General features: G+C 46.3%; 46 protein-coding genes and 1 rRNA gene. 18 read left to right on the forward strand and 29 right to left on the reverse strand.

Translation table 11 applies throughout. From position 1 onward, the window contains the following. Positions 1-300 (reverse strand): 16S ribosomal RNA (locus L5L91_RS15645); the annotation flags it as partial. A 647-nt stretch (positions 301-947) separates the two neighbouring features. Here L5L91_RS15645 and L5L91_RS15650 point away from each other — a divergent pair. Next, positions 948-1,409 (forward strand): RNA-binding protein, encoded by a 462-nt coding sequence (locus tag L5L91_RS15650; RefSeq protein ID WP_113941557.1) that lies wholly within the window; start codon positions 948-950, stop codon positions 1,407-1,409. 36 nt (positions 1,410-1,445) lie between these two features. Here L5L91_RS15650 and murI read toward each other — a convergent pair whose 3' ends face one another. Then, a complete protein-coding gene (gene murI, locus L5L91_RS15655) occupies positions 1,446-2,270 on the reverse strand; it encodes a glutamate racemase (protein ID WP_263237073.1) in 825 nt (274 codons plus the stop codon). 222 nt (positions 2,271-2,492) lie between these two features. On the opposite strand from murI, the gene trmA reads away from it, so the two are divergent. After that, positions 2,493-3,590, forward strand: a complete 1,098-nt coding sequence (gene trmA, locus L5L91_RS15660; RefSeq protein WP_263237075.1) for a tRNA (uridine(54)-C5)-methyltransferase TrmA — start codon at positions 2,493-2,495, stop codon at positions 3,588-3,590. A gap of 107 nt (positions 3,591-3,697) precedes the next feature. Here the strand turns inward: trmA and fabR are convergent, their stop codons facing one another. Next, entirely contained in the window at positions 3,698-4,312 is a 615-nt protein-coding gene (fabR, locus tag L5L91_RS15665) for an HTH-type transcriptional repressor FabR (RefSeq protein WP_105251021.1), read from the reverse strand. 144 nt (positions 4,313-4,456) lie between these two features. Between fabR and L5L91_RS15670 the strand changes: the two genes are divergently transcribed. The 3 genes from L5L91_RS15670 to mnmH all read left to right on the forward strand — a co-directional run bounded on the left by L5L91_RS15670 (position 4,457) and on the right by mnmH (position 7,823). Then, positions 4,457-5,563, forward strand: coding sequence for an acyl-CoA desaturase (locus tag L5L91_RS15670; protein ID WP_028759426.1), 1,107 nt, complete (start codon positions 4,457-4,459; stop codon positions 5,561-5,563). 95 nt (positions 5,564-5,658) lie between these two features. Further along, positions 5,659-6,717: a selenide, water dikinase SelD gene (gene selD, locus L5L91_RS15675; protein ID WP_263237076.1), complete on the forward strand. Its 1,059-nt coding sequence runs from the start codon at positions 5,659-5,661 to the stop codon at positions 6,715-6,717. Next, positions 6,717-7,823 (forward strand): tRNA 2-selenouridine(34) synthase MnmH, encoded by a 1,107-nt coding sequence (gene mnmH / locus L5L91_RS15680; protein ID WP_263237077.1) that lies wholly within the window; start codon positions 6,717-6,719, stop codon positions 7,821-7,823. Before selD ends, mnmH begins: the two co-directional genes overlap by 1 nt. Before the next feature lie 79 nt (positions 7,824-7,902). Here mnmH and L5L91_RS15685 read toward each other — a convergent pair whose 3' ends face one another. The 11 genes from L5L91_RS15685 to L5L91_RS15735 form a co-directional block, all read right to left on the reverse strand. Then, positions 7,903-9,765 (reverse strand): MFS transporter, encoded by a 1,863-nt coding sequence (locus tag L5L91_RS15685; RefSeq protein ID WP_263164016.1) that lies wholly within the window; start codon positions 9,763-9,765, stop codon positions 7,903-7,905. Continuing rightward, entirely contained in the window at positions 9,756-10,367 is a 612-nt protein-coding gene (locus L5L91_RS15690; protein ID WP_263143472.1) for a TetR/AcrR family transcriptional regulator, read from the reverse strand. The genes L5L91_RS15685 and L5L91_RS15690 overlap by 10 nt, the downstream gene beginning before the upstream one ends. A gap of 316 nt (positions 10,368-10,683) precedes the next feature. Further along, complete coding sequence (locus L5L91_RS15695; protein ID WP_263164019.1) at positions 10,684-11,127, reverse strand: GNAT family N-acetyltransferase; 444 nt, start codon at positions 11,125-11,127, stop codon at positions 10,684-10,686. Between the two features lie 7 nt (positions 11,128-11,134). Further along, positions 11,135-11,947 (reverse strand): 3'(2'),5'-bisphosphate nucleotidase CysQ, encoded by an 813-nt coding sequence (gene cysQ / locus L5L91_RS15700; protein ID WP_011848162.1) that lies wholly within the window; start codon positions 11,945-11,947, stop codon positions 11,135-11,137. 120 nt (positions 11,948-12,067) lie between these two features. Further along, complete coding sequence (nudE, locus tag L5L91_RS15705) at positions 12,068-12,649, reverse strand: ADP compounds hydrolase NudE (protein WP_131525220.1); 582 nt, start codon at positions 12,647-12,649, stop codon at positions 12,068-12,070. Between the two features lie 236 nt (positions 12,650-12,885). Further along, positions 12,886-20,859: an Ig-like domain-containing protein gene (locus tag L5L91_RS15710; protein WP_263237078.1), complete on the reverse strand. Its 7,974-nt coding sequence runs from the start codon at positions 20,857-20,859 to the stop codon at positions 12,886-12,888. A 190-nt stretch (positions 20,860-21,049) separates the two neighbouring features. After that, complete coding sequence (locus L5L91_RS15715) at positions 21,050-21,700, reverse strand: phage tail protein (protein WP_263147043.1); 651 nt, start codon at positions 21,698-21,700, stop codon at positions 21,050-21,052. A gap of 244 nt (positions 21,701-21,944) precedes the next feature. Continuing rightward, positions 21,945-22,433, reverse strand: a complete 489-nt coding sequence (locus L5L91_RS15720) for a GNAT family N-acetyltransferase (protein ID WP_263237079.1) — start codon at positions 22,431-22,433, stop codon at positions 21,945-21,947. Next, a complete protein-coding gene (locus L5L91_RS15725) occupies positions 22,430-23,590 on the reverse strand; it encodes a hypothetical protein (RefSeq protein ID WP_263237081.1) in 1,161 nt (386 codons plus the stop codon). Before L5L91_RS15725 ends, L5L91_RS15720 begins: the two co-directional genes overlap by 4 nt. Continuing rightward, positions 23,590-25,635 (reverse strand): phytanoyl-CoA dioxygenase family protein, encoded by a 2,046-nt coding sequence (locus L5L91_RS15730; protein ID WP_263237082.1) that lies wholly within the window; start codon positions 25,633-25,635, stop codon positions 23,590-23,592. Before L5L91_RS15730 ends, L5L91_RS15725 begins: the two co-directional genes overlap by 1 nt. Continuing rightward, on the reverse strand, positions 25,613-26,200 hold the full coding sequence (locus L5L91_RS15735) for an aspartyl/asparaginyl beta-hydroxylase domain-containing protein (protein ID WP_173242591.1): 588 nt from the start codon (positions 26,198-26,200) through the stop codon (positions 25,613-25,615). Before L5L91_RS15735 ends, L5L91_RS15730 begins: the two co-directional genes overlap by 23 nt. Before the next feature lie 160 nt (positions 26,201-26,360). Here L5L91_RS15735 and yrfG point away from each other — a divergent pair, with 160 nt between their 5' ends. Next, positions 26,361-27,023: a GMP/IMP nucleotidase gene (gene yrfG, locus L5L91_RS15740; protein ID WP_263147052.1), complete on the forward strand. Its 663-nt coding sequence runs from the start codon at positions 26,361-26,363 to the stop codon at positions 27,021-27,023. Positions 27,024-27,166: 143 nt separating this feature from the next. Here the strand turns inward: yrfG and L5L91_RS15745 are convergent, their stop codons facing one another. The 12 genes from L5L91_RS15745 to gspC all read right to left on the reverse strand — a co-directional run bounded on the left by L5L91_RS15745 (position 27,167) and on the right by gspC (position 38,786). Beyond that, on the reverse strand, positions 27,167-27,928 hold the full coding sequence (locus L5L91_RS15745; RefSeq protein ID WP_173497004.1) for a type II secretion system protein N: 762 nt from the start codon (positions 27,926-27,928) through the stop codon (positions 27,167-27,169). Positions 27,929-27,942: 14 nt separating this feature from the next. Next, complete coding sequence (locus tag L5L91_RS15750; RefSeq protein ID WP_105251002.1) at positions 27,943-28,419, reverse strand: type II secretion system protein M; 477 nt, start codon at positions 28,417-28,419, stop codon at positions 27,943-27,945. A 1-nt stretch (position 28,420) separates the two neighbouring features. Beyond that, on the reverse strand, positions 28,421-29,608 hold the full coding sequence (gene gspL, locus L5L91_RS15755; protein WP_263237084.1) for a type II secretion system protein GspL: 1,188 nt from the start codon (positions 29,606-29,608) through the stop codon (positions 28,421-28,423). Positions 29,609-29,745: 137 nt separating this feature from the next. After that, positions 29,746-30,744, reverse strand: coding sequence for a type II secretion system minor pseudopilin GspK (gspK, locus tag L5L91_RS15760; protein ID WP_263237086.1), 999 nt, complete (start codon positions 30,742-30,744; stop codon positions 29,746-29,748). Continuing rightward, the gene (gspJ, locus tag L5L91_RS15765; protein ID WP_105250999.1) at positions 30,741-31,523 is read right to left on the reverse strand and encodes a type II secretion system minor pseudopilin GspJ; all 783 of its coding nucleotides are present in this window, start codon (positions 31,521-31,523) and stop codon (positions 30,741-30,743) included. The genes gspK and gspJ overlap by 4 nt, the downstream gene beginning before the upstream one ends. Then, the gene (gene gspI, locus L5L91_RS15770; RefSeq protein ID WP_105250998.1) at positions 31,504-31,872 is read right to left on the reverse strand and encodes a type II secretion system minor pseudopilin GspI; all 369 of its coding nucleotides are present in this window, start codon (positions 31,870-31,872) and stop codon (positions 31,504-31,506) included. The genes gspJ and gspI overlap by 20 nt, the downstream gene beginning before the upstream one ends. After that, positions 31,859-32,434: a type II secretion system minor pseudopilin GspH gene (gspH, locus tag L5L91_RS15775; RefSeq protein ID WP_113941577.1), complete on the reverse strand. Its 576-nt coding sequence runs from the start codon at positions 32,432-32,434 to the stop codon at positions 31,859-31,861. The genes gspI and gspH overlap by 14 nt, the downstream gene beginning before the upstream one ends. 1 nt (position 32,435) lies before the next feature. After that, the gene (gspG, locus tag L5L91_RS15780; protein WP_105250996.1) at positions 32,436-32,870 is read right to left on the reverse strand and encodes a type II secretion system major pseudopilin GspG; all 435 of its coding nucleotides are present in this window, start codon (positions 32,868-32,870) and stop codon (positions 32,436-32,438) included. A gap of 62 nt (positions 32,871-32,932) precedes the next feature. Next, on the reverse strand, positions 32,933-34,156 hold the full coding sequence (gene gspF / locus L5L91_RS15785; protein WP_105250995.1) for a type II secretion system inner membrane protein GspF: 1,224 nt from the start codon (positions 34,154-34,156) through the stop codon (positions 32,933-32,935). Positions 34,157-34,159: 3 nt separating this feature from the next. Then, a complete protein-coding gene (gspE, locus tag L5L91_RS15790) occupies positions 34,160-35,725 on the reverse strand; it encodes a type II secretion system ATPase GspE (RefSeq protein ID WP_105250994.1) in 1,566 nt (521 codons plus the stop codon). Continuing rightward, entirely contained in the window at positions 35,718-37,832 is a 2,115-nt protein-coding gene (gene gspD, locus L5L91_RS15795; protein WP_263192122.1) for a type II secretion system secretin GspD, read from the reverse strand. The genes gspE and gspD overlap by 8 nt, the downstream gene beginning before the upstream one ends. 24 nt (positions 37,833-37,856) lie before the next feature. Further along, positions 37,857-38,786 carry a type II secretion system protein GspC gene (gspC, locus tag L5L91_RS15800; protein ID WP_131525237.1) on the reverse strand — a complete coding sequence of 310 codons (930 nt, stop codon included), beginning with the start codon at positions 38,784-38,786 and terminating at the stop codon, positions 37,857-37,859. Between the two features lie 253 nt (positions 38,787-39,039). On the opposite strand from gspC, the gene hslR reads away from it, so the two are divergent. The 4 genes from hslR (at position 39,040) to L5L91_RS15820 (ending at position 43,870) form a co-directional block, all read left to right on the forward strand. Further along, positions 39,040-39,438, forward strand: a complete 399-nt coding sequence (hslR, locus tag L5L91_RS15805; protein WP_011848177.1) for a ribosome-associated heat shock protein Hsp15 — start codon at positions 39,040-39,042, stop codon at positions 39,436-39,438. 14 nt (positions 39,439-39,452) lie between these two features. Next, a complete protein-coding gene (gene hslO, locus L5L91_RS15810; RefSeq protein WP_263164041.1) occupies positions 39,453-40,313 on the forward strand; it encodes an Hsp33 family molecular chaperone HslO in 861 nt (286 codons plus the stop codon). Between the two features lie 197 nt (positions 40,314-40,510). Next, positions 40,511-42,052: a phosphoenolpyruvate carboxykinase gene (locus L5L91_RS15815; protein ID WP_263173766.1), complete on the forward strand. Its 1,542-nt coding sequence runs from the start codon at positions 40,511-40,513 to the stop codon at positions 42,050-42,052. Between the two features lie 258 nt (positions 42,053-42,310). After that, positions 42,311-43,870, forward strand: a complete 1,560-nt coding sequence (locus tag L5L91_RS15820) for an AbgT family transporter (RefSeq protein WP_263237089.1) — start codon at positions 42,311-42,313, stop codon at positions 43,868-43,870. 115 nt (positions 43,871-43,985) lie between these two features. Here L5L91_RS15820 and L5L91_RS15825 read toward each other — a convergent pair whose 3' ends face one another. Then, the gene (locus L5L91_RS15825) at positions 43,986-45,455 is read right to left on the reverse strand and encodes an OmpA family protein (RefSeq protein WP_263237091.1); all 1,470 of its coding nucleotides are present in this window, start codon (positions 45,453-45,455) and stop codon (positions 43,986-43,988) included. 217 nt (positions 45,456-45,672) lie between these two features. On the opposite strand from L5L91_RS15825, the gene L5L91_RS15830 reads away from it, so the two are divergent. The 5 genes from L5L91_RS15830 (at position 45,673) to L5L91_RS15850 (ending at position 50,873) form a co-directional block, all read left to right on the forward strand. Next, positions 45,673-46,104, forward strand: coding sequence for a hypothetical protein (locus L5L91_RS15830; protein WP_263237093.1), 432 nt, complete (start codon positions 45,673-45,675; stop codon positions 46,102-46,104). 39 nt (positions 46,105-46,143) lie between these two features. After that, on the forward strand, positions 46,144-46,932 hold the full coding sequence (locus tag L5L91_RS15835) for a hypothetical protein (protein ID WP_263183191.1): 789 nt from the start codon (positions 46,144-46,146) through the stop codon (positions 46,930-46,932). A gap of 2 nt (positions 46,933-46,934) precedes the next feature. Beyond that, positions 46,935-47,396 (forward strand): hypothetical protein, encoded by a 462-nt coding sequence (locus tag L5L91_RS15840; protein ID WP_263237095.1) that lies wholly within the window; start codon positions 46,935-46,937, stop codon positions 47,394-47,396. A gap of 64 nt (positions 47,397-47,460) precedes the next feature. Continuing rightward, positions 47,461-48,765: a hypothetical protein gene (locus tag L5L91_RS15845; RefSeq protein WP_263183193.1), complete on the forward strand. Its 1,305-nt coding sequence runs from the start codon at positions 47,461-47,463 to the stop codon at positions 48,763-48,765. Between the two features lie 374 nt (positions 48,766-49,139). Then, positions 49,140-50,873 carry a hypothetical protein gene (locus L5L91_RS15850; protein WP_263237098.1) on the forward strand — a complete coding sequence of 578 codons (1,734 nt, stop codon included), beginning with the start codon at positions 49,140-49,142 and terminating at the stop codon, positions 50,871-50,873. A gap of 130 nt (positions 50,874-51,003) precedes the next feature. Here the strand turns inward: L5L91_RS15850 and L5L91_RS15855 are convergent, their stop codons facing one another. After that, positions 51,004-51,360 (reverse strand): hypothetical protein, encoded by a 357-nt coding sequence (locus L5L91_RS15855; protein ID WP_263237099.1) that lies wholly within the window; start codon positions 51,358-51,360, stop codon positions 51,004-51,006. A 548-nt stretch (positions 51,361-51,908) separates the two neighbouring features. Here L5L91_RS15855 and L5L91_RS15860 point away from each other — a divergent pair. The 3 genes from L5L91_RS15860 (at position 51,909) to L5L91_RS15870 (ending at position 56,738) form a co-directional block, all read left to right on the forward strand. Continuing rightward, the gene (locus tag L5L91_RS15860; RefSeq protein WP_105250986.1) at positions 51,909-53,159 is read left to right on the forward strand and encodes a dicarboxylate/amino acid:cation symporter; all 1,251 of its coding nucleotides are present in this window, start codon (positions 51,909-51,911) and stop codon (positions 53,157-53,159) included. Between the two features lie 272 nt (positions 53,160-53,431). Further along, positions 53,432-54,568, forward strand: a complete 1,137-nt coding sequence (locus tag L5L91_RS15865) for an FUSC family protein (RefSeq protein WP_173242572.1) — start codon at positions 53,432-53,434, stop codon at positions 54,566-54,568. Positions 54,569-54,701: 133 nt separating this feature from the next. Continuing rightward, a complete protein-coding gene (locus L5L91_RS15870; protein ID WP_263237100.1) occupies positions 54,702-56,738 on the forward strand; it encodes a M14 family metallopeptidase in 2,037 nt (678 codons plus the stop codon). Positions 56,739-56,764: 26 nt separating this feature from the next. On the opposite strand, the gene L5L91_RS15875 is transcribed toward L5L91_RS15870, so the two are convergent. Next, positions 56,765-57,532, reverse strand: a complete 768-nt coding sequence (locus L5L91_RS15875) for a class I SAM-dependent methyltransferase (RefSeq protein ID WP_263183199.1) — start codon at positions 57,530-57,532, stop codon at positions 56,765-56,767. Positions 57,533-57,671: the final 139 nt, after the last annotated feature.

The raw sequence follows: 57,671 nt of genomic DNA on the forward strand, positions 1-57,671 counted from the left end.
TCTCAGAACAGCTAGGGATCGTCGCCTTGGTGAGCCATTACCTCACCAACTAGCTAATCCCACCTAGGTTCATCCAATCGCGGAAGGCCCGAAGGTCCCCTCCTTTCCCCCGTAGGGCGTATGCGGTATTAGCAGTCGTTTCCAACTGTTATCCCCCTCGACTGGGCAGATCCCTAGGCATTACTCACCCGTCCGCCGCTCGCCGCCTCAGGAGTAAACYCCCTTGCGCTGCCGCTCGACTTGCATGTGTTAGGCCTGCCGCCAGCGTTCAATCTGAGCCATGATCAAACTCTTCAATTAAAGTTTTGTTGCTTCCGTCTTACGACTTCAGCGGCTCAATGAATTCTGATTTTTTGTTCCCACTTAAAAGCAGAAACAAACTGTACATATTACTATGAACACTCATTGTTACATTGATTTAAATTTTTGACTGCCAACCCAGAGGTTAAGCAGTTTCGATTAACTCAACACCTGTGAGTGTCCACACAGATTTGCTTGATAAATTGTTAAAGAGCGTTGACCACACACTGAGTTTTCAGCGGGTCAGGGCTGCGTATTCTACGCATTCCCGTTAATGCGTCAAGTAGTTTTTTCAACTTTCTCAACGCTCATCGTTTAGCTCGCTAATCGATGAACTGCTTGGCTTTCTTTGCTTAACTTGCGTTACGCTGTCTGCCGTGTCAGTGGATGCGCATTATAGGGAGATTGAGAAAGTCCGCAAGGGCTTTTTATCGATCATTGAATCGCACGTCGATATTTTAAACGTTATGTCCATTTTTTAGCTTATAAGCTCTATTTATCGGAGATACGTAAGGTTTTTTATCTAATAATTGATAATTCACGCTCAATATTTCAGCAATGGTCTAGTGTAAAAGTAAATAATTCATTACCATATACTTGCTGTTAACAGTTATTTATCAATTTCCCATTCATCAGAGAGCATTCTTATGCAAAAGTCATTTCTTATTGTCTTGATTGTCGCCATTATTGGCGCAGTAGCACTATCTCAGTTCGCAACGCCATTATCAGCTATTGCTTTTGTCGCTGGCGCTATCATTGCAAGTCTTGTTTTTAAATTTGTTCCAGAGACTTCATCATCTCATGCTTCAGAAGAACAATATGTTGGCCCTACAATGACCTTATATGTAGGTAACCTGCCTTATCGTGTTCATGAGGGTGAAGTAAAAGTACTATTTGGCGAATTTGGTCCAGTAAACTCTGTGCGTTTAGTCAGAGATCGTAAAACGGGTCGTCGTAAAGGTTTTGGTTTTGTGGAAATGTCAGAATCAGGCGCTCAGAAAGCCATGGTTAAACTGAATGACTATAGTTTCCAAGAAAGAACCTTAAAAGTAAGAGAAGCAAAAACACAAGATTCGGAAGCTGCCGACCGTACAGGGACAGACGAGTAGCATCACCGCTTAAACTGTTTTGCTTTATTTTGTAATTTAGTTGGTTGTGGTGATTCGTTCGATAGTTGAAAAGCCACAATCAATTAATGTTGTTGTTAACCCTTCGCTGATTCCCACCTTAGTATAGAAAGCTTGCATCACCGACTCCCTTACAGCTTCTCTCTCATCTGTTACTCTGTGCTCTTCCACAATAAGATTCTGTTGCGTTAAAAGAGTGACAACTCGCTTAGCAATAGCAGCGCCAGAATCCATTAGTTTTACGCCCGCACCGAGCACTTGTTGTAATTCAGCTTTGATCATAGGGAAATGAGTGCAACCTAGTACGAGAACATCCAATTGTGCGGCAACGACTGGTGCGAGTAACTGTGCCAATCTATGCATATCCAACATTCCAGTCGCCACTTTTTGTTCTGCCATCATCACTAATTCAGAGCAACCAAAGAGTTCGACATGGCAATCATCAGCAAATTGGCTGATGAGTTCATGGGTATAATGACGCTTAACTGTGCCTGGTGTAGCCAAGAGTCCAATACGTTTACTCTTAGACATTAGAGCGGCGGGTTTAATGGCGGGGACAACACCTACGACAGGGACTGTAAGATGTGCACGTAATGCCGGTAACACAACAGTACTTGCAGTATTGCAGGCAACGACCACTATCATTGCATTGGTACGAACCACTAGATCGCATACTAATTCGACACAGCCAGAAATTAATACCTGCTCTTCCAACTCACCATAGGGCAACCTAGCGTTATCGAAAAGATAGCAATAGTCGCTATGGGGCAAACTCTTACGGATTTCAGCCAGTACAGATAGGCCACCAATCCCAGAATCAAACACTAATATAGGTCGCGACAAGCGAATCTCCAGTTTCGGATATATAAATAAACTATACAGATTGGACGCATTAACGATTCGATGGCTGCTTTACCGACGGAATCCAGCCAAATACCATAGAACCACATTCAAGTGCGCGGATTTTCCCATAGCTTTGCGAAAACAGCAAAAGCAAGATACTGGACATTCGTGTCACCTAGTATAATATTTGCGCCCCAATTTACAGCAACGGTGAATCAAACAATGAACTTAGCAGCAATGGACCCTCAGACTTATGATGCGCAGTTAGAACACAAGCGTATCAAGCTAGAACAAGCCTTTGCCCAATTTGAAACACCGAGTGTTGAAGTTTTTGCCTCAGAGCCAGCTAACTACCGTATGCGCGCCGAATTCCGCATCTGGCATGATGGTGACGACTTATACTATTACATGTTCGATAAAGTATTGAATGAGAAAGTACGTTGCGATCAATACTTACCAGCTAGCGTACTCATCAATCAAATGATGTCGGCCTTAATCGCCGAGCTGAAACCGAATCCGAGTCTAAGGCACAAATTGTTCCAAGTGGATTTTTTGTCGACCTTAAGCGGCGAGATTTTAGTGTCTTTGCTTTATCACAGGCAGCTTGATGACCAATGGCGCGCCGATGCGGCAGCACTGAAAGCCAAGTTAAGTAGCCAGTTTAACGTCAACATCATCGGCCGTGCCCGTAAGCAAAAAATCGATTTAGATAAAGACTTTGTGGTTGAGTCATTACAAGTAAATGATAAAACCTTCTTATATAAGCAAATCGAGAACAGCTTTACTCAACCGAATGCCAAAGTTTCCGTAAAAATGCTGGAGTGGGCTATCGATGCGACTCAAAACAGTAAGGGGGATTTACTCGAGCTCTACTGTGGTAATGGCAACTTTTCTATCGCACTGGCGCAAAACTTTAATCGCGTATTGGCAACCGAACTCGCTAAGCCTTCAGTCGATGCGGCGCAATACAATATCGAAGTGAATGGTATTGGTAATCTGCAGATTATTCGTATGTCAGCCGAAGACTTTAGCGATGCCATGGCGAAGAAACGCAGCTTTAGACGTTTAGAAGGTATCGATCTTGACAGCTATGTTTGCAACACCATTTTTGTTGACCCACCACGCGCGGGGATTGATCCTGATACGCTGGCGTTAGTCCAAGGTTATGAGCGGATTTTGTATATTTCCTGCAACCCTGAAACCTTAAAAGATAACCTGCAACAACTGAACGAAACCCATAGAGTGACCCGCTTTGCCTTGTTTGATCAGTTCCCTTACACAGATCACATGGAAACGGGTGTACTACTCGAGCGTCGTTAATCACTTCAGATACACTGAGCTCGACTGCATAACACTTAAACGTAAATTCGCTAAAAATAATGGAGCCTTAGGCTCCATTATTTTAGTAAATCTGCATCTCACTCAGATTAGCGGTGTTCAACCTTATGCTGCAAAGCCTCGGCGCCTTTGGCGACCATGCGCAATTGCATGACTAATTGATCGGCAAGAATTTTGCGGTCAGCCCGTTTCATATCTAATGCTGAAGCGCCGGCATTAAACACCAGTGTCACTAAAGCTTCGGCCTGTGCACGAGCTAATAACGGGGTTCGGCCCGCTTTCGCTTCGGTATAGTGAGCCAACTCAGAAATAAAATGTTCAATTTCGCGGGCAACCGCCGCACGGAACGCTGCGGAGGTTCCAGAGCGTTCATGCAATAAAATACGGAATACGTTTGGATTAGAATCAAGCACTTCCATAAAGGTATCAACGGAAATACGGATCACACTGCCACCCACTTCAGCTCGCTGACGGCCTTTACGCATCATCTGCCTTAGGGTTAACCCGCCCTCATCCACCATAGTAAGACCAAGTTCATTCATATCTTTAAAATGGCGATAAAAAGATGTCGGCGCGATATTAGCTTCCCGAGCAACCTCTCGCAAACTCAGACTTGAGAAACTGCGCTCAGCACTTAGCTGATTAAAGGCCGCATCGACTAAAGCTCTGCGAGTTTTCTCTTTTTGCTGTGCTCGAATACCCATTCTTAAATCCGCTAACTGAATGTAATAACGCGATAATACCGCTTTTAGGCATTAAACACAGCCCCATCGTCCTTGACCAAACAATATAGCTAAGCTAAATTAGCTTACAGATGTACGCTCAAAAGCGAATTTTGGAAACCTATAATGAAAAAACCCCCTATCATCTGGCTTAATGTCAGTCTGTTTGCCATCACTTTCCTCAGTGCGGTAATTTTAGTTCCATGGCGCGGTATTGTTCATGGCTATGGTGCCAGTGAATGGATCGCTTTTATTGTTTTAGCCTTTGCCAGTGGCCTGTCAATCACCGCAGGTTATCACAGACTCTGGTCACACAAGGCCTATAAAGCCCATCCGGCGGTGCGTTTTATATATGCCCTTGGTGGTGCTTTAGCATTACAAAACAGTGCATTGCACTGGGCATCTGATCACAGAGTCCACCACAAGCACGTAGATGATAACGACAAGGACCCGTACTCTGCCAAAATGGGATTCTGGTACAGCCATATCGGTTGGATGCTGCGTGAGTATCAGTCGCAACGCTATCACGATTATCAAAATGTGCGTGATCTGCAAAATGACCGTATTGTCATGTGGCAACACAAACATTACCTCGCACTCGTTTTGCTGATGAACATTGGGCTGCCTGCACTGCTTGGTTGGCTCAATGGTGACGTGCTGTCGATGTTATTGATGGCGGGTTTACTGCGTTTAGTGGTGGTGCATCACTGCACTTTCTTTATCAACTCTTTAGCCCACGTGTGGGGCAGCCAGCCTTATACCGATAAGAATACCGCCCGCGATAATGGCTTCTTGGCCATGTTGACCTACGGTGAGGGTTATCATAATTTCCATCATATTTTCGAAAATGATTATCGTAATGGCATTAAATGGTGGCACTACGATCCAACCAAATGGTTGATTAAGTCATTATCTTGGTTGGGATTAGCTAAGGATTTGCGTACGAGTCCACAGGAACGTATCGAGAGCGCACGCTTACAGATGCAGTTATTACGTACCAAGCGGAAGGTTAATAACCTGCCTAATGCCGATGAAATTATTGAAAAAATCCAAGCAGAGTATGAGTTATTAAAGCTACACTTAATGGATTACTATCAAGCACAGAAAACCTTGCTTGAGGCCAAGCGTAAACAACTTGTCGATCAGCAACTATTGCAACAAGTTGAAGAGCTAAAGGCGCGTTTCTTAGTCCAGCAAAAACATTGGCGCAGCCTGACCGCAACTTATAGCTAAGCCACAATTCTGCCCGAAAGTCATACGGCCACCTTGCATGGTGGCCGTATCTGATTATGATGATGCCTTAATCACTTAAATAGGCTGTTGAGATCATGTCAGATTCCCCAGTTACACTCCCAGAATCAATCAAGCTAACAGAATATAGTCATGGCGCAGGTTGTGGCTGCAAAATATCCCCTAAAGTGCTCAGCACTATCTTAGCCTCGCAATTACCTGTATTTACCGATCCAAATCTGCTGGTTGGCAATCAGAGCCGCGACGATGCTGCAGTGTACAAACTCAATGATGACATAGGCATCATTAGCACTACCGATTTTTTTATGCCAATTGTTGACGATCCATTCACCTTCGGTCGTATCGCAGCGACCAATGCGATCAGTGATATTTATGCCATGGGTGGCACGCCTATTATGGCGATTGCAATTTTAGGTTGGCCAATCAATAAACTACCCGCAGAAATCGCACAGCAAGTGGTCGATGGCGGCAGACAAGCCTGCATGGAAGCGGGGATCATGCTAGCCGGTGGTCATAGCATAGACGCACCCGAACCTATTTTTGGCCTCGCGGTTACCGGACAAATTGCCTTAAGTGATTTAAAACAGAATGATACCGCTAAAGCCGGCGATCGTTTATATCTCACTAAACCTATCGGCATTGGTATTTTAACCACAGCGCAAAAACAGAAAAAACTCCGCGATGAAGATAGCCTCATTGCGGTCAATGCTATGTGTCAACTCAATACTATAGGCGCGACCATTGCAAAAATTAGCGGTGTAAATGCCCTGACCGATGTCACTGGTTTTGGACTGGCAGGACACTTACTCGAAATGTGCCAAGGCGCCAACCTCACTGCGAAGCTTAAATTTGATGCAGTGCCATTGTTACCACGCGCCTTAGATTATTTGGCCTTAGGTTGTGTTCCTGGCGGAACTCACCGTAATTACGACAGTTATGGCGAGAATCTCCCTGAACTCAGCGAGCATCAAAAAGCGATACTGTGCGATCCGCAAACCAGCGGTGGTCTGTTAGTTGCCGTCTCGGCCGCAGCTGAAGCGGAATTAATTGCCCTACTCGATGCGAACCACATAACCCCAATCTGCATTGGGTCACTAGAAACACCGACCACTGCAGCGAATGTGGTGTTGTGCTGATGCCAAGCGCTATTGTAGCCGCAGAGCAATATAGGGAGATCTTTCTCAATCAACATCCGATGATGGATGTGCGAGCGCCCATAGAGTTTACTCGAGGTGCGTTTCCCAACTCGACCAACTTGCCCTTGATGCTGGATAGTGAAAGGGAAAAAGTCGGTACTTGTTATAAGCAATTTGGCCAGCAAGCCGCGATTGCATTAGGTCATTCACTAGTGAATGGTCCCATCAAGCAACAGAGAATCGAGGCTTGGGCTAGCTATGTTAAAGCCAATCCTAATGCTTACCTTTATTGCTTTCGCGGCGGCCTGCGCTCGCAACTCACTCAACAATGGCTCAAAGAAGCGGGTGTAGAAGTCCCTTATATTCAGGGTGGCTATAAGGCCATGCGCCAATATCTGATTGGCGTGATTGAAACGACACCGACTCAGCAACCGTTATTGAGTTTGAGCGGGATGACGGGCTGCGGTAAAACCGATTTTCTACTACAGCGTAAAGAAGCGGTTGATCTTGAAGGAATAGCTAATCACAGAGGCTCTAGTTTTGGAAAGAATATCGGCCCACAGCCAACGCAGATTAACTTTGAAAATCAACTCGCCATTGCCTTGCTACAGCACCAAACAAGTGGCGCGGCGTGTTTACTGCTCGAAGATGAAAGCTTCCTGATTGGGCGCTCGGCACTGCCGCAGACATTTTACAATGCCATGCAAGCCGCTAATGTTTTAGTGCTAGAAGAGTCGGACGATGCGAGGCTCGAACGCTTACGCTATGAGTATGTGCATAAAATGTATAGCGGGTTCTGTGAGCGCCTAGGACCGGAAGCAGGTTTTGCGGCTTTCAGTGAATATCTATTACAGAGTTTAGTGAGTATTCGCAAACGTTTAGGCGGAAAACAACATCAAGAACTGCAAGATTTGATGCAACAAGCCCTCGATCAGCAAATTAACCAGAATGACACTTCGCTGCACTTAGTCTGGATAAACCTGTTATTGCACAAGTATTACGATCCTATGTATCAATACCAATTACAGAAAAAGTCTGAACGTGTTCTTTTTAAAGGCTCACATCAAGCGATGCATGAGTGGTTGGATAGTTATCAAACTCAATAAATTGCCCACGCATAAATGAGATAACCGCGAACATTAGATCCGCGGTTATCACTTCACTTTATTTCATACCTTAACGAATTTAAGACTTGCCCAGCAGGCTCGCCACTTGGACTCTCAAAGATTCCTTATTCGCAAGCTTACCATCGACGGCATCCGTTAAATCCACCGACACCCTTGACCAAAAACGCTTGGGCATTTTAGCCAAGGCATGTCCGCCCTTGTGACTAAAGTAAGAACCCCATAATCCGTGCAGTGCCATAGGAATGACTGGCACTGGATCTCTGGCCAAAATCTTATCAATTCCAGGACGAAAATCGCCAAGTTCACCGTCAGGTGTGAGCCGACCCTCAGGGAAAATACATACCAACTCGTCATTGGCGAGCGCGTCATGAATCGCCTCGAAGGCACGGTTATAGGTCTCTTCACTTTGCTTAGGCGAACAGATAGGGATCACACCTGCATGGCGGAACAAATACTTCAATAGAGGAATTTCGCTGATGGATTTATCCATCACAAAGCGGATTGGCCGTGTCGACGCTCCCATAATAATCAATGCATCCACATAACTCACATGGTTACAGACTATGATGCCAGCCCCTTCCTTTGGAATTTTCTCTCGGCCTGTGACTGTCACTCGATACATAACATGGCTAAGTAAGTAACTGATAAATCGTTGTGTAAATTCTGGTACTTGTGAATAAACATAGAGCGCGACGACAGCATTCATCACGGCAAGCAACAGGAATAACTGTGGAATAGTCCAACCTGCAACGCCCAGCAACAGCATAGATAACAGTGCCGAAACCACCATAAACAATGAGTTCATAATGTTATTGGCGGCAATCGCCTGAGCACATTCACCCTTAGGCGAACGAGATTGAATAAACGCATACAGGGGGACGATGAACAAACCGCCGCTAACGCCAATCATAAAGAAATCTAGCATCACGCGATAATGTTGGGACTCGCCAATAAAGACCTTTAATCCATAGACAAAACCAGCATCCACTGGCGCAGGTGGAATAGCCCAAAGCAAATCGACACCAAAGATAGTTAATCCCAATACCCCAAATGGCAGTAAACCGAGTTCCACATGGCCGTAGGAGAAACGTTCACAAACGAAGGAGCCAACAGCAATCCCGATGGAAAACATGCCTAATAATAATGACACCACAGTCGCACCAGAATGCAAATGCAGCTTAGCAAAGTTAGGAAACTGAGTCAGATAGGTCGCGCCTAAAAACCAAAACCAACTGATAGCGAGGATAGCCATCCAGATTGAAGGCGTTTGACGGGCTTTTTTGATGCTACGCCAAGTGCCCGATAACGGCCTGAAACGTATTTTTTCGATGACGCCCTGCGGGGGTAATGCAGGAATCGCTCGGCTCGATAAATATCCTGCAAAGGCTAATACAGCAACAGTAATCGCCGACCAAAGCGTACCGTTTTCATCAGAAACCAAGATCCCCGCACTCAAAGTGCCCACCAGAATCGAGAGAAAAGTGCCCATCTCAACCCAAGCGTTGCCTGTGACTAACTCGTCCTCTTTCAACGCTTGGGGTAACAAGGAATATTTAACCGGACCGAAGTATGCTGACTGGCTACCCGTTAAAAATAACAGTAATAACATCATCATGTAGCTCTCACTCAGAATCGCAATCGCGGCGCTAAACATGATGATGACTTCGAGTAGTTTCAATCGGCGAATGAGTTTAGCCTTATCCATATTATCGGCGACAACACCCGCATGGGCCGAAAAGAGGAAAAATGGCAAAATAAACACCCCAGCCGCCAAGTTCACAAACATATCGACGCTTATGGGTAGGTCTTTCACTTGGCTAAAAGTCACTAATAACAGCAACACATTTTTATAGATGTTGTCATTTAATGCGCCTAAGCACTGAGTCGCAAAATAGGGTAAAAAACGTTTTGTTAGCAGCATGATAGTTCCTTCTGGTAACCCATTCCTTGTAAATAAGCTTGTACGTGACTCTCGAGTAAATCCTGCAGTGATAATGACTCAGCGAAGAGCTTATTATCGAGTGACAGAGAGGTCAGCCCATGAATTCCACCCCATAATACCCGACTCATACTGAGATGCTGCGCCTGCGTAACCTCGGGAAATAGTTGCGCCAATTCACGCTCAATCAGAGTAAATAACCCCGCAATCAATTGCCCTTGCGATTCGGGCAAGGGTTCAGAATCGAGTAATTGCAGCTCAAAAACCAGCTTAAAAGCTTGGCGCTGCTCATGGGCGAATTGACTATACTCCCAAGCCATTGCAATAATTTTACCTAAACTGTCGGCCGCACGAACACCCGTCAATCGATCGTGCAAAGTCCTAAGCGTTGACTCAGAAACCGCCAGTAATAAATAGTTGTAGCTGCCGAAAATATTGATCAAGGTACTAGGGACATAACCAATTTGGCTGGCCACTTTGCGTAAGCTGAGCCCTATGGCACCTTGATCTATCAGTAACTCAGTTGCCGCTTGTATTGCCATCGCGCGAATTTCATCATGGCTGTGTTCTTTTCGTCTGGCCATAGGTCTCATCCCCCGTTGAATAGCAAGAGACTAACAGTAGTCAAAATAAAAAACAACGTTCAAAATAAGTTTGTTTTACGTACAGAAGAGGGTAAATAATGAAGGATATTATTGAAGATGATGGATAAAGATAGGCACTCGAATTAGACTCCCTCAGCAAGCCGAACTGGATCCGTGGGATGACATCACCTAAAAGAGCATAAAAAACGGCGCGCTCAGTCAGCACACCGTCCATTATTTTGATTTAAAAATCATTCTTAATTCAAAGGTGATTTTTATTTGGGGATAATCTTTGGTTCAAAGATAAGCGCGCGATTTAAGGCCTGCGATAAGTCATCACAACCCTATCTGCGCCATCGCCAAAATAATCGGCCTCAAAAGTTGAATCAATGAAACCTAAATGCTGATATAAGCCATGGGCAGGGTTACTCGGATCAACGGTTAAACACACCCGCTCAACTGACACGGGCAACTCGGCTAAACATTGTTGCATCAAACGCTTGCCGAATCCCTTCCCGCGAGCATTTTCACTCACTGCGACAGATAATATCCACATGCAGCTAGGATCGCTACTCTGGGCACTGAGCAAATAGCCTTGTAGCTGATTATCTGCATCCACGGCCACTAAAAATTGCTCTGGCCAACAATCAAATCCCTGACGGAAGAAAAAATCGGGATAGCTGTGCTCACCAAAAATGGCCTGTTCGAGCTGATAAACTGCGAATAACTCTGACTTTAATACCGGACGTATAGACTGCATTTGAAAATCATTCACCTATTAAAATCTTATCCCACTCTAAGTTGGGTGCGCCAACTACGATGAAGTTAGGGTTTTCTAAGCTCTCGCGCTCATTGTAGGTTAACGGTTGCAGCTCAGTATCCATCAGCTGTCCACCCGCTTCCTCGACGATAATTTGCGCAGCTCCCGTGTCCCACTCACCCGTTGGTCCGACTCGTACATAACAATCAGCACGACCTTCGGCGACAAGACAGCTCTTCAACGCTGCCCCCCCCATCACGACTAACTCGCAGTGTTTGGGATGGTTGAATAGGGTCAACACAGATTGAGGGTCCTGACGGCGACTTACGGCTAATCTTAGGGATACCTTTTCACGGTGCTCAATTTGGCGACTGCTAATACGCACTTCTTGTTTATCCGTGCGCTTGTACGCCCCTAAACCAGCAATAGCGTAATAACACACTTGCGTCATCGGCACATAAACTACACCCATCACGGGACGATTGTGTTCCACCAGCGCAATAATGACTGAAAAATCACCACTGCCGGCGATAAACTCCCCCGTACCATCGAGCGGATCCACCAACCAATAGCGCTTCCAAGATTCACGCACACTCAACGGAATGTCAGCGGCTTCTTCAGATAACACAGGAATATCAGGCGTTAAGGCGGTTAATCGGTCACAAATGATCTTGTTCGCCGCTAAATCTGCGGAAGTGACAGGGGTATTGTCAGACTTCATTTCTCGCTCAAAATTACCTTTGAGATAAATATCACGGATAGTTATCCCTGCATCGGTCGCAATCGCAATAACTTCGTCGATCAACTCTTCTGGCTTCATAACAACTCCAATCGCCTGCTGAGCGAATGTTTTGCAAGCGTGCAAACTCTGAACGCTTAAAAGGAAAAAGATTATTTAAGTTATATACCCAAGCTACCTGAATATACGAGTTTCAGTGCGTTAAATGCCCTTTAAACCCTGCATCTTCTGGATGTTTAGGTATAAATATTTTTGCGCCAAAAACAACGCACTCACACTACGGGATTCAGAAAAATCGACATCATCGAGCAAGGCTTCCCAATCGGCGAGCGCCCAAGGCACCACATCAATTGGCTCGGGCTCATCACCTTCAAGGCGACTCTCATACAGATCTTCTGCAAGAAAAATTTGCATCTTACTAGAGAAATAACCCGGAGCTAGGCTGAGTTCTTTCAGTAAGGTGAGCTTATTCGCTCCAAAGCCAATTTCTTCCTGTAATTCACGATTAGCAGCTTCTATTGCTGTCTCACCGGGATCGATCAAACCTTTTGGGAAACCGAGTTCGTAATTATCAGTTCCTGCAGCATATTCGCGTGCCAGTAGCATTTTCCCTTGATGAATAGGCACTATCATCACAGCGCCACGACTACCGCCTTTCATGCGCTCATATTGGCGCTCTACACCATTGGAGAACTTAAGATGCACTTGCTCAATTTGAAATAATCGGCTTCTCGCGACAACTTCGGTATGCAATATTTCCGGCTTATTCTGCCGTTGCGACATAACTGCCTCTGGATAAAAAAGCGATAAATTAAATAAGGTAAGTGACAATCTTACTATCCTGTCTTTAATCTACAACCTGAATTTATTACATGCTCCTAATGGTAAGCCACAAATCCTTTGCGATATGCATCACAAACCCAGCCCAGCCTTAAGTGAACACCTTCAAAATATTCTCAAATATGATGTTTTTATTGGATAGTAAAAAGGGGCGAATGCCCCTTTTGATATGCTAACGCTTAAAATTGATATCGTAGATTGAGCTGGTAACTGAGGAAATCATTAGGCTCGATATCCACATATTGATATCCCAAACCTACAGACCATGACTCACTAAATTGATAGCTAAAACGCACGCCCGCATACCAATCTGTACCATCAAGCTCTGTAGTTAAACGGCTATTGCCCATAGTGCTACTGATATCCGCTTGCCACCTAAACAACCCGATGGGTACTTCGAACCGCCAAGCTTCATGTTGGAGTAAAGTGAAGCGTAATCCCAGCATGACACCATCGGCCAGAACTGGCGTCACGGCTTTGACCTGCTCATGATATTGCTCAGGGGTGAGACTTGCGCCCTCAATCCTCGCAGTCCCATTACCAAAGTCGGCATAGCCTAATTCGATGGCAACATAGGGAGTCCATTGATAACCGATACTCACACCCAAAGCAGTATCTTTATCATCAACCGATGTTACAAAGCCTGCCCCCGCTTGTGGCTGTAGATCTCGCCTGCTGCTATCAACCTGAGCTTGCCCGACAAATCCCTCGACATACCAGTTATCAGCCGCATTTGCTTGATTAACAGAGCCTACGAGCAACACAGTGCCCAAGACTAATTTATGTAATTCCTTACGGCGAATTAAACCCATTGTAAGAATCAAACCTAATGCCCATAAGGACATACTGCCTCCACCCGACTTGTTATCTATCACCACATCTTGGTATGCCTTAACTGTGATTAACGCTTGCCCAGTTGCTTCGCCGCCCAATCCATCACTAATCTGATAACTCACAGTATCTACTCCATCAAATCCAGTTTTAGGGATATAACGTAGCTTATTAGATTCAACAGAAACCGTTCCTTGCTGCGCGGTTGCGCTGACTAAGGTTAAAACGTTGCCATCGGGATCACTGTCATTACTCAACACATCGAGTAACAAGCTCGTTCTGTCATCTATGGCAGCACTATCGTTCACTGTCGTAGGTGCTGTATTGCCATTAACAATCACAGTCAACTCACTACTCGCAGTACCACCTTTACCATCGGTAATACTATACACCAGCACATCTGTACCGATGAAATCGGTTGCTGGCGTGTAACTTAACTGCTGATTAGCCAAGATAACTACAGTTCCGAACTCGCTGGTGACTTGCGTTACCGTCAAGGCATCACCATCGATATCCGTATCATTGGCGAGCACATCGACATCGAGACTCTGATTCCAAGGTAAAGATGCCGTATCTGAGTTCGCCACAGGTAAATGGTTACCATTGAGTATCACTGACACGCCACTTGGGTCGACGATAGTACGGTTAGCCACACCATCATCATCGTTTGGCCCACCATCTTCTATGGTTAACTGCACACACCAATGGCCTTCAGTTAGTCCAGAAGTCCAACGATTATCTCCAGGAGGAGGGCAGAAACCACGCTCACCTTCACTACTGGCGACACTATTACGCGCATCAATCACAAAATCCTTCCAACCATTTTGGGCTTGATACTTACGATATACCGCATTGGCAGGAACTGGCGAACGTTGTGGTATCACCAGACTGTAACTCTGCCCTTGTTGCGGTAGTCCTGTAGCAATGAAGTCAAAAATCCCCCCCACATTGGCCGCGATACTGTCTTCAGGAACCAGATTAGGTAATAGTTGAATACCACTTTGCTCTTGCATCAGTGCAATATTACCTAAGCGTAAGCACACGCCCGCTTGCCCCTCTGCCAAGAAGTACACAGGCTGCAACTCACCTTCAGGCATCACGTTACAATCATTGATTGCATCCAAGTAATCTGGAATGCCATCGCGGTCTGTATCGGTAAATCCCTCTTGGTTATCAGGGATCAAATCACCGTCGGTATCAGTCCCCGTCAGAGGTGGCAAAGATGGGCGCACAACAATATAAACTTTCTCCGTGGTAGACAGCGCGGGTAAGCCGCTATCCGTCACAGTCAGGCTCACAGGATAAATGCCCGGCAAGACCTCTGTCGGCAAGAAGAACATCCCCGCATCATCGGACTGCAAGTTCAGCGCGCCACTCGACCATACAGATGTCAAAGTATCGTTCATGTTGGCATCGCTAATCTGCGCATGAATATGAACCTCGCCACCATTTTGTGCCACGATCAACTGACGTTCACCCGCTTGAGTCACCTCAAGAGTCACACTCGGGGCAATGTTAGCCTCAGTGATCGACACTTGTGTTTGCTTCTTGCTGCCTAAATTCAAACTTGGATCTAGGCTGATCAACACATCTTCTTCAGCCTCAACTTCCCCATCCTCTATGGTTCTAAAGTGAATATGGGCCAATGTACCTGAAGTAATCTCCACTACCGCATCGACTAAGTCATGATCATTGCTGTCCGCGGAACCTGCAACCGTATAAGGAACTGATATTGGATACTCAGGCGCTACACCGTTTAAGTGAATACTAACAACAACCTCATTACCCTCACCCACGACTTGATCTTTACTCAAGGAAATTAATGGATGCACTTTTACTTTCTGAGCTTTAGTCGCTTTGTTGCCATCACGATCTACGGCTTGCCAGTAAGCAAGGTAACTACCAGGGGCAAAGAATAAACGCTTATCAACCAAAGAAACGGGCAGTGGATGACCATTACGATCAACGGCCTTCGCAAACCCTAGATCCACCCGAGTGAACAAGCCTGTTGCATTAACCTCAACATCACTAGGTACAGTAATAACAGGTAAATTGTCAGCCTCCCCACCTTCTACCAGTAAGTTGACTTTTGCACTTGCGCGCCCTTTCTGACCATCACTAATGGTATAACGAAGTGCGACCGGGCCAACATAAGCTGCAGGGGCAGTAAATATGAGTCCATCAGCAGTAATCTGCACACTACCTATGTCTGCTGCCGCGCCATCGATAGTCAAAGTATCACCGTCCACATCAACATCATTCTCTAGCGCAGCTAGTGTGTATTTATCATCCGCGGTGCTGGCTAGAGTGTAATTATCATCGACAGCTTGTGGGTCATCATTCACTGGCGTGACATTAATGGTGATAGTTGCAGGCTCAGAACTCAGTTCAGCATCCTTAGCAATAAAGCTTATCTGATCTGCACCGTTGAAATCTTTCTCCGGTGTGTATAACCACACAGTTCCATGCTGCTCCAAAGTGCCCGACCCAGGTTGGCTCACCACTTCATAGGTAAGAGGATCACTATCTGCATCCTCCCCAGTAAGCGTGATCATCACAGAGCTATCTTCCTCTAAGGTCACACTTGCACTCGTCGCAACAGGCGCATCGTTAACGTTAGTCACTGTGATACTAAAGCTTTGCTCAGCCGTTAAGCCATCCGTGTCCGTCACTCGTAAGGTGACCGCATGACTGCCCACATCAGCATTGCCAGGCGTGCCACTGAGTAACCCTGTCGCCGCGTTGAAGCTCAACCAGCTTGGTATCGTCACCGCACTAAATGTCAGTACGTCGTCCACATCGACATCTGTAGCGGCAAAGGTATAGCTGTAAACAGCCTCTTGCACTGCGGCCATAGTTGCTGTTGAAGTGATGGTAGGTGCGTCGTTGCTATTAGTGACTGTAATACTAAACGATTGATCTGCTGTTAATCCGTCAGCGTCCGTCACTCGCAGTAACACAGCATGACTACCTACATCCGCATTGCTCGGCGTACCACTGAGTAAACCTGTCACCGAGTTGAAACTCAACCAGCTCGGTTTGGTCACTACACTGAGGGTTAACACAGCACCCACATCTAAGTCTGTAGCTATCACTGTGTAACTGTAAGCTATATCTTGAGTTGCTGTAGTGATGGCTGGAGAGCTAATCACAGGTGCATCGTTGACGTTGGTCACAATAACCATGAAGGATTGGTCAGCCGTTAAGCCATCAGTGTCTGTCACCCTCAGCGTCACAGGGTGAGAACCCACATCAGCATTAGTAGGCGTGCCGCTTAATACACCAGTCGCGACGTTGAAGCTTAGCCAGCTAGGCTTAGTTATCGCGCTTAACGTAAGTACATCGCCCACATCAGCATCCGCAGCCGTAAAGATGTAGCTATACGCTGCATCTTGGGTCGCTGCAGTCATAGCCATAGAACTAATCGTCGGTGCATCGTTGACGTTCGTCACAGTTAAATTAAACGCTGGTAGACTCGCGGATAAAGTGCCATCAGAAACGCTGATAACAATTCCGTTAGTCACACCAACATCTTGATTTAATGGAATACCAGACAACATGCCTGTCGCGGTATTAAACGTTGCCCACGTAGGTTTATTACTAATACTAAAGCTAAGTGTATCTCCCACAGAGTCAGACGCTGTTGGCGTAAACTGGTACGAAGCATCCTGATTAACTATTAATATCGGCGAACCACTAATAGTCGGTGCACCATTTGGCGTCACAGAGTTACTCGCACTTGAAGCATTACCACTTCCCACAGTATTCGCCGCAGTAACACTAAATGTATAGGCCGTACCATTTGAAAGCCCTGTAACTGTAATTGGAGATCCTGCTCCCGAACCCGTAAAACCACCGGGGCTAGATGTCACTGTATAAGCCGTAATTGATGAACCGCCATTAAATATCGGTGCAGTGAAGCTAACAACCGCTTGGCTATCCCCAGCGATTGCGGCTCCTATGGTTGGCGCTCCAGCCACGACAGCATTTACCGCAAAGGTTCTGCTCACCTGTGTAGCAGGTAAATAGCTACTATTACCTGCTTGATCTGCATTAATAGTACAGCTACCTGCCGTAACAAAGGTCAGCGCACCACCGGAGGTAATAGTACAAACGCCCGTAGTGGATGAAGTAAAGACAGGTGTTAAGCCTGAATCAGCTGTAGCCGTTAATGTTGGCGTAGTGCCAAAGTTCTGTGCACTTGGGGCAGCAAAAGTGATGGTCTGGATTGCTGCAGGTGTTATCTGATTGGATGCAACCGATGCAGAGCCAGTACCCGCCACATTATCGGCAGTTACAGTAAAGGTGTACGCTTGGCCATTGGTTAAACCGGTCACCACAATCGGAGATGAACCACCGTGTACAGGAACGACATCCGCCGGGTTTACCGTCACTGTATAACCAGTAATCGCCGAGCCACCAATATTCACTGGGGCAACAAAGGCAACACTGGCCTGGGTATCACCGGCGATTGCAGTCCCTATGGTTGGTGCACCGGGAACTACGGGGCTAACGCTGAAAGACTGGCTCACCTGCGGTGCAGCCAGGAAAGACAAATCGCCCGCCTGATCCGCATTGACCGTACAGGTTCCTGTCGTTATAAAGGTCAACACACCGCCACTGGTAATAGTACAAACACTGGTGGTAGATGAGGTGAAAGTGACAACATAACCACCACCTGCCGATGAGCTTGCGGTCAGCGTTGGCGAAGTACCAAAGTTCCGTGTTCCTGGATTAGCAAAGGTAATCGTCTGTGGTGATGCCGGAATGATCGAGTTGGAAGCTGCCGATGCTGCACCCGTCCCTGCTGAGTTGGTCGCGGTTACCGTAAAAGTATAGGCCACTCCGTTAGTCAACCCAGTCACAGTAATCGGCGAACTGGAACCCGTACCGGTTGCACCACCTGGATTAGCGGTGACGGTGTAACCGCTGGCAATAATCGCAGCCCCACCCGTACTGGCTGGTGCAGTAAATGTCACCGTTGCTTCAGTATCACCTACAGTGGCAGTGCCGATGGTTGGTGCATCAGGAACTATCGCATTCACAGTAAAAGTCTGGGTTACTGTAGTGGCTGCATTCCACGCCGTATTACCAGCCTGAACCGCATCAATAGTACAACTACCGGCAGTCACAAACGTCAAGGTGCCGCCGCTAGTAATAGTACAAACACCAGTTGTGGATGAGGTAAAGCTCACTGCAAGTGCGGATGTTGCACTGGCCGTTGAACTCAAGTCAGGTGCAGTACCAAAGTTTTGTGCACTGGGGTTAGGAAAAGTAATGGTTTGATTACCTTTGGGTGTAGCCGAGTTGGAGGCAACAGAGACAACGCTGTCACCGACCCCATTTGTTGCTTTCACTGTAAAGGTATAGGCAGTACCGTTAGTTAAGCCAGTCACGACAATCGGTGATGTTGTAAAACCATTGCCACCGGCAGTGATATTTCCCGGGTTAGAGGTCACGGTATAACCTGTGATTGCAGAGCCACCATTATTTACAGGGGCCGTAAAGGCTATAGAAACCTGCCCGTCTCCCGCTGTCGCGGTACCAATCGTTGGAGCATCAGATACTGTTGGAATCGCTACTGTGTGGGTTGCCCCACTGGTATAAGCCACAGGACCAGCATTACCCGCCCCATCGACAATATTGGTTGATGCATTGAGGTTTACTTTGATAGTACCGTTGCCAACAATACCACTCACAGTAACCGTGAAACTGGAACCAGACCCGGAGACACTGGCAATAGTGCCATTGGCTGTTCCGGTAATTCCTAACGCAAAGTCGTCGGTTGAAACGCCGGTCACCGATTCATTAAAGGTCACAGTGAAATTCACACTGGTAGCGGCCGCCGTTGGACTCCCGCTTACCACAATGCTGGATACCGAAGGTGCAACACCATCAATAACCAAGGCTTTATTGTTACCTAATGAATTGGCTGCACCCGGTGAAGCCAGGGTCAAGGTCGCGTCATTACCCGCAGCGTCCCTGATAGTTCCCCCGCCCAATGCCAGCGAACTGGTAGCTACATAATCAAGGTCACCGGAAATATCCCCAGCCTGAACGGTATAGTTAAATGTCAGCGTAGAGGTGCCACTACCGCTCGCATAGTTGATTGTCCGGTCGGTTGCACCCGTCTCCAATGTTAGTTGTGGAGTGCCGGTCACGGTTACGGCTTCACTGAAGTTGACCTGCACATCAATCGAATTCCCCGTGTTATAGGTTCCATTAGCTGTACTGGAATTTACTGATGTCACTGTGGGCACCACGCCATCAATAACCAGCGCTTTATTATTACCCAGTGAATTTGCAGCACCGGGGCTAGCAAGTGTGAGGATGGCATTGTTGCCTGCTGCATCGCGAATAGTACTGCCATTCAAAGCCAGGGCAGTGGTCGTGGTGTAATCCAAATCAGCAGTGACATCACCCGCCTGTACGGTATAGGTAAACGTCAGGGTGCTGCTGTTGGTGCCGCCGGTATAGTTGATCATTCTGTCGGTAGTACCTGTTTCCAGGGTTAATTGCGGAGTGCCGCTGGCCACAATCACGTTTTCACTGAAATTCACCTGGATGCTGATTGGATCACCCACTTTATAGGTGCCATCTGAAGTACTGGAGGTGACGGAAGTTACCGTGGGCGGTGTAGTATCAGGCATGCGTGGGCTGGTAATTTCTATGTCATCTACGGCAATCTGCAAACCAGTATTGACCGTAATTCGAACACCGTATATGCCGTCAAAATCTGTATTACCGGATACACTGAAAGTTCCATAGTTGTTAAACGGAACACTATTTAAAGTAACTGCAGCCCCCGCCGGAGAAAACGAGCTATCAAGCGCCTGGAGAGTAAAGTTATAGCTTGTCGCAGTAATACTATCTCCACTAGCTACCTTAATTGTCGTGAGATCAAATATTCCTTGATTGGCACGTAATTCGAGCCACTCTGGCGTATAACCGTTAACCGCCCCTATGCGCACAAAAGGAGCGCTGGTAGCACCTGTCATCCCTGTCGTCTGGTTGCGCATGGTAAAGTTCTGTGAACTGGGGTCAGAGTTGTTCTTCGCGTAGATGTCAAAGCCACTACTTAAATGGTTAGTTACGGAGATCAGACCACCAGGAGTCTGACCAGTGGTTGCACCTGCAATAATTCCGTTGCTTATGATTGCATCCCAACCGATAGTGCCGTCAACACCGTTATTTACCAGCGTCGCGAAAGCAGCTCGCGGCGTTAGTAACATCATCACGATGGCAAGCCAAAATAATTTATGCCATTTATTGTGGGAGGTGTTGGCAAATGGTTTGGTCTTATCGAGGTTGGTACGCAACATGGTATTTCCTTGAAAATTCATTAACGATATTTACATTACAAAAATTTCCGAATCGCATTAAGCAGCTCACTTATCGATCCAGGAACTTACCTTCCGCACTCTTTAACCGTTTGCTTTAACAAATTGCACAAGCGCCTGTGCAAACACTCTAAAGAACATTTACACAGATGCTTTTAACTCATACTTTTACTTAATTACGCGATGGGAATATCCCCTCAACCGCAATAATGAAGCTAACACCCAAATAAGGCTGAGCGATTGAAAAGGGAAGACCGTTACCTGTTGCGCCCACAGTAACCGTACCTGCTGGCGTTACAGTACCACCGCCATGAACTCCACCCAAGCTACCTGTAGCACCACTTGCCGGCGCAGTGCTGGTAAATAGCCCATGGAAATCAACAGTATCACCAAGGTTGGTGGCGGCGGTTACGGCAGTTAGATAAGTGGTTGAACCATTGGTGGGATTAGCTAATGCGTTTGCGGATGATGTGCCCACATCAATCGTCGGGGCACCAACCTGGCTGGCACTTCCCTGGAAAACTGCCGAGTGGTTGTGAGTCGGCAACTGGTTGATGGTGAGCGTAGTAGAGGGAGTACCTGCAACTTCTCCCAGAACAACCGCAGGAAGACCAGGCCCTTGCCCTTGCCCTGTCGGCACACGGCCACGTAGATCCGGTAACCCAAAAGTCGCTTGACCATCACCACCATAGGTAGTGCCCAGAATTGCAAAAAGCGCAGAATTTTGCGAAATGGACAATAATTGCCCATTACAAAAGGCCCAACCACGGGGAGCGAAATTCCCAGCGAACATAGAAATTTGACCGATAAATGGATCTGACATTGTTTTTCTCCTTAAAATAACGATTTTGTCTATTTAACGTTTTTCAACGAAATGATTACTCACGACATTTAATCGACAGCGAGTTCCTTTAGCTGATTGCAACATCATCCACATCACACGATGAGAGGACTATCTAGATAACCATAAACCAAAAATAAAATAAGTTGATTACAATTAAACATACATTAAAAATCAACAAACACAATTGCACAAAAATATATCAGTGTGAATTTTCATTCTCCACTTAACGCCATAACATCGACTCGTAGATGCCAGAACAACTCTCGAGCTCAAACCCATGCTGTAGATAAAGCTTTTTAGCTTGAGTATTTTCGCTCTCAACAGATAAACCGACAGGTAAGTGGCGTTTCCTTGCTTCTTGCTTAATGGCCTCTAAAATGACCGAGCCAAAACCTTGTCCTCTCATGCCAGGTATAATAATTAAATCAACAATATGGATTTTATACTCACTGATATCGAGCATCACTTTCCCTACGGCTTGCTGGTGATAAAACAAGATATAAGTGTTGGCATTTGGATATTGTTCCCGATAAGAGGCCTCCTGCAGTCGATATTGTTGATCCAGCATGGTTTCAACGACTTCACAGGGCAAACCAAGTTCATAAAAGAACGTTTTTGTGGAATAAAAAAGCTGCGCCATAAATAGGCTATCGTTTGTATTAGCGGCTTTAACACTCAAGCCTATTGGTAGATTTAACTCACCTAGCATCATGCCTTTTTATCCCAATATAAACGCTGTAAAAGTTGGTTATAGATCATTAATAATTGCTGCCACGATGGGCTTTGAAATTCAAGGAGTGGGACGAGCTCATTTGACACAACAGGTGTAAATAGTTGCCCCTGCTGTTTCGCATCAAAACACCAATGGTGTTGCCAGCGCTCAATCTCACCTTCAGATAATGGCCATCCTAAGATGGTAGAGAATGTTGTGGGTTTAAAATCTTTTAATTGACGATAATCCAGTAGAATAGCTTGAGAAGATTGATGTAAAGCGACAGATAATTGCGCTAAATACTGTAAAACGGTGGTACGAAATTCATCTAAGCTAGGCTCAGTATCCGTATTTTTCATCTGTTGAATATGCAGTTCAGTTAGAAGTAAACTTTTCCCTCCAGCCATATGTCTCCCTGCAACTCTTTGATGAGAAAACATAATATCCTTAGGATTGCGTATCAAGCATAACACTCGGCTCTTAGGGTAAAGTTCGAGTAACATGGGCCAGCAGGCCAGATCCCATGCATTCCACTTGATCACTAACTCACGTTCTCCCAGCCTCAATCGCCCCTGTAGTCTTAAGCATAAATCGACGAGCTGAGGTTTTAGTTCCAAAGGCCAATGGTCATCATGCATAACATCGCTGCATAGCATAGGTTCAGAGAGCACTCGGTAAGTTTCTAGCAGAGCAAAGCTGCTCGACACTAGTGTCGAACCACAACGGGACCAGTGAAAAATCATCAAACTTGGATTTACGATAGGCAAACTTTCGCGTTGGGATAATAGGGGTTCGAGCAAAGTTTTAGGTTGGATAAAACTGGCGAGCAAACAACGACGAGCATCACTGATATCGTCCTCTAAGAAGGGTTTAGATAACCTATGAAATGCCGGAACCCAACTCACCGTTTTATGTTGTGAGTGATAACGACAAGGGAACCAGGCTTGACTGAAGCGATCTAAATCTGGAATAAAGCTATCTTGCTGCAAAGCAATAAATGCGAGCATGTGTTCCAAATTAAGCTCTGGCCAAGCAAGAAAATCCATCATCAGCGCAATAAAATGCTCAACATCATTCGCTTGATGCAGTAAAAACAATGACTCTGGTTGATGTAACAATTGCCAATAGCGTTGCAGTTGTTCTTTAAAATCAACCATTAGGAAGCCATAGGGTAAAAGTTAATGTATTGCACCATACGCGGTAACGTCCCACGATTAGGACTGGCGCCGTGGGGCAAGGCATGGTGCCAAATGATTAAATCGCCCGCTTTAGCCGCTATAGGTTTTACTTGCCAGCGATGCCAATCCTGTTGCTGAAGCTCAATATCGGACTTGTTCTGTTCGAGAAGCCACTCCTCTATCTTGAGATGAAATCCGGGGACACAACAGAATGCGCCTTGTTCCGCACTGGTATCGGTTAAATAAATTAACCCTTGCGTCGCAAACTTAACGGGTAGCTGTAGCGGCATATCCCAGTGCATATCCGGACCGGGGAAATGCCAAGTTGGCGTTTCAGGTGGATTAAAACTGACTCTATCGGTTGTCATAACTAAATCAGTTCGCTGCCACAATTGTTCAAACACTTGACGGATTTTGGGGACTTGTCGATTCGCATCTAGTTGCGGATGGCGAAACAGTTGTAGCATGATTTTCTGCATAAACTCATGAGGTTGATACCAAGTGGTGGGATCTTGTTCATTGGCTCCTAACTGCTGCCAAATAAAATCTCGAGTTGCGGCGCATTGCTCTGCCGTGAGTACTTGCGGGATCACTAAGTAGCCTTCACTTTGCCAAAAATTGAGTTGTGACTCACTGAGTACCGCAGCCGGATTTGAGTCTTCAACCTCCGCTGAATTGAAGTCTTCGACTTCTGGTACTGTGACCGATGGCGTTAATCCATGGGAAATAGCGCCTAATTGCTGATTAATCCCTGCAATATCCGCGGCTGTTAGCTTGGCTATTTGCTGAATGTAAGCGACAAAAGCTGACTGATGATCGTTTTGATATAAAGCTCTTAGACCCGGCTCTAGCCCTATTCCACAAAGATCCAGCAAGGTTTTATCTAAGTGCCATTCATTAGCCAGTTCAGTGAATGACACTCCCCGTTTGCGTAGCTGTATCTTTTGCCAAAGCCGCTGCAAATGATAAATGCCTAAGCAGCTCAGATCGTCACTCGACACAAGCACAGGTTTTTGCTCTATAACATCAAATACAAAATCGGGATGAGTACCCTGCTCATATCGAAAAGCAAGGCATGAGAGTGGCTTAAGACAATGTTCACGTAGATATCGAGGTAACGTGAGTTGAGATTGGTATTCGCTCAGCGTGGAATTACCATAGACTTGAACGGAAGTCGTGAACTTAAGCGTTACCGCACTCGGGCTGAAATCGGGCAATAGTAATGTACCAGCCAAGAAACTGCGGTCTCCACTGGCAAGCAAGCGTGCTGTTTGTAGGTTGAGCGCGAATAACGGCCCTAAATAATGCGTCTCCACAAAATCCTGCACAGTACGACACTCAAGCCAAGCGTCTAACTCAATATTTTGCGGGATGAGCACACCATCATCGGCAAGATACGCCTGTAAATGGGTAAAAATTTGCACTTGCGGCTCCTGTTGCAACAAGTGCTTCATGGTTTCGGAAAGAATCACATCAAACTTTACGACTGTATTTGGCTGCCAAAGCGTGGCATCCGCACAGACACGCTCCACCACACGATCAGCTAAATCAAAGTGTTCAATAAGCTTGGTGACTTTATCTAACGAGGCTTGATGAATGTCGAGCAAGGTCACTTGAATTTGACTCGCAGAAAATAACGGCAGCAGAGGTAATAATAACCAAGCAAAAGGCCCCGTCCCCGCATATAAGATGTTCACAGTCTGCCCGGGATGAGCCTTTAGACGATCTTGTATTGCTTGATAAATCCCTTGTATAAAGACTCGGCCCCGCTCGGGATCTTCGGCACACTGCGCCGCGGTAGTGAGTGACACCGCCTTACCAAAAGGCGTATGGCTCGCCTCAGTATCCAAAAAAGACTCGGGGTGTAACTCCACTGCCGCTATTTGGCATAACTGCTTCAACATGGGATCGATGAGCCGTTTAGACTCCCCTGCTGAGGTTGACAGTAGTAGCGCATTAGCAAAATGCGTTAATACAGCTACATCCAAACTATGCCCTAATTCAAGCTCTGATTTTTGCAGCATCGATTAACTCCCTTAACCAAGTATTGACCTCGCAATCAATCACTAAATTGATCCGCGCATCCTGCCCTTTATTTTCAACCCAATGGACTTGGTCGGCATTGATATACCAAAGCTCTCCGGCCTGCATGGGTACACGTTTATCGTCCACGTAAAAGTTGAGTTGCTCATTCGTTTGCAGTGGCAAATGCAGTCTTGCTTCGCCTTGTTCTAGGCAGAGTCCTTGATCTCTATGGGGTTTGATTTCTGCCCCCGCATGTAAGCGCATCAAACGCACGGATTTCACTGGGCAGGCTAAAGATTGCAGAAAATGGCATAACGCAGGGCTCGATTCGAGTTGAGGCAAATCTTGCCAGTGCTGACCGGTAGAAATTGAGAAGGCTTGCAAGATAGGATGAGCACCGCGATACTCTGCTGCACAGCGTAAGACGAGAACATCCCAACCACCCATATAATCACGCTGATTTACATGGGGTAACCAGTCTTGTTGCAGCAAAGCATTCAACTCTTGCTGTAAACTAAGGGGGTTTGAAACTTGAGCTAATAGGGCAAAAGAACAGATATCCATATCCAACCGCTTAATTTTCAGACTAAAAATAATTAATCATCCAAGACTAGCACAAAGATTTGAGCATACAAGTGACTCGAATCATCGTCATCACTGAGTATTACGCAGTGCAACAATCAATGCTAAGCGTGATTCAGTTTTGCAAAAATAGGAAATACCCATGTTTAACTGGAAGACTATCGATACGGTTCTGCTCGATATGGATGGCACCCTATTGGATTTGCACTTCGACAATCATTTTTGGCTGAATTTAGTACCGCAGGAATTGAGTCGACAACAAGGTGTGAGCCACAACGAAGCGCAGCAATTAGTTGTGAATGCCTATGAGAAAGTCGTAGGCACACTCGATTGGTACTGTCTCGATTATTGGCAGGAGCAACTGCAGCTCGACATTATGGGCTTGCACCGCACTTTAGTGGATCGTATTCAACTGCGCCAAGACAGCATGCCATTTTTAACGGCCTTGGCCTCTGCGGGTAAACGGCGCATCTTAGTGACCAATGCGCATCCCAAGAGTCTTGCCTTAAAGCTTGAACATACCGAGCTGGCCGCAGGGCTCGATGCCATGATCTCCAGCCACGAGACAGGTTACCCTAAGGAACACCCACAATTCTGGCTCACCTTGTTTGAAAAGTTTCAACTTGAGCCAAGTCGCTGTCTCTTTATCGACGACAGCGAAGCCATACTCAAGGCCGCTAAACTTGCTGGCGTGGGCCATCAATTGGGGATTGCTAACCCAGACAGTAAAAAACCAATCAAAGTCTTTCACGATTTCCCCGCGATTACCGACTATCACTCACTACTGACTGATCTAACGCGATAAAAAAGACTATAAAAAAGGCACCTAAGGTGCCTTCGTTTCTATTCATAACGTGTTTTAGGAGCGAACGTTTAATCACAACTCTCGCATTACGGCCTTCACATCTGAGCACTCACATTAAGTTTAAGTGCTCATCTAAAACAGCGCTATAACCCAGGGATCCGCCCCTGATATACCACAGGGAAATAACCATCCGCACCACGCTTACCTAAAATATTCAGCGACTCACGCATATCTTCTGGTTGCTCTGCCGTTTCTTTAATCTTAGCCTCAACCTTCACCATATTGCCTTCATCTAACTGTAAGGTACCAACAATACCAAGCTGGTTCTTGGTTTCATCTGTGGCCAATTGCGCTTTGCCTTCGACACAACTCAGTCCGAGTTCAATATTACCTAGAGGATAGTTACCAAACTGATTCTTAACATTGGTTTGATTCAAAAACAGCTTACCAGACAACTGTTCACACCAAGGCTTACCTTGCTCTAACGTCTCAACCAACAAACTGACTTCACCGGTAATTTCGGTTCTAAAGGGCAGTTTTGCATTGCCGAGTAAAAAACTATCCGGCGCTTCGAAACGTAGCCCCTGCGCACTTAAGCCTCCCATAGACCAAGAAATTAATCCCTTAGCACTGACAGGTGTTGCGCGGCTGCCCACTTGAAAATCAACTTTCACTTTACCTAAAAATAGCGCCCAAGGACTCAGATCCCAACGCACTTGCTCTACCTGACGCTGCGGCATACTTAAGGTTTCTATGCTGCCAGACCAAATACTGCCACTCACACCCGAAACACTGATATTTGCGGGCAATGGGGCTAACGCTATCGCAATCTTAGCGGGGAATAGAACGACTAAAAATATTAAATAAATCAGTACGCCTATGATGACTTTTTTTATCAAACTCACAGCTACACCTTAATTTATTGCGCTAATTGGATACGTCTCACTTTGACATAGCCAGGTACATCGGCCTCAGCCAAATCAACACTTTCGAGTGAAAGTCCTTTCTTCTGTACTAACTCACTCAAATAACCTAACAAGGCATCAAAAGGAACATCGTCCATCCACACTTGGATCTTATCGCCTTGGGGCTGCATGCGAGTAATCACTAACCCATAATTGCCCGCAGTTTGGTTAACTACTGAGCTTAAACTGCCCGACGTAGTTGGCTTAGCACCGTTCTGCTTAAGACTCGCTATTTTATTCGCCGTTTGTTTTACATAGTTCAACGTCTGTTGTTGTGCATTGAGGTTACGTAATGCATCGGCTTCAGCATTGGCAATCGGCGTCCAAACACCCCAATAAAAAATACCAATGACTAAAAATACCGAGCAAAAGCCTACTAACTGCTGCTCGCGCGATGCGAGCCCTTGCCACCAAGTCCGCAAATTATCCATCTTATTTGCTCCTCAAGGCTAAGGTACTGGTGACTTGCTCTTCACCGCTATTCATAGTGCCGCCATCGAGTTGAAAACGACGACCGACAATCTCTTTAAACTTCTCGATCTGCGCGTAATTTTTCGCACTCACTTGCATGCGGATCTCGTTACGAGCGCTTTCGAATCTTAAGCTATTAGGTTTAAGTTCAGGCACTTGCTTAAAGGCATCCTGTAAACCATCGAGCATAGCAAAAAACTCGGCACCACTACCCTGTCCCTGCAATGCACGTAACTGACTTTCCATCTGCGAACGTAGGTTAACAATGCGCGAATTTCCCGGGATCACTTGCTGATAAATGGATTCACTCTGGGCTTTAAGATCGGCAATCTGACCATTGACTTGATGTATAGTCAGCCCTTTATTCACTAAGGCCAGCACACAAGCGATGGCAATAACGATGGCCGCACTTTTCCACATCATCAACTGTTTGCTGTATTCACGCTTCGGCGTGTAAACGCCGCTCAGTAAGTTCACTGGTGCATGCAAAATACCGCGGGCTAACACTAACATAGGTAGCTCAAGTGATTGCGGCTTAAGCTCGACACCCTCAAGTTGCATCTCGGTATAACTGGCGACAGAGACTTCGCCCTGTGCAGGCTTAAGTTGTTCTAACGCAATTGGCAACCAAGGCAGAGGTAAGCTCTGGCCCGAAGCTAATCCGGTACGCAGCAATAGCTCATTGCCAAAATTCATTGCCGCCCATTGGCACTCTTGCAATGGCAAGGCTAAACAGTCAGGCACAATGCGCTTCACTTTTAAACCCGCTTCGGTCAAACAACTCAGCCAAGTCTGCATTTGCTCATGGGCCACAGCGACCACACTTAAGGCATCACCATCACGTGGACCAACAGTAAAATGCATGGCATCGACATCATCGGCTAAGGCTTCTTCGAGCATAAAAGGCAAGGCTTTCAAGGCTTGGCGTTGACCTTTTTCGGGCAAATGCACACTAGTGAGCGTCATTGCCGCTGCGGGCACTAACACATCGACGGGACGATTGCCCGCACGCTCGGTTAAGGTCGACAAACCTTGGGCATTGGCGAGCTCGCCAGAGGCGATAATTTCCTGTTCTTGCTCCGACCAAACGAGCCAAGAGCACGCTTGCTCTGCTGTTCTGCCTAAGCGAATAAATAGCCGTTCACTCACAGTTTTTCTCCACCAGTCCCAGTCAAGAAAGCGTGACTGAGCTCGTTGCTATTATTTTTGTCCACCAGATTCTGCCGGGTGAGCACTTCCATTATTTTTGGCCACCAACATCAAACCCTGACGGGTGAGCACTGCCATTATTTTTGTCCACCAAACTGACGGGTGAGCACTTCCATTTTATTGCCGCCGCTCTTTTTGAGCACACTTTCCATTCTAAATACGGCGTTATCAACCTTCGCCCCCGAGGCCAATAAAAAATATTGGCTATCGATGACAAAGCTCGACTTCATGGCACCTTCCCACTTGATCGATCCCATGGATGAGCTTTCATAAAAATCATCTATCTTGGCAAAGCCATCACTGGGGCGTTGGTTGATGATACTTTCTGCTTCGCCTACCGAAATCTGATTTTCGAGCATGCCAGCCAACAGTGCCGCTTGCTCAACTTCCAAGGTATTCACATTCAGTAATTGCCTGTCATTGCCAGGGATAACGCATACATAGGGCAAGAGTTTCAAATAGATATCTTGGGTGTATCCCATCACTGCCCGTAATTCACTGCGATGATTCATCAGCGTATTGGCTGCACGGTAAGGCACATTTCGCGCTTCATATTCCGCATCTTCGGCACCATAAGGGCTAGCAGTGGTGTCTTCGTCGATATAATCTTTTAAGGTCTGGGTCAGACGGTCCGCACTAAAGTCGTCCATCCCTAAACTCACCAACAAGGCCTTATATTGCTTCGCCGCCAGCGGCAGCTTAGGTTGACTGTTTTCCACCTCTTTCGTGGTCACAGACAAGGCATTTAAGTTAAAACAGGCGCGCATATCAGTGATCTTGCCAGCAATTTCACCGTATTCCGCCGGAAACACAACATCGGCCATGGCCCAATATTGTTGCCTGTGGACCCGACCTTCCGAGTCGTCTAAATCTTGTTTTAAAATCTTCTTCGCCAGTTCTTCGGCAGAAATAGCATACCAATAGGCTTGATCGTACTGGGCCAAGTTCAACGTTCGACGCATGGATAACTGATTACGGCCAGTGATATTTGTCGCGATGATCACCACCATGGCAACTATCAAGAGCACAACTATCAGTGCGACACCGCGCTGTTTAGACCGATATTGGGTTCTCATTCGCGACCCTCGTCTTCAGGGTCACCATCACCTGGATCACCAGAACCGTCACCAGGATCGTTCCCCGAGCCATCATCGACTCCATCTCCATCTTTGTCTTTATCTTTGTTCGTATCGTCAGGATTTTCGTCTTTATTATCGTCATCCTTAGACTTTTCTGGTGCAACAGCACCCAGCGGCAACAAGAACTTACGTTGGATCTTGCCTAAACCTTCAATCTCAATCTCCATGGCGATCGCTTTAGGCAACTTAGTCGCCTCGACTTTGCGCTCCCACTTGTCTTCCATAAAGAAGGAATATTCCACCGACAGCACTTTGTCGATAATCACTGTCTTAATCGGCTCGGCGCCAAATTCAGGCTCAGGATAAGGAAAATACCAGCGTTCCAGCCGCCCTTCATGCACCACATACGCCACCGACTGCAAGCTGCCTCGCGGTAATAAACCGTCGGGATTTAACCAACCTAAACGGTAAAACACTAAGGCTTCTGATTCCGAATCTAAGATATCATTGCCCGTTTGGAAGACGGTCGAACCTCGACCACCTTCGAGTAATCTTGGCGTGCGCGCCACCATTTGGGCGAGATCACGCTCAATCGCACCAAAGCCTTGTTGTAGAGCTTTAAGCCGAGTTGAAAACGCGCGCGTCACTTCATCGTTAGTCAGCACAGTGCTGAGTACCGCATTAGAAGCCAAACCTATCATGGCGAAAATCGCGATGGCGATCAGCATTTCCAGCAGGGTGAATCCCCGCTGCGCACTAGTTAGTTTTAAGGACATAACTGCTCACTTGTGCGGCAATACGCTGATAGCGTTCGTCTTCACTCACACTTATGCGGATCATACGAAAATTATCGTCCGTCGTTTTCACCACTTCTTTACGCCAATACCAATCCTTTCCTGCGAGCTCAACTTGACCTTCTTTTTTACCGATTTCAGGAAACTGTGGATCAAGTCTGGCATCGACCATCTGATTATCAGCCACCCATTGTGCCAAAGTGCGCGATTCCAGAATCGGCATGTTTGCCATCTGCTCGCCCAAACTTTTAGTGATAGACACGGCCGCAATCGAAAATACGGCAAGGGCAACAATCACTTCGAGTAAGGTCATGCCCTTAACGCGTTTCATCGGGGCGCCCTATGGTTAATCTGCCCAGCGCATCACCGACCACTAACGTTTCGGCCTGCTGGCCTTTGTTAGTTTTAGCGATAAACGTCAGCTCAAAAGCGCTCATTTCACCGCTCGGGAATAGCATGACCTGTGGCTCAGGGTGTTTCTTCTTATCATCGGCAGAGGGTTCAATCAGCGGTTCTTCAAACCAAGAATCGTCTTTCTCATCCTCTTGTACCAAAGGTAAACCATCGAGCACTAAGTTCAGTACAACCCCAGGCTCCATTTGCTTTTCAGATAAAAGTCTGTCTTTATCCAAAGGCTCCCACTTACCTTCTTTATAAAAAACAAACTGATAACTGGTTTTCTCAATCACAATACCAATAAACTGGCCACTTAAAACGGTTTCATCAAGCACCATTTCAGTGGCCGCAATAAACTGCCGCGCCGTTCTATCTAAGGCCTGTTGCGGCCCAGAATTGCCGATAGACATAGTCACAGCCGCAGCCGTGAGCCCCATCAACAAAATCACTAGCATCACCTCCATTAAGGTGAAACCAGCGTGACGCAGCTTTAGCATCTTATTGGAAATTCTGTAAATTCCAGTTACCGATGTCATCTTCGGTACCTGGTTGACCATCGGGGCCTGCACTGAAAATATCTAACTTGCCGTTTTCGCCAGGGCTTAACAACAGGTAGTTATTGCGCCATGGATCTTCTGGCAAACGTTTTACATAACCATCTTCACGGTAGTTACGTGGCTCAGGCGAAATCGTAGGCTTTTGCACTAATGCTTCTAAGCCTTGTTCGGTCGATGGATAAACACCGTTATCTAACTTATACATATCTAAGGCATTTTCGAGTGCAACTATGTCAGACACGGCTTTTTGTTGGTCAGCCTTATCTTTGTTACCCATCAAGTTAGGCACAACCATAGAGGCTAAAATCCCTAAAATCACGATAACAACCATCACTTCGAGTAAGGTAAAACCTTGATGTTTCTTGTTCATTTGCATCGACTACTTCTCCTAAAAAATCCTATGCCAATCGACTTGGTCATAATCCATAAATTCAAAAATTAACCGCTAATCAAGTTATTCAAGGCTAAAATTGGCTGCAAAATTGCCATCACGATAAAGAGCACAACACACGCCATACTGACCACCAGCATAGGCTCGAATACACCCAATGCTATGTTGACGTTACCTTCGAATTCCCTGTCTTGGTTATCGGCGGCCCGCTCTAACATCTGCTCAAGTTGACCACTCTTCTCGCCCGACGCAATCATGTATAACATCATAGCCGGAAACAACTTAGTATTAGTCAACGCTGCACCTAAGCTAGTTCCTTCCCGCACGCGTGCGGTCGCATCGTCAACTGCGGCGCGCACTCGCATATTCTGCAACACTTCACTCGCAATACGCATACCATCGAGCAAAGGCACTGAACTGGCGGATAAGATACTTAACGTCCGAGCAAAACGCGCCGTATTTAATCCCTTACTCACGCGGCCAACAACCGGCATGCTCAATAAAAAATTATCGTACTTCATCCGAAACGCAGGTGACTTTAACATGCGCCGAAAGAGTGCGAACAGCAGCACTAAGGCGATGACCACAAACACACCATAGTTTTGAACAAAGTCAGAGGCCGAGATCAAAAATCGGGTCGAGGCGGGAAGCTCAGCGCCCATGTGCTCAAACTGTCCGACCACTTTAGGCACAACCGCTGCTAGCAGGATTGAAATCACCCCTATCGCCACTGTGGTCAAAACCGCGGGATAAATCATGGCTTGGGTCAGCTTAGATTTAAGCTGTTGGCGTCGCTCTGTGTAATCTGCTAACCGATTAAGCACCACTTCTAAGTGACCTGATTTTTCACCCGAGGCCACCATGGCACGGTATAAATCATCGAAAATATGCGGAAATTCAGCCAAGGAATCGGCCAGACTATAACCTTCCACCACCCGAGAACGTACCGCCATAATCATGCTCGCGAGACGATCTTTCTCGCACTGCTGACCAACGGCTTTAAGGGATTCTTCAATCGGTAAACCCGCGGCCACTAAGGTCGCAATTTGGCGGGTGATCAAAGCTAATTCAGCAACTGAAATGCCACGTTTGAAAAACGAAAAACTGCTGCTCTTAGCTTTGGCTTCTTTTTCAGTAACCGGCAGTATTTCCAAGGGCATCATGCGCTGATCGCGCAGTTGGCTGCGGGCGTGTCTGGCGGTATCCGCCTCAATCACGCCCTTAAGCTGCTTTCCCTTGGCATCCAGTGCCTTATATTCAAATGCTGGCATAAATTACTCCTCGCGAGTCACACGTAGCACTTCTTCGAGAGTGGTGATGCCCGCGAGCACTTTGCTCATGCCATCGTGACGAATGCTCGGTACAAACTGACGAATATACTTTTCGATGGCTAACTCACCGCGGCCGCCATGGATCAATTCACGCACATTATCGTCAACCAGTAATAGCTCATGAATACCGGTTCGACCACGGTAGCCATTGTTACCACAGGATTTACAGCCATTAGCACGGAAAATACGTCTGTCGTCATCGGCAGCTATGCCCAGCAACTCACGCTCACGCGCATCGGGCACATGCTCGATTTTACATTTAGGACAAAGGGTTCGGATCAAACGTTGAGCCAACACGCCGAGTAAACTTGAAGACACGAGGAAAGGCTCTACGCCCATGTCTTGCAAACGTGTAATCGCGCCAGACGCTGTGTTGGTATGCAGGGTTGAAATCACCATGTGACCAGTGAGTGACGCTTGCACCGCAATTTGCGCGGTTTCGAGGTCACGGATCTCGCCTATCATCACGACATCGGGGTCTTGACGCAAAATAGCGCGCAGACCACGAGCAAAGGTCATGTCGGCCTTAGTGTTAACTTGGGTCTGACCAATACCGTCTAACTCGTATTCGATAGGGTCTTCTACTGTGAGTATGTTGGTGTCTTTAGAGTTGATCTCCGTCAAACCCGCATACAGAGTGGTACTTTTACCCGAGCCCGTTGGGCCAGTCACCAAAATGATCCCGTGAGGACGACGAATAAGATCTTCAAACTTAACGCGAATACTGTCGGTCATCCCCAATTGTTCTAAATCGAGGTTGCCAGTATTTTTATCCAGCAGACGCAGTACAACACGTTCACCGTGGCTCGATGGCATGGTCGATACCCGCACATCTACCGCACGACCTGCGATTCGCAGCGAAATACGGCCATCCTGTGGCACACGTTTTTCGGCGATATCGAGGCGAGCCATAACCTTAATCCGCGACACTAACAGCGACGACAGTTTACGGTTTGGCTTGAGCACTTCCTTAAGTACACCATCGATACGGAACCGCACTACAAGCTGTTTCTCGTAGGTTTCGATATGGATATCCGACGCTTCTTCTTTAATCGCTTCAGATAACAAGGCATTAATCAGTTTGATGATAGGCGCATCATCATCACCTTCGAGCAAGTCTTCGGTCTGCGGCAGCTCTTCGGCAAGGGTGAATAAATCCATCTCGTTGCCTATGTCTTCCATCAACTGCTGCGCTTCAGACGAGTTCGCCTGATATGCTTGAGTGAGTTTGGCCTCAAACTTTGCCACTTCGAGCTTAACCAAAGGCAAATCAACACCCGAATAACGCCGCGCTTCGAGCATAGCCGTTAAGGGTGTTTTACTCGTATAGAACAAGCTTAACTCGCCCGTTTCACCCAGCGCGAGCACCACATCGTGGCGGTGTGCGAAGGCAAAAGGTAAACGCTCTTTACTGCTCGAACGAAAGACCTCATCACCTTCAGCTTCAAGGCCTAGCTCATTAGAGACTTGGCTGAGGTCATCGACTTGGGATAGTTGAATTTCACTCATTGGTTTTATCTTTGTTTTTGTTTTCATCGAGCGTTTTGAGCGTTGGATCCGTTTTACGCATCTGAGTATCTAAGCCTTTACCTTCTTTATAACGCTCTAAAATCTCGTTAACTTCAGGAGGTAAATACTCAGACTGATTCCATTCTTCCAACACTGGCACTTGAGTATTTGGCATTAAGTTCACGCCACGCTCTTGCTGCTCAAGCTGTAATGCTCTGAAATAATTATATTTACGCCCAGCAATCCCTTCCATCGTGATGCCATCACGTATGATCGTTGGCTTGATGAAGATCATGAGGTTTTTCTTCGTTTTTTTGCTCGAAGAAGATTTAAACAAATGTCCTAGAATGGGAATATCACCCAAGAAAGGTACTTTTTGTATACTTTCTTGTACTTCTTCGTTGATCAAACCACCGAGTACCACAATTTGACCAGAATCCGCCATAACGGTAGTGGTTAACCGACGAGTCGCGAAGGAAATATCCACGCCTGTATTACCGTTAACCCCAGAAACTTCCTGTTCAATCGTCAGCTTAACAGAGCTGCCTTCGTTGATCTGTGGCACCACTTTCAGTTTAACCCCAACCTCTTTACGCTCAACGGTTTGGAATGGGTTACTGTTGCTCGAGCTGGCGGTAGAACCTGTCAGAATAGGCACTTCGTCACCCACAATAAACGAGGCCTCTTGGTTATCTAAGGTCGTAATAGAAGGCGTTGCCAGTACGTTTGAGTTAGTGTCACTCGACACTGCTTGAATTAAGGCACCAAAGTCGCCCATGGCCACGCCCCAAGCCATACCGTTCACTTTACCTAAGGCTTGGGCGAGTAGCGTCACATCTCCCTTAGTACTCGGGTTTTGACCTATCACCTGACCAGTGCTCGGGTTAGTGATGAATGTCCCTTCTTGATCTTGCGCCTGCCATACACCTGCACCAATTTCACCTATGGTTGGGCCTAAGTTATTAAACTGAGTACCACCACCCGCTTTCGCGGCCCATTGGACCCCAAAGCCGACGCTATCGCCTTCGGCGACTTCCACGATAATGGCTTCTACGAGTACCTGAGCACGGCGGATGTCGAGTTGATTAATCACGCTCTCGATAGTGCGCATCTGATCGGGTTCAGCACTGATCACTAAGGCGTTGGTTTCAGTATGCGCCATGATATTGATTTCATTACGGCGTTTACCACCTGCAGCCTGAGCGCTCGGATCTTTCTCGCCTTCCAACTTTTGGGCAAAACCGGTCAGCACTTCAACTAAATCTTCTGCTTTGGCATAACGTAGATAACGAACTTTTGTGTTACCTGTGCTGGCTTGTTCGGCATCGAGACGACGGATAAGCTCGACCACACGTTGGCGGCTCTTCTCATCACCGCTCACGACCACGGCATTGATACGTTCGTCAGCAACCACTTTTGGCGCTTGGCCTGGCAATTGGGATTGGTTAGCGGTAGCACGATAAAGGGTATCGATAATTCGTACCATTTCACCCGCAGAAGCAAATTCTAACGGCACGACTTGCACCGAGGTATCGCCTTGCTTATCTACTCGACGGATAATTTCGACTAACTTGTTCACTACAGCAGCACGGCCAGACAACATCAAGACATTGGAAGGGTCGTAGTTCACTACGTTGCCGCCACCCGCATTATCATTAAGTTGGCGCAATAACGGCGCTAATTGCTTGGCCTCAGTGTTATACAAGGCCACGATACGCGTCACCATTTCATCACCAAGGCCGGGGTCGTTATCGTTAGCGACTCGAATTGCAGCGGTTTTGGCATCTTTGTCTTTAATGACTTTAATAACGTTATTTTCCATCTCAACGATGGCATAACCGTAAACTTGTAAAACGTTGAGGAAAAACTGGTAATACTGTTCATCGTTCAACAGATCATAACTGCGAACGTTGATTTTGCCGCGAATTGTCGGGTCAACTATGATGGTCTTATTCAGGTTTTTACCAACGATATTGATAAATTCTTGAATATCCGTGCCTTTAAAGTTGGCCGCATACTGTTCAGACCAAGCGAATTGGGAGGAGAACATGGCTGCACCCGCAACAACCCCAGCAATCAGCTTGCGTCGAATCCTTTTGTTATTCATTCTTTTTCTTTCCTCTAACGCGTGTTATTGCGGCAAACTAAACATGATTTCAACCAATTGTCCTTCCCGCTCAACCATAATAGAAACTTCGGTTAACTCGGGTAATTGGCTCATCATTTCTAACGCTTGACTCATTACGGTCAAGTCGTATCCATTAATTGATTTGGCTAAATCGTTAGCTTTAAAACCCGCCTGCTTAAACAAATTGGCGTCTTTCCCTGGATTCAAGCGATATCCCGCCACAGCGTCACCCTGTCTGACAGGTGAAATGGCAATATAATCGGTGATCTTACTAGGGTCGGCTAACAATTCGGTGCGGGATTCGGCGAGTTCTTGGGAGATTTCGGCATTTTTACGTTGATCAACACGGCTCACTGCCGAGCCAGTCTTATTAGTCTTAGCTTGTTGTAACTGCTGATTGGCTGGGCTTTGGCTAGTATAAACTAAGCCATCGAGCATTAATGTCTCGTAACGGCCAGCGTTAGTGATGATAATACGGTCGGCATAGACTTCTTTCAGTGATGCCGAAGTGCCCTTGATTTTATCGCCTAAGCTGTAGGTCTCTTGGCTGCCGTTTGACTCAATGATTGCTAAGCCTTTCTGATCCGCTGTCGATGCAACAACGCCAGTGAGCTGAATAGAGAGTGTGGTCTTAGGCGCGTCGGTCACAGTCTCAACAACCTCAGTTTTTGGCTTTTCAGATTTAGCATCTGCCTTACCAAAGAGACCAAGCTGCTGTAAACCCGCAAGATCAACCTGCCCAGCACCTTTACCCGTCAGGTTAACGGGCGTTGGCGACCAAGCACTGGGTGATGAGCTAGTAGGCACTAATTTCCATGTAATTTGCGCGGCTAACAACATGATCACAATAAAACCCAACCAGAAGACTATCCGGCTTAAGGGCTTATGGGGCATGCCAATGGCTTTTGCGATAACTTTATCTAATAAATCCATATTTTATGTGGACCCTCGATACAGGTCTCTGTTCTGATTATAATAATTAGGCGGTTACCGTCTCATGCTAACCTAGGCAGCATTTGGCAACAAGCCCATAACAGCATTCAAATTGGCGAAAATAGGCCAATTATGCTAACTTTGCCCGCCATAAAAGGGTGTGAAGCACGCCACCCTTTAACATAATAGAAATGCTCTTCACGCATTTTCTTGCTCGGCATGTGAACTCATCGATCTTTTAGCTGGAGACACTATGACTCAAGGTCAAAGCGATAAAACAGACATTCGACTCGATAAGTGGCTTTGGGCTGCACGTTTTTATAAAACCCGTGCCATCGCCAAAGAAATGATTAACGGCGGCAAAGTACATTACAACGGCCAGCGTGCCAAATCTAGTAGGAATGCCGAGATAGGCGCCGTCCTTAAGATACGCCAAGGATATGACGATAAAGAGATCGTCATAAAAAAATTATCGCAATTACGCCAAAGTGGTGCGATTGCACAAGAATTGTACGAAGAAACCGCGACAAGTCTGGCTAAACGGGCCATTAATGCTGAGCAACGACGCCTCCACATGCTCAATAACCCGATACCCGATCAGAAACCAGATAAAAAGCAACGACGCCAGCTCATGCGCTTTAAAGACCTTTAACAGTGAGATACACGATGAACCAAGATACTTTACACCGCTACTTGTTCGATAATGCCGATGTGCGCGGTGAACTGGTGCAGTTACAAGACAGCTATCAACAAGTGATCAGCGCCCAAGAATACCCAGCCGTACTGCAAGTGCTACTGGGTGAATTAATGGCAGCCACCTCACTATTAACCGCTACATTGAAATTTAGCGGTGATATCAGCGTACAGTTACAAGGCAACGGCCCTGTTTCTTTAGCGGTGATCAACGGTAACAATTTACAAGAGTTACGCGGTGTGGCTCGCTGGAATGCTGAACTCGCCGATGATGCTAGCCTCACAGAACTCTTCGGCCAAGGCTATATGGTCATCACCTTAACACCCGACGAAGGTGAACGCTACCAAGGTGTGGTCGCACTGGACAAGCCAACACTTGCTGCCTGTGTTGAAGAATACTTCAATCAATCTGAGCAGTTACCTACGGGAATTTGGTTATTTGCCGACGGCAAACAAGCGGCGGGCATGTTCCTACAAATTCTGCCAAGCCAGCAAGATCACAACGCCGACTTCGAACACTTGAGCCAACTGACGTCGACCATCAAGGCCGAAGAGCTATTTACTCTTGATGCAGAAAGCGTGTTACATCGCCTCTATCATCAGGAAGAAGTACGCTTATTTGATCCTATCGATGTGAGCTTTAAATGCACTTGTTCCTATGAACGCAGTGCCGGCGCGATCAAAACCTTAGATCAAGCAGAAATCGAAGCCATACTGGCCGAAGATGGCAAGATAGAAATGGGTTGCGAATATTGCCACGCTAAATACACCTTTGATGCCATAGACGTAGCAACCTTATTTGCTAACGGTCAAACATCAACAACCCAGCAGTAAAACGACTCCCCCTAAAAAATGGGCGCCCTATTTGACGCCCATTTTTTATTCATACCTATAATCCCCTCACACATTGCACTCGGCTTAGGCTACAATCGCCTCACTTTGTCACCTAGCACGACTCAGGCGATAAATAAAATTAAATCGGCAGACGATCGATATTAAAATAACCTTACAAATCAAATGGAGACCTCACTATGGCGGATGGATTAAACCGCGTTCACTTTAACCCCTCAACAGCACAACTTGTCGAATTTGCCCTGCTACGCGGCGAAGGTGAATTGACAGCCAATGGCGCACTAGTCGCTAAAACAGGCGCTCGCAGCGGTCGCTCACCTGGCGATCGTTTCATTGTAAGAGAACCCAGTTCAGAAGCTGACATCGAATGGGGAACAGTCAATCAAGCTTTCGATCCAGGTGCTTTTGAAGGTTTATGGGCACGGGTTGAAGCTTACCTAGCCGATAAAGAACTGTTTGTATCTGATCTCGAAGTCGGTGCCGACACTGAACATTACCAACCAGTACGAGTTACTACGCAATACGCTTGGCACCAACTGTTCGCCCGCAATCTATTTATTATTCCTGAAGAATTTAATCGTAAAGACAAACCAGTTTGGCAGATCATCAATGCCCCTGACTTTGTTTGCGTACCAGAACGTGATGGCACTAACTCAGATGCGACCGTGATTTTAAACTTCGCCGAACGTAAAGTGCTGCTTGCCGGCCTGAAATACGCCGGCGAAATGAAAAAGTCTATGTTCTCAGTGCAAAACTTCCTACTGCCAGCCCAAGGCGTGCTCCCAATGCACTGCTCGGCCAACGTAGGTAAAGATGGCGACACTACGCTATTTTTCGGTTTATCTGGCACAGGTAAAACCACACTCTCTGCCGATCCAAAACGCTTCCTTATCGGTGACGATGAACACGGCTGGGCACCCGGCGGCGTATTCAACATCGAAGGCGGTTGCTACGCCAAATGTATCGATTTAAGCCAGAAGAATGAGCCCGTGATTTGGGATGCGATTCGTTTCGGCACTGTGCTTGAAAACGTCGTTATGGACGAACACCGCGTACCTAACTACAAAGACAGTAGCCTAACGGAAAATACCCGCGCAGCGTATCCGCTGGAGCACATCGCCCAACGTAAAGAAGACAACTGCGGCGCTGAGCCACATGCGGTTGTATTCTTAACCTGCGACGTATCTGGCGTATTACCACCGGTTTCTATCCTGACCAAAGAACAAGCGGCATACCACTTCTTATCTGGCTATACCGCCAAAGTGGGTTCGACTGAAATAGGCTCAACCTCGGCGATTCAATCCACCTTCTCAACGTGCTTCGGCGCACCTTTCTTCCCACGCCCTGCTGGCGTGTACGCAGAACTGTTGATGAAGCGCATTGAGTCCTTCGGCAGCCAAGTGTACTTAGTCAACACTGGTTGGACTGGTGGCCCACACGGTGTAGGTAAACGTTTTGACATCCCAACCACCCGCGCCATCGTCGATGCGATTGTCAGCGGTGAGTTGAAAGATGTGGAAACCGTCCACTTAGACACCTTGAACCTCGCCGTTCCTGTGGCAGTAAGTGGTGTAGACAGCAATTTACTCAACCCAATCAACACTTGGGGCGATAAAGCGCTATACGCCGAATACGCCCAGAAGCTGGCCGAAGCTTTCACTAAAAACTTCGCTAAGTATCAAGTGTCAGACGCTATCCGCAATGCAGGTCCAAAGGCATAAGCGCGTAGCGGATTTGTTCGGTACGGTTATTTAGTCAAAAATATCGTTTCATAAAAAAGCGCGGGTTCAGTCATGAACCCGCGCTTTTTATTTGCGGCTAAATTGATTTAGTGATGATTAAATCCACCCGCACTAAAGCCACTGCGATAGATTTTTATGTGTTTTATTTCTTATCGATTAGTTAAACCAAGCTTAAATTAATGCTGCGTTTTTATAATCACCGATAACAATCATCATTTTTTAGGAAGCGGCACCCAAATGGAAAATCATAAACCTGTCACTGGATTCCAGCGATTTCTCAATGGCGTCGAAGTCGTCGGCAATAAACTGCCCGACCCAGCAGTATTATTTGCGATGTTTCTGGGCTTAGTCTGGTTGATCTCTTGGGGATTATCGGGTGTCAGTTTTGATGAAATCGACCCTCGTACTGGTAACCCGATTCAAGTCGTCAATATGCTTGATGGTGGTGCGTTAACCGCTTTTACCTCGGCGATGGTCACGACCTTTGTGACTTTCCCGCCGCTAGGTGTGGTGCTTGTGGCCATGCTGGGCCTAGGCGTTGCTGAACATACTGGCTTTATTAATGCAGGGCTGCGCTCCATTTTATCTGTTACCCCCAAGATGTTACTCACCCCGGTATTGATAGCCGTGGGTATTCTGAGCCATGTCGCGGTTGATGCGGGTTATGTACTCGTTATCCCACTCGGCGCGGTGATCTTCTATGCCGCGGGTCGTCATCCCTTAGCCGGTATTGCCGCCGCTTTCGCTGGCGTATCCGGTGGTTTTTCTGCGACCGTTGGCGTGCCATCCAGCCTTGATCCTATGCTAGCGGGCTTAACTCAGGCAGCGGCAAGATTATCAGCCGACCCCGCGGCCGCGACATTAACGATTAACCCACTAAATAACATCTTTTTTACTTCGACTTCTGCCATTTTAATTATCTTAGTTGGCTGGTTCTTAACGGATAAAGTTATCGAGCCGCGCCTAAAAAACACTGCGGTGAATGGCGATCCCAGCACGCTCCCAACCCTAGATGAACTGCAACCCCATGAGCGCCGCGGACTCAAATTCGCCATGGCCGCCATGTTGTTGTGTGCATTAGGATTAGTATTAACCGCCTATGGTGAACATTCTGCTTGGCGTGCTACTGACGGCGCCCTAACCAGTGCTTCAGCGCCATTAATGCGCTCCATTGTGGCGATTATTTTTGTGTTTTTCCTCATTCCCGGCATCGTGTATGGCTATGCCGCTGGCACGGCAAACAACCACAGAGCCATTATTCAAGGCATGAGCAAATCCATGAGCGGCATGGGTTATTACATCGTCATGGCTTTTTTCTGCGCCCAGTTTATTTATGCTTTTGGTCAATCCAATTTAGGCGCATTAATGGCCATTAAAGGCGCGTTGGCGTTAAAGGAATTAGCCCTTCCTATGGGTGTGACTTTGGTGGGAATTGTGTTTCTCACGGCGTTCGTCAATCTATTAGTAGGTTCCGCCTCAGCCAAATGGGCATTGATTGGCGCCATTATGGTACCCATGTTAATGGAACTAGGTGTGTCACCGGATTTGACTCAAGCCGCTTACCGAGTGGGCGACTCATCCACTAATATCATCACCCCACTGATGCCTTACTTTCCGTTAATTGTGGTGTTTTGCCAAAAATACGTTAAGGAATCAGGCATCGGCACCTTAGTGGCGCTGATGTTGCCATTTTCAATCAGTTTTCTTTTACTTTGGAGCGGTTTCTTATTGGCTTACTGGGGCTTTGGCCTGCCTCTAGGGATTGGCAGCTCGCTCTCCTTCCCGGCACTATCTTAGTGTGAATATCGCTTGGCTGAGATTTTCGGCTGAGCGATCACAGATAAACAAAAATGGCGCCCACTTAGTTAACTGTGAGCGCCATTTTTATATCTATTGAATCAAGCTATTGTGTTTACTTAGTATCCGATCTCAGCACTAACTCTACTCGACGATTCTGTTGTTGCCCCGCCTCATCATTATTGCTGGCAATGGGCGCATGCTCGCCAATACCCACAGCTTCAAGCTGTTGAGTTTTAATACCATGACTTGCGGTAAGCAACTTGACGACTGCAACAGCACGACGTTGTGACAAACCTTGGTTATAAGCTTGGTTGCCTTTGTCATCAGTGTGGCCAACCACATAAAATGCGCGGCTTGGGTTAGCGCTTAAATAACTCGCCAGCACTTCCACAACGGGCAGAGCTTCTGGTAATAACTTGTCGCTATCGTACTCAAATAACAGCCCTTCTAGGGTGACATGTCCTTTAGCTTCAATTTGATCAGTCAAAGCCGCAAGGTTGATACCGACACGGTCATCCTTAAGTTGAGTTTCTTCCAATACCCGTAACTCTGTCCATAAGCCGCCAATAAAGCCAATGGTATAAGTACTTACATGCACATTGCCCTCGGGGCGAGTTAAGGTATACCAGCCATAAAACTGGCTCTCTTCATTACCAATATTGACTAAAGAATCAATTGCCTCGACAAATTTTCTTTCAGGGCCACAGGCCTCTCCCTTACACTCAAATTGCGCCTCGAAGCCGAGTTTAGTCAGCGCTGCTTTATAGTTGCTAAACACCTCATAACTTGAGTATTCCTTTGGCAACTGATAACCATTCTGAGTCAGCTTACCTGCACGCTCCACCACCACAGGTTTGTTGGCAGCATCCATAGCAGATACGAAAGCTGTGCTAGCAAAACCCTGACGTTTAAATTCATGAATCACAGCGCCCTTTAAGCGACTTAGCAACGGATGATCTTCAGCACCTTCAGTGTCCTTTTGTACATTGTCATTAAACTCAATCTGCTTAGGTGCTTGTTGTAAAAATGCCGCATTAGCAGTGACTAAACCTAAAGGTTCAGGCACAACTTCTAAGGTCGTGATATGGATAGTTGCATAAGAATTAGTCGTGCTTGCAGTTTGTATCGCAGTATAAAACTCTTTCTGCTCATGCTTAACTCGAGCGAATAAATAACCATTATCGACACCAATCACGCCATCCAACAAGGCAATATTCTCTCGCAATATCCGAGTATTACCGCACGTTTCAAGACGACACTCGAATAATACTTCACCGCCAAGCTTTTTCAATTGAGCCCGATAATTATCGAGTATATGGTTAGGACTATATTCAGGTGCTAATTCGTATGTTTGCTGCTGTAACTGGCCAAATATCGGCTTAAAGCTAAAGTCCGCTCTACTCTCGCCAACGCTGATAATAAAAGGATACTCAACATAGTGGCGAGTCAGCTCTTCTTTTAACTTTGCCGTAGGAAACAGTGTAAATAATTCCTCATCGGCCGCCTGTAACGGCAACGACGTAAAAGTACCAATCGATAACGCCAATAAACCCACTAAGCAACCTGAACTGAAAACACGCATTAATATTTACCCTCCATAGAAATACTGGTGAGCAAGTTAACACTAAATGCAGTATCAAATAACAAATCAGAAACAAGTTAATACTTTAGCGTGATTGTGATGATGAACTCTACACGCAAAAATAACTGACGAAAAAAACAGGCTAACAACATATTAGATGTCAATCGCTTAGCCTGTCTGTTAGCCGAGATTCACTTTCATCACCAGGACGTTTATTTTGCGACTAACCCACTCCGCCCGAACTCTATCCATAATCGTCCTTTTATTTATGCCGCTATGTGTGCAAGCAGTAAATCAAAAATTAGACGATGAATTAACACAACGCTGCTTAGGTACTTTCGATTTTATTAAGACCCAAGACCTAGCGGCTTTTATCGCTCTTATGCCATACGCACCAACTCAAAAAGAACAGGAATATGCTGGCGAGATTTTGCAACGCTCCCACAAGCGCTGGTATGTTGACCGAACCATGGATGAAATTACTCCCAAAGGAGTGAGCTATAGCACAGCAGACGAATTTAAACGGCAAAAAGGCGCTATCCAAGAAGCAAGAGTTAAACTGCTGATCACCAGCCCCAATAATCAAGCCTCGGTCAGTTGCAAATTTGTCGAAACACCAAAAGGTTGGTTCCTCTCCAAATTGCCGTAAGTGACCTAAAACAGACAACGACATAAAGGCAAGGTAGTGATGCAGTATTCGCAATTATCTAAAAAAGCTCAAAGATTTATCAATCCTGATGGATTACCTGAACAGCTTCGCCTTGCAACTAAGAGCCATTATGTTCGTCGAGGGTTAGCATTATTGGGACTATTGCCACTTTCGGCATCTCTTATCATGACGATCACCCTCGACGGCGGTGAGCAGACTTTTTACCAGTTTATGGTGGCATTGTTGCTACCTGTAGTGCTCATTCTCTGGGCGCTCAAGCAGCATTTAGTGCTCGATAATCCAAGTCAGCAACGCTTTGTACAATCACAATTTTTGGGGTATCACTTCGAAAAAGCCTACCTAGCACCACTGAAATCTACTGAGTTACTATTGCGCCACGATAGTTACAACAGAAACCAATATGAGCTTAAGTTGCATAATCTTGTGTACTCCATCGGCAGTTTAACCGATACCACTCAAGCTATGATGTTCTTTGTACAGACATTTAATCTTCCTGCCAAAGAGCAAATCACCCAATTTCCCAATATCCGTGAGCTAGACATACTCTCATCGAATGAACCACTTATCGCGTCACTCTCGCTAAATGATCAGAATAAACCGCTAGTGCAAGAGGTCGACACCATCAACACGGTCGATGGATATAGCGCACAAGCGATTGACGCTAAAGAGAATGACAATCCTACTCATCGTCCGCCTTCGGCAGATATCGAACCACTTTGGCACCCCAAATTAATACTTAAACTGTTTTATCCGCTGCCATTTATTATGGTGTTTGGCTTTGCGATGAAGTTTATTGGAAGCCTATAGCGATGCACTTTAAACAACTCTCACCGACCATAGCAATCATGGCTAAAACTCGAGCACAAAGCATTGGGCGCTGGATTTTTGCAAGCCTAGTCGCTTCAATCACCTTATTTAACGCACTAGGTTTTGAACATTGGTCCTATGGCGAAGTGATTATCTGGTCATTCATTGCACTTCTTAGTTGGCATCTGCTATTTGCTCGAAGGCGTATTCAGATTGATCTCGAACGACAACTGATCACCACTAAAGTCAGTTCGCTCTATCCGCTAACTCAACAAGTCATCCCCATCAACCACATCGCAGCATTTCAAATACGGCAACGTCTCGGCCAGCCCCATGGGTATGATTTGTTGATAGTGATGGATACTCAAATTGAACCATTGAAATTTCAATATGGTGACTTGCACCAAATACAGGCGATAGGTAAGCAATTATCAACATTTTGCAATGTTCCCCTGCTTAGCTAACTGGAACCTACTATGTATGTTTTAAAATAATCTGAAAATTGAAGCTAAACGGATATTGATACTTATGGAAAAGATAAGAATTATTGCACTGTGTAGTTTACTTGCCTGCAGTATTTTTCCTGCTAGCGCCGCACAGGATAGAGATCAGGCTTTGGCGACTTTTGACAGCCAAACAGTACCACTCATAGAGCAAGCCATTGCATTAGGGGAAACAGCGCCTGAGGACAAAATTGACGATGCGTTAGATCGTCATCAAGGCGATGCACTTGCCGTTATAAGGGAAGGCATTCCTCAACGTCTGGCGATTAAGGCAAAGCAACAGCTTACGTTAGCGAATGAGTACCTTAGGTATTTTAAAGAATTACAGCAGCAAGTTCCGCATGCGAGTCAATGCCATCAACCAGAGCTTGTGGCAGATTTCAGAACACAAATCAAAGAGCTCAACGCCTATGTGGATAGGCTCAACACTTACCCTAAACTCCAAAACCTAGGCGACGCTTTTCCAACCTTAATGGACATGAATATTAATCAGGCACGGGTAAACACCTTAACGAGTCTGTTTCATCGATTTCGGCTCTGTGTTTTAGGCGATGATACACCAGCTATTGTCGATGGACTCACAGGCGAGAAAGGGGATGCAATAGCCAACGCCTTGATCAATGCATTTGCTGCTAAACAGGGCTTGCCCCACCCAACTGCATCACAAAATATGGCAGATGAAATGGCTAAAGATGATGCGCCAATACTCGATGATATGGGAGATGAACAAGCCCTCGAAGAGGATATTGGGCCAGACAATAGCGAGTCTGATGAGCCTGAAACGGAGCTCGCTACTGAAATTTCACAACCGATATCCGCCGTTAAATTCAGCAATATGCCACTTAATGACTGCATCCAAAAACAAACTAAACTCTTCACTATTCAGCAGAGCCAAGAACTCAGTCTGCTTAACTGCCAATTTAACCCCACAGACATAGTGACGTTGCAAGATCTCAGCGCCTTTAACAATCTCGACACCCTAAGCTTAAAAGGTGGCACGCTCAGCACACTCGGTAATCTGAACAGTAATAATCTTAAAACCTTAATGCTGACCGATATGAAGGTCACTGACTTTTCGGGTAAAAACATAAAACTCGATAGCCTGTTCCTCAGCCGCATTAGCTCAAATAATTGGCCAAGCTTAATCGAACTTAACGTCCAGACCATCAGCATTGACAAAACAGTGAATTGCGCTGAACTCAAAACATTATTGGCATCAAAAAAGCTTATTCCTATCCATCCTGGACTGAGTCCAACAGAAATGGCAGAACGTATGCAACAAGCAGAAACCAATGGCATACCGCTGTTAATGCTGGAATGTGCGATCTAACCAGCTCAAGTCTCTCATTAAAATCTTCAAGCTAAGTATGCACCTTTCATACTTTTGCATACTTGTTTGATTTTTAAACAGAAAGGAAAATACACAAGCAATTAACACTAGCACAACAGTCGCCTGAGTTAATTACAGGATTGGATGTTAAGTCGTAGCGAAAGGGATTTCTCTAAAAAATGGTAAACGTCTCATCAAAAGCGTTCTCAATTACTATCCGCTATTGCCTACCCCGTCATCGTACCCAATGTAAAGCTAATCACATTTGAACAATAGAAAAACGCTCCAAGATATTGATTCATATTAAAATAAAATAGACACAGCTTAAATAATGGCGATGGAAGTTGCCGAGTATATTCACGTAAGGATACAAGATGTTTAAACCTAAACTGCTCTCTTTGCTTATCGCCACCAGTTTGCTGACGGCATGTTCTGGCTCGGACGATAAAGATGATACAACACCGATCCCAGAGCCGACGCCACCCACAGAATACGCACATAAAGTCACAGGTCAGGTCACTTATATCGGCGCTATCGCGGGGGCCAACGTGTGCGTCGATCTTAACCAGGATTTAAGCTGCTCTGAGGGCGAACCTAGCACAACGACGGATACCGATGGTAAATATCAAATAGATTGGAAAAGCGAGACCGAAAAACCTAACTATTACCTGTTGGCCAATTGGATTGATAACGCGGCGTCATCTGCACGCTCAGCATTGGCGATGAGCTCCGCCGCAGCTAACACCAACGCCACCACTGGCGGCATGAATATCGTTGCCCTGCCCGATCATGCGGGTCATATCAATGCGCTGACTAATATTGAATTTTCACGCTATCGCAAGATGATTGAGGCCGACTTAACGCCACAGCAAGTGATTGAGTTCCGAGCAAAACTAAAAACCTTATACGCCAGTGGATTTAAACAAGTTGAAGCCGATTTATTTAGTCTTTCGCCCGAAATCACCCTGCAACCGACATTTATCGACACGCTGCTGTTACACGATTATCTGCTAAATCTCACCAATGAGCGCACAGTGGAAATTTTGGCAGCCATCGAAGTGTTAATCGCCGCATTTGAAGCCTTCGAGAATTTAATCCTAGGGTATGGATTTGGCACTGATGCTTATCTGCAAACCAATCCTGTTGCCGTCACTAATAAGGTGGAAAGCACCTTAGTGTCCTTCGGTTATATGGAAGCGCCGGTTGATGACAAAGCCATGAACAGTGTTGACTGGGATAATGTGTATAGCAGTATGCACAATCAAGCAGGCGAATTACACGTACTCAGTATACAAACCGTACGCAACAGTCATTTTATCACCTTGGATTATGGTGTTGATAAGCAAAGCCTTACTGGCGTAATCTCAGGTAAAGTCGCTATGCTCATCGAAAAAACATCTCAAGAGGATACTGAAACCGAATGTTGGAATGAGCCGATGCAAAAATGGATTAATTCCACACATAACGATCAAGGTTATGCCAGTAAAGAGCCGATCATCGAGGGCAACCTATTAAAAACCGTCTACGCTGGCACTGATGTCGAAATCCAAATGAATTTTCAGAAGTACCAAAACAGTGCCGCTGACTGGCAAGATTTGCTAGTGAACCTCCCTGCGGATCTTAAACTGGCGCCACTCGCTTGGCCTGCACAGATATATCGTATGGATCTTAAGCAAGTTGCCGATGTGATTTGCCGCAATGAAGCTCCCATCAAACATGAAACTGATGTTGCAACAGCAAGTCAGATGTACTCTAAGCTGCTAGTGCAACTCTTCTGGTCGTACGCTTACCCTGACGGGTATATTCAAGATACGCCCAATAAGTTCACTCTTCTCGATAGTTTCGGCCAACCCGAAGCGCAATATGAATGGGGCATTAGTACCAGTCCAAGTAATGAGCAGCTGTTGACCATAACTCAAATAGTTGAAGACCCTATTGAGCGCGAAATGGTTAGTGCACACTACTACCTAGTCAGCCCTTACTTGCTGACCGAAGTTGAGCTAAACAAGGCTTTTGATACATCAGTAAATAAACAGTTTTATCGCTTCACCTACGACAGCAGTTTCAGCAATACGCTGTACAACCACTTTAAGTCCTTAGCAAAGTAAACCTTAATCCATCCGAGCCCCTGAAGTGACATTTCGGGGCGTTTATCTGGGCTCATCTTAAGTGGCTAAGCGCCAAGGTAACGTAGGGGTGACTCGTCACCCATAGCGCCATCAAGCAAATTAGCACCGATTAAAGGCTTATAAACGCATCTCGCTCATAGTAAAAGATAATAGCTTCAAGCAGTTCCTGTTCACTGGGCTGAGCTTTTTGCTGCTTAAGATTATCGATTACATCCTCGATTTGATCCATATTGAGCAGATAGCAATAACCATTGTTTATCAGACTATCTTCAAACTCATCGATTTCTTCATTAGACCAATCCCTCATATCATCGACAATTGGCAGTAGCTGCGTGGTCAATTGGAAAGTTTCATTTTCCGCAGTATCTTGATAAACAAGCCAATATTGTAAGCCTCGCTGAGTAATACACTTATTAATCCAGTTTTTTAACGGCTCTGATTCGCCAAGGAATGATCCTATATCCACCAATGTCTCCTTCATATTAACGTCAGAGTGACATGTTAACTTGCTTAAAAAACATAAGTCTATGGCTTTAAGTTAATCTGCTCCTTCCAATCACTTGCAGTCAGTTCATCCATAAATAATGGAAAAAACGGGTTGTATACCACAGAAAAAACTACGCAAAGGTTAAAATTGATACTTTCAACAGTCGTTATATCTACCCAACGCGACTCTGCAACCCAACGCAAAATCACAATTCATCAATCCAGAAGTTAAAAAAACACAATAAAATAAGCTTTATTCATTTTTAAGCGCATAAATTTAAGCATTTCTCATTTAACGTTAACGTGATTTAGACTTTGGTTATTTTGAAACCAAGGTTGGTGATGTTTCACAATCCCCTACTATGCAATTGTGGTACTTTAGCCGGACAAAGATGTCGGGCATTTGCCTTTAACATAGAGTGAACCTTTAGCCTAGAGTAAGCCTTAATCATTAAAGCTTGAGTCGTCTAGGTTCAAATCGTCTGTGCATGACACAAAATGCTGCGGCAACTGGGGAGTTTCGCAAGAATGAAGAGCAAGAGTTTATTAGGTAACATTGGTGTGCAAGTGGTTATTGCCATGATTATCGGCGCACTGGTGGGTTTTATCATGGGCGAGAGTGCAAGCGTGTTTGCACCACTCGGAACCATTTTCATCCATTTAATCAAAATGCTCGTGATACCACTGGTATTGGTTTCTATCATCAGCGGCGCGGCGAGCTTAGGTGACAGCCCATCGGCGGGTAAGATTGGCATTGGCACTTTCGGCTTTTTTATTGTCACGTCGGGCTTTGCCGTTGTGCTTGCACTCTTGATGGGTAATCTGTTCCAACCGGGTGCAGGCGTTGATTTTACCGCCCACAGCAGCACAGACTTGATGGAAGTAACCAAGGAACATGGCGCATTACCCGGGGTAATGGATACCTTTATCGGCATGATCCCAACCAATGTGTTCGAGTCGCTGAACGGCGGTAACATATTACAAATCTTAGTCTTTAGTATCTTCTTCGGCATCGCACTGACTAAAGTTAAAGGCGATGGCGCTAAGCCTATTTTGGCCGCACTCAACACAGTCGTCGATGCATTTGTGTGGATGATCAACTGCGTGATGATCATTGCCCCTATCGGTGTATTTGGTTTGATGGCCGATTCTGTCGGCACTTTCGGTTTCGATGCACTAGAAGTCGTGTTTAAGTTATTCGCCGTGTTTGTGGCTGCGATTCTGATCTACGGCTTTATCTTCTTCCCATTAGTGGTGCAACTCTTCTCAAGAGTGTCGGCGCGCCAGTTTATTTCGGCAATGAAGAAGCCGCAGGTAATGGCCTTATCGACCGCCTCTTCAATGGCGACTCTGCCAGTGAATATGGAAACCTGTGAGGAAGATCTTAAAGTCTCTAAGGCAACCACGGCTTTTGTATTGCCGTTAGGCGCCACCATTAATATGAGCGGCAACGCGATTTATTATGGTTTAGTGGCCATGTTCTTCGCCCAAATGTATAACGTTGATCTGTCGATGACAGCCTATGCGGCCATCATTTTCACCTCAACCTTAGGTGCAATTGGTCAAGCTGGTGTGCCGGGCCCATCCTTCTTAGTGGTGGCAGTGCTGTTAGCTGCAGGAATTCCTATCGATGGTTTACCTTTGCTGTTTGCGTTAGACAGGGTTTTTGACATGATCCGTACCGCACTCAATATCACTGGCGATGCTGCTTGTGCCTTGATCATGGATAAATACACAGAAGTTGATGTTAAAGCGGATAGTGAGCGCAGCTTAAGCTAACTCAAACACTTTGAATATCGGCTTGAATAGGCAACGCTTATTCAAGCCTTTTTTATCTGCAGCACGGTATAATGGCCAGCCTCTACACGCATCAGTTAAGCCTATTTAATCTGAGTGTTAATGTGATCTCTCCCGCGCCATCCACTAAGCTCAATTTGCTAGATTTCGCAATTTACATTTCTTTATGGCGCTATGGCCGCAAGTGACACGGTTTTTCTGCGATACTGCTACCAGATTAACATCGCTAAGTTAGCTCAAAGGAATTTTGCCCTATGTCTGTATTTGCCCCAGCCACACCCTTTGCCGACTTTATCTATCGCCATTTCCGCTCAATCCACGCCCTAAAGCTCGGGCTAGCCTTACTCGTTGCTGTCACTATTAATGCCATTTGGGCGCCACCGCATTTTATTTGGAGCATGGTCACGATAGTGATCATTATGATGAGTTTACCTCAAGTAGGCGGCGCGATTGAAAAGTCGCTACAAAGGGCTATAGGCACTTGTTTAGGCTCAGCTTATGGGGTGATGTTAGTTGCCACAGTGGACAGTTATTGGCTAATCATGAGCCTGCTGATCTTAGCCGTTAGCTTGATTTGTTTTATCTCGGCCGGACGTTACAGCTATGCCTATTTAGTGGCCGGATTTACCATCATAATCGTCGTCGGCGACGCCAACCATGACACCTCTGAGGCACTATGGCGCACGGCCAATATCCTCTCCGGCTGCGTGATTGCTATTTTGGTCTCACTGTTCATTTTTCCGATTAAAGCTAAACAAGATTGGCGCTCCCAACTCACCCATGCCATCGACAATATGGCCGAAGTCTTAGCCGAGCATCTTAAGGCGCCCGCCAATCATGAGCTTGATTTTCGCGCTAGACTGGAGGCTGCGATGAAGGCCGTACTCACTCAAAAGAAACTGTTTTTCTCCTTGGAATGGGAAAGTCAAACCCTCAAAAAACACAAAGTGCTACTGTCGCAGTTAGCCAATAAACAAGTGCGCTTAATCACCTTACTCGAACTCTTACCCTTAACCCGCTGGCAGGAAGAAGACAAAGACGCCTATCTGCAGATTAATGCGGTTGCCTCTGAGCTTGCCTTCTATTTGCAACAACTTGCAGAATTTGTAGCGGGTAAAGCTCAACAATTGCCGACACTGCCAGAATGTTTAGATCAAGAATTACAACACAGACTCCAGCTTGCCCTAGTTGCAGCCACTCAAGCATCAACCGCAGATCCAGTGACAGCCGTAAACGACCAAGTGCCGCAGGGATTTGCGCTCACAGGTTATAGCTGGCTGATTTATCAGCTCGCGATTGCCGTCGAAGCACTTTATAAAGACATTGCCATTATCGACATTGCCTATCACAAGCGGCCAGCTTCTCAGATAACGCCCAACAAAACGGCTTAGTCGATTTTCCCATTCCGCTTAGTGCTTAAATCCATGTCAGAAATACCGGATAACCCTTAACCGCCCTTGCGTTAACGGGGCGTTTAATGAAAAGATACCGTCCTAATAAAAATTCGATAGATGGACTCTTTTCATGCGCTTGTTTTCTTTCTCCGTTATCGCCATTGCCTGTCTCTCTACGGGCAATCTGTACCCTGGGAATGCTTTTGCCAATGATGCGAAAACCACAACCCAAACAACTCCGGCAGCCACTATGGCGCAAGCCTCTACCACCGAAACATTGGCAGTTGGCTCCCCAGTAATCACAACGTCACAGGATGCAAGTCCAGCAGCGAATAGCCAAGCAACTGAAACTGCGACTAATGTACTGGCCGATACCACAGTTGCAGCGCCAGAAGCACAACCAGCGCCCATTCCTAAACGAGCCAACACCTTTGTCAACGATGCGATTTTACCGCCAAGCATCACTTGGCATGGTGCCAGCGAATCGCTCATGTTAAGTGTTGATAGCGAGTGGGCGACTCCCTTTGAGCAAAGTGGCGGTATTGAAAGTCCAAGCTACGATGCCACTATCGCTTGGCTCGACAAACTCGCGGGCGAGACAGATAAATTACAAAAGGTGAGCTTAGGTAAGAGCCCACAAGGGCGCGATATTTGGATGTATATCGCCAGCAGTGAAGGCATTAATGAATCGGCACGCCTCAAACAAAACACTAAGCCAACAGTGCTAGTGCAGGCGGGAATTCATGCGGGAGAAATCGACGGTAAAGATGCCGGCATGATGCTGCTACGTGACATTATCCAAGGCGATAAAAGTGCCCTGCTCGATAAAGCTAACCTCTTGTTTGTGCCTATTTTTAGTGTTGATGCCCATGAGCGCAGCGGCGAATTTAATCGTGTAAATCAACGTGGCCCTGTGAATATGGGCTGGCGCACTACGGCTAATAATCTCAACCTTAACCGCGATTATGCTAAGGCCGACAGCTTAGAAATGCAGCACATGCTGCGCGCAATCAACGTATGGCAACCGGATCTGTATATCGATGTGCATGTTACTGACGGCATCGACTATCAATACGATGTTACCTTTGGTTATAACCTTGCCCAAGGCTTAAGCCCTGCGAGCTACCGCTGGCTCGAAAACAGCTACAGACCTGCGGTTGAAGCGGCATTAACGGAACAAGGCCATATTCCCGGCGCACTGATTTTTGCCGTGGATAACGCCGATATTAACAAAGGCATGTCGCTGTGGAATCCAAGCCCGCGCTTCTCTAACGGTTATGGCGATGCTCGCCATTTGCCCACCATTCTGGTTGAAAACCACAGCCTAAAGCCCTTTAAGCAAAGGGTGCTCGGCACTTATGTGATGTTAGCGCAAACCCTCAAAACCGTGGGTGAACAGGCGACGAAACTTAAGAGTGCGATTCAAGAAGATAAATACCGCGCCTCACCGCTAATCACCCTTACTTGGAAATTAGCACCATTAGAAAAAGGCTGGGATTTTAAAGGCATAGATTATCAACTTGAAAAGAGCCCCATCAGTGGCGCTGAAGTTGTGCGCTGGACAGGTGAACCTAAGCTTTACCCTAACTTGCCTGTGATGGCTGAAACAGTGCCCGACATTAAGGTCACTCGTCCGAGTGCTTACTATATTCCAGCGCAATGGACTCAAGTGATTGATCGTCTTAACGTGCATGGCATTCGCATGACCACGCTCAAAAAGCCAACCGAGTTGAAATTGCAGCAATATACCCTCAGCAATCCCGTGTTTAACACTAAGGATTTTGAGGGCCGCCAAACGGTCAAAGCCGAGTCAGAGTTAACCAAAGTCAGCACAACTCTGCCCGCTGGCACCATTAAAATCAGTACGGATCAACCGCTAGGTGATCTGGCGATTTTACTGCTTGAGCCGCAATCACCAGATTCTTTACTGCAATGGGGTTTCTTCAATCCTATCTTCACTCGTACTGAATACATTGAAGATTATGCGGTAGAGCCACTGGCGGCCAAGATGCTAAAAGATGATCCTAAGCTACAAGCTGAGTTCGACAAAGCACTGACCAATGCCGAGTTTGCCGCCGATCCTGAGGCACGCCTACGCTGGTTCTATGAACGCAGCCCTTACTACGACAACCAATACCTTAAGTATCCGGTTTACCGTAGTCGCTGATCATCGCGATTACAAAACGGCAGTGATTAAGCGGGCTTACGCGCGCTGATGCTATACACCAAGGGCACCTTCTGCCCTTGGTGTGTTAACACATAACGACCATCTTCTTGCGCTTCGAGCCCTTCAAAGCAGTTGTAGGGGCTGAAATCAAATTCGTGGAAAAACTCCAACACTAAGCCCGCCTGCAATAACGCATTGATCACTTCAGATAAACTGTGCGACCAGCACATTAAGGTTTGCTGATCATCACCGGTATTTTCGGTATATGTGCCTTCCTGCTCTATGTCTGGCTCACCCCGATTAAAATAGCTATAGCCATCGAACAACTGCTGCGCCGGATGAAACTCGGCCATGTAAAACTGTCCGCCGGGTGTTAAACAGTCGGCAACCGTCTGCGCCCATAGGGTTAAATCCGGCAGCCAAACAATGGCACCATAGGACGTAAACACAATATCGTGAGGCTCAACCTTGCTCGCCACACTGTAAACATCGCTACAGATAAACTCGGCGGACAACTGTGTCCGTTCTGCCAGCTTTTGCGCTTCAACAATCGCGACCTCTGACAAATCGACGCCAGTGACTCTCGATCCCATTCGCGCCCACGACAAGGTGTCTAAGCCGAAATGACATTGCAGATGCAGCAAACTTTTACCTGCAACCTCGAGTTCACCTAGCTCAATTTCCCGCAGCGAAGTCTTACCACTAAGAAAGCCCGCCACATCATAAAAATCAGAAGTTAAATGTACCCGAGTGCGCGCATCCCAAGCCGTTTTGTTTGTTGTTAAATAATCCATCAGCATCCCTTCTTGTCTTTTTTGTATTTTTGATTCCGCGTGACTTACGGAGCTTAAACTAACTTAATAAATGAGCAATTTCACTAATCTATGAGTAAATCACCCATGTAGCGGACATGTCCGCACAGTTAACCTCGGA

It is taken from the genome of Shewanella sp. SM55 (genome assembly GCF_025654025.1).
GTDB lineage: Bacteria > Pseudomonadota > Gammaproteobacteria > Enterobacterales > Shewanellaceae > Shewanella > Shewanella oncorhynchi.

Excerpts from the sequence above, each read along its gene's own strand:
- L5L91_RS15850 (WP_263237098.1), top strand. The coding sequence starts at position 49,140 with ATGTTTAAACCTAAACTGCTCTCTTTGCTTATCGCCACCAGTTTGCTG.
- hslO (WP_263164041.1), top strand. The coding sequence starts at position 39,453 with ATGAACCAAGATACTTTACACCGCTACTTGTTCGATAATGCCGATGTG.
- cysQ (WP_011848162.1), bottom strand. The coding sequence starts at position 11,947 with ATGAAGCCAGAAGAGTTGATCGACGAAGTTATTGCGATTGCGACCGAT.
- L5L91_RS15820 (WP_263237089.1), top strand. The coding sequence starts at position 42,311 with ATGGAAAATCATAAACCTGTCACTGGATTCCAGCGATTTCTCAATGGC.
- L5L91_RS15650 (WP_113941557.1), top strand. The coding sequence starts at position 948 with ATGCAAAAGTCATTTCTTATTGTCTTGATTGTCGCCATTATTGGCGCA.
- L5L91_RS15750 (WP_105251002.1), bottom strand. The coding sequence starts at position 28,419 with ATGGATAATTTGCGGACTTGGTGGCAAGGGCTCGCATCGCGCGAGCAG.
- trmA (WP_263237075.1), top strand. The coding sequence starts at position 2,493 with ATGAACTTAGCAGCAATGGACCCTCAGACTTATGATGCGCAGTTAGAA.
- L5L91_RS15835 (WP_263183191.1), top strand. The coding sequence starts at position 46,144 with ATGCAGTATTCGCAATTATCTAAAAAAGCTCAAAGATTTATCAATCCT.
- L5L91_RS15840 (WP_263237095.1), top strand. The coding sequence starts at position 46,935 with ATGCACTTTAAACAACTCTCACCGACCATAGCAATCATGGCTAAAACT.
- L5L91_RS15860 (WP_105250986.1), top strand. The coding sequence starts at position 51,909 with ATGAAGAGCAAGAGTTTATTAGGTAACATTGGTGTGCAAGTGGTTATT.
- gspI (WP_105250998.1), bottom strand. The coding sequence starts at position 31,872 with ATGAAACGCGTTAAGGGCATGACCTTACTCGAAGTGATTGTTGCCCTT.
- L5L91_RS15690 (WP_263143472.1), bottom strand. The coding sequence starts at position 10,367 with ATGGCCAGACGAAAAGAACACAGCCATGATGAAATTCGCGCGATGGCA.
- L5L91_RS15870 (WP_263237100.1), top strand. The coding sequence starts at position 54,702 with ATGCGCTTGTTTTCTTTCTCCGTTATCGCCATTGCCTGTCTCTCTACG.
- L5L91_RS15875 (WP_263183199.1), bottom strand. The coding sequence starts at position 57,532 with ATGGATTATTTAACAACAAACAAAACGGCTTGGGATGCGCGCACTCGG.
- gspG (WP_105250996.1), bottom strand. The coding sequence starts at position 32,870 with ATGCAAATGAACAAGAAACATCAAGGTTTTACCTTACTCGAAGTGATG.
- L5L91_RS15845 (WP_263183193.1), top strand. The coding sequence starts at position 47,461 with ATGGAAAAGATAAGAATTATTGCACTGTGTAGTTTACTTGCCTGCAGT.
- gspD (WP_263192122.1), bottom strand. The coding sequence starts at position 37,832 with ATGAATAACAAAAGGATTCGACGCAAGCTGATTGCTGGGGTTGTTGCG.
- L5L91_RS15725 (WP_263237081.1), bottom strand. The coding sequence starts at position 23,590 with ATGGTTGATTTTAAAGAACAACTGCAACGCTATTGGCAATTGTTACAT.
- gspC (WP_131525237.1), bottom strand. The coding sequence starts at position 38,786 with ATGGATTTATTAGATAAAGTTATCGCAAAAGCCATTGGCATGCCCCAT.
- L5L91_RS15825 (WP_263237091.1), bottom strand. The coding sequence starts at position 45,455 with ATGCGTGTTTTCAGTTCAGGTTGCTTAGTGGGTTTATTGGCGTTATCG.
- yrfG (WP_263147052.1), top strand. The coding sequence starts at position 26,361 with ATGTTTAACTGGAAGACTATCGATACGGTTCTGCTCGATATGGATGGC.
- L5L91_RS15685 (WP_263164016.1), bottom strand. The coding sequence starts at position 9,765 with ATGCTGCTAACAAAACGTTTTTTACCCTATTTTGCGACTCAGTGCTTA.
- L5L91_RS15715 (WP_263147043.1), bottom strand. The coding sequence starts at position 21,700 with ATGTCAGATCCATTTATCGGTCAAATTTCTATGTTCGCTGGGAATTTC.
- L5L91_RS15710 (WP_263237078.1), bottom strand. The coding sequence starts at position 20,859 with ATGTTGCGTACCAACCTCGATAAGACCAAACCATTTGCCAACACCTCC.
- gspF (WP_105250995.1), bottom strand. The coding sequence starts at position 34,156 with ATGCCAGCATTTGAATATAAGGCACTGGATGCCAAGGGAAAGCAGCTT.
- nudE (WP_131525220.1), bottom strand. The coding sequence starts at position 12,649 with ATGTCGCAACGGCAGAATAAGCCGGAAATATTGCATACCGAAGTTGTC.
- gspH (WP_113941577.1), bottom strand. The coding sequence starts at position 32,434 with ATGCTAAAGCTGCGTCACGCTGGTTTCACCTTAATGGAGGTGATGCTA.
- L5L91_RS15815 (WP_263173766.1), top strand. The coding sequence starts at position 40,511 with ATGGCGGATGGATTAAACCGCGTTCACTTTAACCCCTCAACAGCACAA.
- L5L91_RS15865 (WP_173242572.1), top strand. The coding sequence starts at position 53,432 with ATGTCTGTATTTGCCCCAGCCACACCCTTTGCCGACTTTATCTATCGC.
- L5L91_RS15670 (WP_028759426.1), top strand. The coding sequence starts at position 4,457 with ATGAAAAAACCCCCTATCATCTGGCTTAATGTCAGTCTGTTTGCCATC.
- selD (WP_263237076.1), top strand. The coding sequence starts at position 5,659 with ATGTCAGATTCCCCAGTTACACTCCCAGAATCAATCAAGCTAACAGAA.
- gspK (WP_263237086.1), bottom strand. The coding sequence starts at position 30,744 with ATGAGAACCCAATATCGGTCTAAACAGCGCGGTGTCGCACTGATAGTT.
- L5L91_RS15720 (WP_263237079.1), bottom strand. The coding sequence starts at position 22,433 with ATGATGCTAGGTGAGTTAAATCTACCAATAGGCTTGAGTGTTAAAGCC.
- fabR (WP_105251021.1), bottom strand. The coding sequence starts at position 4,312 with ATGGGTATTCGAGCACAGCAAAAAGAGAAAACTCGCAGAGCTTTAGTC.
- gspE (WP_105250994.1), bottom strand. The coding sequence starts at position 35,725 with ATGAGTGAAATTCAACTATCCCAAGTCGATGACCTCAGCCAAGTCTCT.
- L5L91_RS15730 (WP_263237082.1), bottom strand. The coding sequence starts at position 25,635 with ATGCTGCAAAAATCAGAGCTTGAATTAGGGCATAGTTTGGATGTAGCT.
- hslR (WP_011848177.1), top strand. The coding sequence starts at position 39,040 with ATGACTCAAGGTCAAAGCGATAAAACAGACATTCGACTCGATAAGTGG.
- L5L91_RS15735 (WP_173242591.1), bottom strand. The coding sequence starts at position 26,200 with ATGGATATCTGTTCTTTTGCCCTATTAGCTCAAGTTTCAAACCCCCTT.
- L5L91_RS15695 (WP_263164019.1), bottom strand. The coding sequence starts at position 11,127 with ATGCAGTCTATACGTCCGGTATTAAAGTCAGAGTTATTCGCAGTTTAT.
- mnmH (WP_263237077.1), top strand. The coding sequence starts at position 6,717 with ATGCCAAGCGCTATTGTAGCCGCAGAGCAATATAGGGAGATCTTTCTC.
- gspJ (WP_105250999.1), bottom strand. The coding sequence starts at position 31,523 with ATGTCCTTAAAACTAACTAGTGCGCAGCGGGGATTCACCCTGCTGGAA.